The following is a 57671-nucleotide window of genomic DNA, read 5'->3' as shown; positions in this document are numbered from 1 at the left end:
ACAAGGCCAACAGCAGATGCTCTACCGTCATATATTCGTGATGCCTGTCCCTCGCCTCCATGAAGGCCTGGTTCAGGGTGAATTCTAGCTCTTTACTTAACATGGCTGACCTTGGCTTCCTGGTAACAAGAGTGACTGAAATGGGTGCTACAACCTATTGACTACTTACCGATCCGACAGTTCGAACACAGGGCATCAGGCTTCCTCCAGCGCACAGAGTAGCGGGTGTTGGTGACTTCGGGAAAACTCGTTAACCTGGGCCACTTTTGTCTCCGCCACATCCTTAGTGTAGACCCCACAAACGCCAACGCCACGTGTATGTACATTCAGCATGATCTGGGTAGCTTTTTCACGGTCCATTTTGAAAAAAGACTCCAGCACCAGAACCACAAATTCCATCGGTGTGTAGTCATCATTCAATAACAGGACCTTAAACATAGGCGGCCGCTTGAGCTTCGGTTTGGAAGTCTCAACCGCCAGGCCGCCATCATCATATGGATTGGTTTTATCCGTCATAGCCTAATTCTAGTAAAAATAAACTTTCCGTAAACATCCCGGGCGTTAGCAAGAGAGGGAATTTTCATTCCCTTCATCATCCTTGCCCAGACTCCGATTATCCCCTATTTCAAGACAAATTAATCCATCTCAACTACCCTGTTATTATGCCGTGAAATGTCTAATATTTGACCAACCGTTCCGAATCGCTATACTAATTAGATTGAGGGGGGTAGAAATTTAATTTATGATCGCCGTGGGATTTTCTACCCGCTTTGTATTCGTGATCTGCATAATTCAACGGGCATTAATTCAATAACAACAGCCCTGCCACCTATGCAGTGATGAATTAAGTCTGTACTTGGAGTACTGGAGGAGTACGCGTCATGGCAACTGGCACTGTTAAATGGTTCAACAACGCAAAAGGTTATGGGTTTGTAACGCCTGATCAAGGCGAGCAGGACATCTTCATTCACTTTTCAGCCATCAGTATGGATGGCTATAAAACACTCAAAGAGGGCCAGAAAGTTCAGTTCGAACTTGAAGAGGGTCCCAAGGGCCTGCACGCTGCCAATCTGCAGTCTATTGCTGAAGCCTGACAAGCTTTCATAACACGCTGCATCACCTGTACTCATCCAGGTGGTAGGTGGTGCAGATGGTCTAAGGGCGCCGCTTTACCAGACACCCGCTCGTTGGTGGTGCTGGTGTTAGGCCCTGCCCTTCAGGCCAGCAAATTGAAAGAAACAAAAAAGCCCGTGACGTTATTCGCCACGGGCTTTTTTTAACACAAAAACGACAAGTTACATATTCGCGATCATCGCGTCACCGAATGCCGAGCAACTTAGCAGGGTGGAACCCTCCATCAGACGCTCGAAATCATAGGTCACGGTTTTTGCCTTGATCGCTCCGGACATCGCCTTGACCACCAGGTCCGCCGCCTCGACCCAACCCATATGCCGCAACATCATCTCGGCAGAGAGGATCAGTGATCCGGGATTCACCTTGTCCAGGCCCGCATATTTTGGCGCGGTGCCATGGGTTGCCTCGAACATGGCCACGGTGTCGGACAGGTTGGCGCCCGGTGCAATACCGATACCGCCCACCTGGGCCGCCAGCGCATCAGAGATGTAGTCACCGTTCAGGTTCAAGGTCGCAATCACATCATACTCGGCAGGACGCAGCAGGATCTGCTGCAGGAAGGCATCCGCGATCGAGTCCTTGACGATGATCTCATTACCGGTCTTGGGATTCTTGAAGCTGCACCAGGGGCCTCCATCGATTTCGACTGCGCCGAACTCCTCCTTGGCAATTTCATAACCCCAGTTTTTAAAGGCGCCTTCGGTAAACTTCATGATATTACCCTTGTGCACCAGGGTAACCGAGCTACGATCGTTGTCGATGGCATACTGCAACGCTTTGCGGACCAGGCGACGGGTGCCATCACGTGAAACCGGCTTGATACCGATACCGGAGCATTCCGGGAAGCGGATCTTGGTGACGCCCATTTGACCCTGCAGGAAATCGATCACTTTCTTGACATCATCGGTGCCTTCTTCCCACTCGATTCCGGCATAGATATCTTCCGAGTTCTCCCGGAAGATCACCATATCCGTCAGGTCGGGACGCTTCAGCGGACTAGGAGTCCCTTCGTAGTAGCGGACAGGACGCAGACAGACAAACAGATCCAGCACCTGACGCAACGCCACATTCAGTGATCGCATGCCACCGCCAACCGGTGTGGTCAGTGGTCCTTTGATGGACACGGTGAACTCCTTGACAGCCTCATAGGTCTCTTCCGGCAGCCAGGTATCGCCACCATAAAGATTGTTGGCCTTTTCACCGGCAAAGATCTCCATCCAGGCAATACTGCGCTCGCCACCATATGCCTTATCTACCGCAGCATCGATCACCTTAATCATCACCGGGGTGATGTCGATACCGATACCATCGCCTTCTATATAGGGAATGATTGGGCGATTGGGAACACTGAGGGAGAAATCGGGATTAACGGTAATTTTGTCGCCGTCGGCCGGAACTTTAATCTTATCGTATGCCATGCGCGTTTCCATCGTTGTCCAAAAAAAATAATTCTAGCATCGGCCCCGGGGTTAGGCGAAATTTTTTTTGTTTTTTTATAGGATACTCATACTATTTAGTTACGTATTCACAGTCCGGGCATAGAATGCAGCGGTCGCACTCCGGTTTAACTCGGCAAGCCTGCTTTGCATGCTGCACGATCAAGGCATGATATTCATTATAAATTGCTGCAGATGCATCAAGTGCTCCCTCAAACCGGGCTCTCAGCGCTTCATAGTCTTCATTACCGGACACTAGTCCAAATCTTGAAAATATTCGCCGGGTATAGGCATCAATTACGAATACCGGTCGTTGAAAGGCATAGAGCAGAATCGCGTCCGCGGTTTCCAGCCCTACACCGTTCACCGCCAGCAGTTGTTGCCGCAATTCTCTGGTGGGCATCTCCTGAAGCCGCTTAAAACCGGCGTTATGCAGTAGCATGCAGAGATTTTTCAGGCGCGTGGTCTTGATGTTGAAATAACCGGCCGGTCGCAGCAGTTGTGCCAATTCGGCATCAGGACAGTTGATTATCCCGTCGGCAGCGAGCAGGTCTGCACGCTTCAGGTTATTGATCGCTGCCTCCACATTGCGCCAGGCGGTATTCTGGGTCAGGATCGCGCCAACCATCACCTCAAACGCCGTATCGCCCGGCCACCAGTGCTGTGGACCGTAGTGATCCAGCAGGCTACGGTAGACTTGGTTGAATTGGCATTCGGGGGAAGCGACGCCGGCACTCATCGCCGGGATGCTGTCTTATTCCGCGGGGTTTTGCCTTTTCTGCCCCGACCGCGTTTTTTCGGCTCGGGTTCCGGTGCGGCACTGGTAGCCATCAGCAGATCACTCAACTCCTGCTCAGTCAGTTCTCTATGCCGCCCAACGGCCAGACTGCTATCCAGAAACAGGGGGCCAAAGCGTACTCTTTTCAGGCGGTTAACCTTGAGATCGACCGACTCCCACAAACGCCGAACCTCCCGATTGCGTCCCTCCATGATCACCACGTGAAACCAGCGATTGCGTCCCTCTCCCCCCGATTCGACGATATCCTCGAAACGGGCAAATCCATCATCCAGTTCCACGCCATTCACCAACTGCTGCAGCTTTTCGCTGGTGACCTCGCCATTGACCCGCACGGCATACTCCCGCTCAATCTGCTGTGAGGGATGCATTAACTTGTTGGCCAGTTCGCCATCCGTAGTGAAGATCATCAAGCCACTGGTATTCAGATCCAGTCGTCCAACTGCAATCCATCGACTACCGACCAATTTCGGAAGACGGGAAAATACCGTTGGACGCCCACCGGGATCATCCCGGGTCACCAGTTCACCTTCCGGCTTGTTATAGATAATGATCTGGGCCTCTTGTTTCTTGAGCCGCCATGCCCCCACCTTGGTCCTGCCGATATAGATGGTATCTTCAGGCGTAACCCGATCCCCGAGCTTGGCCGTCTTACCGTTGACCGACACCTCGCCCGCCTCAATTTGACGTTCGAGTTCACGGCGTGAACCGAATCCCGCATTGGCCAATACCTTTTGCAAACGCTCCCCTGAATCAGTAGGTTGAGATTTATTCTTCATGTTTTTTCTCATCCAAAGCAGGCGATTCTAACGTATCGCCTGGATCAGATTCAGCGCCGATCTCGTCATTCAAATCAATGGTCGAGTCCGGCTTTTTGTCCGTTGTCTCAACAGGCGCGGCATCGGTATGCAATGAGATGACATCCGCCAGGTGATCAACTGACAATGCGGCATCATCCGCACTCTCGTCATCGAATGTTTCTCCCAACGCTGATGCAGCAGACTCCGCCAGATTGGCTATCGATGCCTCGCCGGCCATCTCACTCCCCGGCTCAGCCAGTTCCAGCTCCCGGTTGATGGAGTCCAGATCACGTATCTGCTGAAGAGTTGGCAGCTCGTCCAGGCTTTTCAGGCCAAAATAGTTCAGGAACTCCCGCGTAGTGGCATAGAGTGACGGCTTCCCAGGCACATCTCGTGTCCCCACAACACGGACCCACTCACGTTCCAGCAGGGTTTTCACTATGTTGCTGCTGACGCTGACCCCGCGGATATCTTCAATTTCCCCCCGGGTTATCGGCTGCCGATAGGCAATCAGTGCCAGGGTTTCCATCAACGCCCGGGAGTAACGAGGTGCACGCTCTTCCCATAGGCGGGACACCCAGGGTGCATACTCCTCGCGCACATTGATCCGAAACCCACCAGCCACCTCAACGATCTCGATACCGCGTCCGGAATAATCTTCAGTCAACGCGGCTACTGCCTCACGCAGATCCTTTTTCTCCGGCCGCTCGTCCTCCAGGAACAGCTCCTGCAGTCGCTCAACCGTTAACGGACCACCGGCGGCCAGCAAGGCTGCTTCTACTATCTGTGTCAGTTTATCCATCATTGATATTTCGGTCCGTCCGATTTTACCCTCCGGGTGTGGCACCCGGTTAATTTTTATAACAAGCTGCCAGGCAACTTCGCATCACATCCCGGTTTAATGTTCCGCCTTGGATACCGCCTTAACATGAATGGGACCAAAGCTTTCTGCCTGAATGAGATCAATCAAGGCCCCCTTGATCAGTTCCAATACCGCCAGAAAGGTTACCACCACCCCGAGGCGGCCTTCAGTGGGATCAAACAGCTGGGTGAACTCAGTGAAACTCTCGGCATTAATACGCTCCAGGATGCCGGACATCTTTTCCCGCACCGAGAGCGCCTCCATCTGTACATGGTGATGACTGAACATATCGACCCGGTGCATGACCTCTTTCAGGGCAAACAGAATCTCCCGCAGGTCCACATCGGGCGGCCGCCGCTGAATGATCCGGTCCGGCACCTCGGCTTCTGCCTGAAACAGGTCACGGCCCATTCGGGGAAGATTATCGATATCCTCGGCCGCCTGCTTGTAGCGTTCGTACTCCTGTAATCGCCTGATCAGCTCGGCACGCGGATCACCCTCCTCGTCTTCCAGCTCTTCCTGCCGGGGCAGTAGCATGCGGGATTTGATCTCCGCCAGCATGGCCGCCATCACCAGATATTCCGCCGCCAGTTCCAGGCGGATATCTTTCATCAGATCAACATACTCCATGTACTGGGAGGTGATCTGGGCAATCGGAATATCCAGAATATCCAGATTCTGTCGCTTGATCAGGTAGAGCAACAGATCCAGCGGCCCCTCAAAGGCGTCAAGGAACACCTCCAGCGCATCCGGCGGGATATAGAGGTCCTTCGGAATTGTGGTCCAGGGGGCTCCCTGCACCACGGCAAAGGGCATCTCTTCCTGTGCGGGATGGGGATGCAGCGGCAGATTCAGTTCCTTATCTGGCATTATATTCCTGACGACAATGTTATCCAGTGGTCCATGATACTCCGATCATTTGCACCGAAACATATCCGTTGAACCATCCAAATAACCTTGGCTAGCGATAATTCATGCTCATGGCGTGGCGCACCTCAACCATGGTGGACTGGGCCATGTCCCGCGCCGCTTCACACCCTTCCGCCAGGATCGACCGAACCAGGTCCGGTTGGGCCTCGAATGACCGTGCGCGCTCCTGGATCGGCTTCAGCTCTTGCAACACGGCATCGATAACCGGCTGCTTGCACTCCACGCAACCGATGCCGGCACTGCGGCACCCCTCCTGCACCCAGGTCTTGACACCGTCATTCGAATAGACGAGGTGAAATTGCCATACCGGGCAACGATCCGGGTCGCCCGGATCTGTGCGACGCACCCGGTTTGTGTCTGTGGGCATGGTGCGAAGCGCCTTTTCGATCACCTCTGGATCATCCCGCAGGGCAATCGTGTTGCCATAGGATTTGGACATCTTCTGTCCATCCAGCCCGGGCATTTTAGAGGCCTTGGTCAACAGCGGCTGGGGTTCCGGCAGAATCACGCGACCACTCCCCTCCAGGTAACCAAACAGCCGGTCCCGATCATTGACCGTGATATTCTGTTGACTGTCCAGCAGTGCCCGAGCCGCATCAAGCGCCGCCTGATCGCCCTGCTCCTGGTAGGACTTGCGATAGCGACTGTACAGCTTGGCACTCTTTTTACCCATCTTTTTAATGGCCTGCTCGGCCATCGCTTCGAACCCCGTCTCCCGGCCATAGATATGGTTGAAGCGCCTGGCGACCTCCCGGGTAAACTCAACGTGGGACACCTGGTCTTCGCCCACCGGCACCAAACCCGCCTTGTAGATCAGGATATCGGCCGCCTGCAGCAGCGGGTAACCGAGAAAACCGTAGGTAGCCAGGTCCTTCTCCTTCAGTTTCTCCTGTTGGTCCTTATAGGTCGGCACCCGTTCGAGCCAACCGAGCGGGGTAATCATGGAGAGTAGCAGATGAAGTTCCGCGTGCTCCGGCACCTGGGACTGGATAAAGATCTTCGCTTCTCCCTGGTTCACCCCTACCGCCAGCCAGTCGATCACCATTTCCAAGACGCTCTCGGGAATGGAACTGGGATCGTCATAGAGGGTCGTCAGGGCATGCCAGTCGGCCACGAAGAAGAAGCACTCATATTCGTGCTGGAGTTCTACCCAGTTTTTCAAGACACCATGATAATGACCCAGGTGAAGACGGCCGGTCGGTCGCATGCCGGAAAGTATACGGGCATGTTGCGCAGGAACAGAGTTCAAGATTTTTACCTCAAGTTAATGTTTTTTTATTACAAAACGGTCATAAAAACTAAAAATACCCACGCCCCGCCGGGTATTCGATTCAGGTTAGCAAAGTGTTCAGCTCAAACCCACTATCCAAGTGCTGAAACTCTGCACCAGACCCACACCCGGTTGAACAACACTGCCAAGCAAGCCGCTGAACAAGAGGGCCACCACAATCATTAATCCCCACGGTTCCAGCCGCGCATACTGCATGGCCAGACGTGGAGGCAACAGGGAAGCGACCACACGCCCCCCATCCAGCGGCAGAATCGGGATCAGGTTCAACACCATCAGAAAGGCGTTGATGAGTATCCCGGCAGAGCCCATATAGACCATGGGCAGAGCAAACCAGGCATAATCATCGCCAAGGATTATTCCCAGGTGAATCATGCCAGCCCAGAAAATTGCCATGATCAGGTTTGCACCGGGGCCGGCAATCGCCACCAGAGCCATATCCCGCCTGGGTTGTCTGAGTTTTCTGCCATCCACCGGTACCGGCTTGGCCCAACCGAACAGAAAACCGGTGAGGGCGAACATGGCCAGGGGCACCAGTATAGTGCCGATAGGGTCGATATGACGCAGCGGATTAAGAGTGACGCGCCCCAGCAGACTCGCAGTCTGATCTCCCAGTTTTTTCGCCATCCAACCATGTGCCGCTTCATGTACGGTAATGGCAAACAGCACCGGAAGAAACAGCACGGCGAGTTGTTGCGTTGTAGTTAAACCTTCCATCGATCGATTATACCCGTCTCATTTCGACTGACATCTGCTCAGGATTCGAACAGGGAGATATCGCCTTTTCCGGCACGAACCACCACCGGTGCATCCCCTTCCATATCGACCACCGTGGTATCTTCAAAACCGCAGTAGCCGCCGTCAATCACCAGATCCACCTGATGACTGAGGATATCCCGCATTTCATAAGGGTCGGTCAGCGGCATCTCTTCACCCGGCAGAATCAACGTAGAACTCATCAGGGGCTCATCCAGTTCTGCCAGCAGTGCCTGGGCGATGGCATTATCCGGCACACGAATACCGATAGTCTTTCTTTTCGGGTGCTGCAATCGCCGGGGGACCTGCTTGGTTGCCATGTGAATAAAAGTGTAGGGACCGGGCGTCAGATTCTTCAACATCCGGTAGTGCTGGTTCTCAATTTTGGCATAGATGGCTATTTCCGAAAGATCGCGACAGACCAGGGTGAAATTGTGCTTGTCGTCCAGCTTACGAATGGTGCGGATCCGTTCCATCGCCGCCTTGTCGCCAATGTGGCAACCCAATGCGTAGCTTGAATCAGTGGGATAAACCACCACACCGCCCTGGCGAATGATCTCTACCGCACTGCGTATGAGCCGCAACTGTGGATTTTCGGGATGTATCTGAAAAAACTGTGCCATGAGTTATGAATCAAAAAGATAGGTGAGTAAATGGGAGAGAATCAGGCCGGAATCGACACTGCTAAATCGGGCCAGCCACGCCAGATAGGAACCGCGTTATCCGGTAACGCGGATAGCTTACCCAGGTCGGCCCAGGGCGTTTCGGGTCCATGATAGTCCGAGCCGACGGAAGCCCGCAGGGAGAAATCACGACTATGCTTCGCCATGGTGAACGCCTCATCCCTGCTATGGCTTCCAGAGACCACTTCCAGTGCAGCACCACCGGCCTCCTGAAACTCGCCAATCAGGCGTCGTAGCTTGGTTCTGGTCATGCCATATCGAGCCGGATGGGCAATGACCGCTTCACCACCCGCACCGTGTATCCAGCCCACAGCCTTGCCCAGATCAGCCCATTCGCCGGCCACATGGCCAGGTTTCCCTTGAGTCAGAAACTGCTTGAACACCTTGCGCATATCAGGAGCGTAACCCTGCTCGACCAGGAACCGGGCGAAATGGGTACGGCTGATCAGGTGCCCATTGGAATATCCCTTTGCTCCTTCATAAGCACCCGAAATCCCATGTTTTTCCAACCGCCTACCTATCTCTTCCGCACGCCAGCCACGGAAACGGCGCAGTTCCGCAAGCCCCGCCTGCAGGGTTTTATTCTCCGGATCGAAGCCCAGCCCCACTATGTGTACCACCTGGCCACTCCAGGTTACCGAGATCTCCACACCGGTGACCAGGCAGATCCCGCTGCCTTTGGCGGCTGTCGAGGCTTCCAGTAACCCTTCGGTGGTGTCGTGATCAGTCACAGCCAACACATCAACGCCTGCCGCCACGGCGCGAGCCACCAGCACAGAGGGAGGCAGAGTTCCGTCAGAGGCAGTGGTGTGGGTATGGAGATCGTAGCAGACATTCATCCGCGCATTGTAACCTAAAGAGTCACAGATTGATTCACTACCGCTGCAACACCGCCAAGCGGGTGCAAGACCGAAAAGCGCCGTTCTGCTGCTGGGGTCTGGGCAATTTATGTTATCCTGCCACAATCAACGGCCGGGCCTTATTATAAAATCATGAAGTTTCTCAGCGATCTGTTTCCCGTCATACTTTTCTTCATCGCCTATAAAATGTATGACTTCTACGTGGCGACAGCGGTCATCATTGTCGCCACTATCGCTCAGGTGGGTTTTAACTGGTTCCGGCATCACAAGGTTGAGAAGATGCACCTGGTCACGCTGCTGCTGGTGTTGCTGTTTGGTGGCCTGACCCTCTATCTGCAGGATCCGTTATTCCTCAAATGGAAGCCGACGGTGGTTAACTGGCTGTTCGCCATCGTGTTTCTCGGCAGCCAGTTCATCGGAAACAAACCGCTGGTTGAGAGGATGATGAGCAAAAGCGTTGCGTTGCCTCCTCCTGTCTGGAGCAGGCTCAACCTGGCCTGGACCCTGTTCTTTGTCGCCATGGGGGTGGTCAATCTATACGTGGCTTTCAATTTTTCCGAAGCAGCGTGGGTCAACTTCAAGCTCTTTGGCATGATGGGAATGACCATACTGTTTATCATCCTGCAAGCCTTCTATCTGGCAAAGTTCATTACCGAGCCAGAGCAGAAAACAACCCCGGAGGAGAGTTGAGTGTTTTACGCAATCATGGGTACGGATCGAGAAGACAGCCTGGAGGCCCGCCTGCAGGCACGTCCCGAGCACGTGGAGCGACTCAAGCAGCTACAGAATGAAGGCCGGCTGCTATTGGCAGGCCCCCACCCGGCAATCGATAGTGAAGACCCGGGACCAGCGGGCTTCAGCGGAAGTCTGATTATTGCTGAATTCGCCAGCCTGGAAGAGGCCAAGGCCTGGGCCGATGACGACCCCTACACTCAAACAGGTGTCTTTTCGCAAATATCGGTCAAACCATTCAGGAAGACGCTTCCCTGAACTGACAGACAGCGGCATCAGCCCCTTTTGATACCCTCACCCACCCCATCGGCCTGCCGCATGGCAGGTCGATTGAAAAGCGCGGGGTCCTGCAGATAGTCGTTGATGAGCGGCATGGAATCAAAACCCCAGAACACTTCCTCATCAAGGATAAATCCCGGCACACCAAATATATCCCGAGAGATCGCCTGTTGGGTGTTTGCGATCAGCCGGGACTTGACATCGGGTGCGCTCACCAAATCCGCCGCCTGTTTGCTGTCCAATCCCAAATCATCGAGTAATGAGGCCCAATCGGCTGGGTTGTCACTACTCTTTCCTTCAGCCCAGACAAACCTGAACAGGCGGTCTGCAATAGACGGATCGTCCCCCAGGGCAATATTCAGGCGTAACAGCTTCAGTGGATTAAACGGGTGAAGCGGCGGAAATTTAAGCGGGATGGTATTTTTTTCCGCCAACCAGGCAATCTGCCGATAAGTGAATTTGCGCATGGGTGCAATCTCACCCGGCCCCCGCGTCTCCCACTGTTTCAGGATGCCAGCGAATAAAATTGGCCGGCGCATAATGCGCACGTCAGCGGGAAACCGGTCCAGGGTCTGACTCGCCAGGTAGGCGTAAGGGGAGATGAAATCGTAAAACCACTCAATGGTCTTTGGTTCACTCATTGGCGCGGGTGATCTGTATTTTCAGCCGCCGGTCATGGACATGACACGCACCACCTGGTCAGGATTGGTATTAAACTCGTGTTTCTCCGGTTTTCTCTGGATCGCCGCCAGGATCTCGTCCTTCAGTTGATCATCAGAGAGTCCCTTGCGCAATAACGGTTTCAGTTCCAGTTTGTCCTGTTGTCCCAGACAGAGATAGAGCGTACCTTCGGACGAGAGGCGCACCCGATTACAATCCTCACAGAAATGCTGAGACATGGGGGTGATAAATCCGATCTTGATGCGTTTATCAACTATCTTGAAATATTTGGCAGGTCCGGCCCCCTTCATGCGTGCCGGCTCCAGCTTGAAGCGTTGTTCCAGAATCTGTCGAACCTCGTCCATCGGCACATAGCGATCCCGGGCCTCTTGGCCGGCAGCGCCCACCGGCATGGTTTCAATGAATCTCAGGGTAAACCGGTTTTTAATACAGAAATCCACCATATCGCCCACTTCATGGAGATTCAGGTCCCGCATCACCACCATATTGATCTTGATCGGGTAGAGATCGACCCGCTTCGCCTCCATCAACCCATCGATTACCTTGTTCAGGTCCCCTTGGGTAATCTGACGAAATACTTCCGAATTCAGGGAATCAAGACTGACATTGATACGCCCTACCCCGGTATCCTTGAGCATCCGGGCGTGTTGCGCGAGATGGGAGGCGTTGGTACTCATCGAGAAGTCCTCGATATCCGGTAGCGCGGCAATCCCCCGAACCATCACCTCGATGTCCTTATGGATCAGCGGTTCACCACCCGTCAGCCGTACCTTGCTGACACCCATTTCACTAAACACCCGGATCAGCCGGATAAACTCATCCAGCTTCAGCCGATCCTCTACTTCGGTAAAGCCTTTAAATCCCTTCGGGATACAATAGAAACAACGAAAATCGCAGCGATCCGTCACTGAGAGCCGCAGATACTCTATCTTTCGATTAAAACGATCAATGAGTGCAGTCATGGTTTCTCATCCCGGCGTGTGAAATGCAATTGTTTCCTGTTATCAGTTAAAAAACAATAGCCCGTTGGACAAATCCAGCAGGCTATTGTTCAAATCGGCCCGGACCATTTCATGCCAGGCATTTACTTACTGTATCGGGATCAACCTTCACCAGGCATGTCTTCCGCCGGGTCATAACCCTCCGGCAGTGAGTGCGCGATACCCTTGTGACAATCGATACAGGTGTAGCCCTTCTCAATCGCTTCATCATGGGAATCAGCACTACGACTCTCCTGGCGGGTGAAGTCCATGGAATCAAAGTTGTGGCAGTTTCGACACTCACGGGAATCGGTATCCTTCATCGCCTTCCAGACATTCTGCGCCAGTTGCAGCCGCTTGGCCTCGAACTTTTCGGGTGTATCAATGGTGCCCATAAACTTGTGATAGAGCTCATTACTGGCCTTGATTTTACGCACCACCTTATGCACCCAATCCTTGGGTACGTGACAGTCAGGGCAAGTAGCGCGCACCCCGGTTCGGTTAGTAAAGTGAATGGTATCCTGCAATTCCTGGTAAACATTCTCTTCCATCTCATGACAGGAGATGCAGAACTGTTCGGTATTGGTCGCCTCCATGGCGGTGTTGAAACCACCCCAAAGAACAATACCCAGCACGATGCCGACTACCAACAAACTTAATACGCCACGCTTAGCACCCTTATTCATTTTACGACCCCATATCTTCTTTATTATCTCTGCTCGGAATCATACCGACCCAGGACATTTAGGTAATTGCTTTCGATCAACAAATAACCCCCGACTCACCCTGGTTGAATCGGGGGTAAGCTCAACACCTACAACTAGTACCTACTTCGCACCTTCGAACTGATTGTTAACAATTGGCTCAGCATTTAGCTGAGGCGCATGGCACTGGTTACAAAAGTATCGACGGGTAGAAATGGTCTCCAGAACCTTACCGTCCCGTGACACATAGTGAGAATCACCCGCCTTTGGCGCTTTTTTCTGTTCATAGGTCTTTTCAGAATGGCACTTCATGCAGGTGTTCGTTTTAAGATTGATGGTCTCCTTGTCAATCTTATGCGGGATCATTGGTGGCTGGATCTTGTAGCTGCGCTCTACAGCACCCTGGGTGATGACCTGCTTACGCATCGGATTTTCGTCCGCTCCTGCAGTCAGATCCTTATCACCCCGAAGCGAGGTGACACCAGAGAAGGCGCCCCCGGTGAACATGAGTGTCACCATGGCAACCATTAGGGTTACGATTACTTTTTTCATCTCGATCTCCATAAAGCTCTAAATCATGATATCCGGATATTTGACGGTCTTGATCAACCAGGATCAGACAGAATGTTGCGCTCCGTCGTCTCGCTGTTTTCCGGATGCGTTCACCATCAGGTTGTTAAAACGGGTCCCAAACTGGAATACATCTTTTGCACATACATCAATACAGCGTCCACAATTTGTGCAGTTGGCAGAGAGGATAACCGGCCCAATCCCCTTGTCCGCCCCTTTCAAGGCAGGTTTGATTACCTGCTTCTCCGGACAGACCACAAAGCAATCCATGCAGTCGTTACAGCTCTCCCTCTCAGCCGCAACGATTCTGATTGCACTCCCGGCACCCAGCAGGCTGTAAAACGCGCCTACCGGACAGAGCCTTCCACACCATCCATTCTTGGCAATGAACAGATCAAACAGGAAGATTCCTACAATCAGAATCCATGCCATGCCCATCCCGAACACAATGCCGCGGAACAACATTGATACCGGATTGAACAACTCCCAGACCAGCGAGCCGGTTACAATAGGCAGGACCAACGTCAGTCCCAACATCCAGTAACGCGTCGACTTCGCCATCTGTGAAGTGGTTTTGATACCGAGTTTTCGACGTAACCAGGCAGCAGCGTCCGTCACTATGTTTACCGGGCATACCCAGGAGCAGTAGACCCTTCCTCCCACCAGCAGATAGAAGGCAATCACAATGACAACGCCGACAATAGCCGACAACTCCGGTACCACACCCGACAGCACCGACTGCAACAGGACATGTGGATCAGTCAGCGGCAATACATCCAGAGTCATACTGGCTGCCAGATTACCTTTTACTATCCACAAACCTGCCAATGGGCCCAGCAGGAACAGAACCAATATAGACAACTGGCTTGCACGACGAAGAATCAACCACTGATGGGCCTTGAACCAGCCCTTGGCGGCAATGGCATCGGTACCTGCTACTAACTTGTCAGCCATTATTGATCCTCCAGTCCACGGTTAAGCCGATCCAGCGGATTTGAGGGAAACGGCTTTGTCTGTTGTCCCTCGGGTTCCACTATCAGGCCCTTACCTTGCAGGTCGTAGCGCACTCCTTCAGGAAGGTTGTACTTGTGCTCTACGTCCGGTGTTACCAGCGACTTTCCTGCTTTCTCCTTCTCTTTCCAACCGAGTCGATAATGTCTGCCCAGTTCTCCCTTCGCCAGATGGGTTGGGAAAACCTTGATTGCCGCCTCTTCGAGGATGCAGGCTTTTTCACAGAGTCCACAGCCGGTACAAGCGTCGGAATGCACGACAGGCAAAAACCTCGCATGCTTTCCTGAACGCACGTTGTGCTCGTACTCCAAAGAAATCGCCTTACCCCGAATCGGACAGATATTGAAACAGACTTCACAGCGCAATCCCTGAAAGGCAATACAGGTTTCCTGATCAACCAACACTGCAAGACCCATCCTGGCGTCATTTATGTTGGTCAATCCATGGTCCAGCGCATTGGTCGGGCAGGCCACAACACAGGGGATATCCTCACACATTTCACACGGATCGGTCCGCGCATAAAAGTAAGGCGTGCCAGTAGCCACCTGATCCCCCAACTGCCCCAGCGACAGCATGTCGTACGGACAATCCCGCACACACAAGCCACACCGAATGCAGGCACCCAGAAACTCCTCTTCCGGTAGTGCCCCCGGTGGCCTGATTGCCATCGCCGGCAGTGACTCGGCCTGTTTTGCATAAAAGCCGAGTCCCATACCCATAAGGCCCACTCCACATGCAGTCTTGAGCGTTTGACTCAAAAACTGCCGGCGGTTGATGCCTTTGCCTGTACCATTACCTGAATCTGACATCTCATTACTACTCTGCTATCGATCCGGTATTTCACCATTCCAGTTTGCCGGTTCAACCGATTTTCACCGGTTGAACCATCAACCACCCATTACGCCTTGACGATCTTCACCGCACACTTCTTATAGTCCGTCTCTTTGGACAGCGGATCGGTTGCATCCAGGGTCAACTTGTTAACCAGACGGCTCGCATCAAACCAGGGGATAAACACCAGCCCCTCGGGAGGACGGTTACGGCCGCGCGTTTCCACGCGTGCAAGCAGTTCGCCCCGACGGGTCTGCAGTTTGGCCATCTGGCCATCACGCAGCTTCCGCGCCTTGGCGTCTTTCTTGTGCATGAACACCACGGCATCGGGTACCGCGCGATGCAGTTCAGGCACACGCTGCGTCATGGAGCCGGAGTGCCAATGCTCCAGTACGCGACCGGTACAGAGCCAGAGATCGAACTCTTTATCCGGGCTTTCCGCGGCCGGCTCGTAAGGTGCGGTAATGATATTGGCCCTGCCGTCAGGCTTGCCATAGAACTTGACACCTTCACCCTTGGCCACATGCGGATCATAACCCTCACGGAAACGCCACAGGGTCTCCTTGCCATCAATCACCGGCCAGCGCAGACCCCTTGCCTGATGGTAGGCCTCGAAGGGTGCCATTTCATGACCCTTCTTGATGATATTGTCTGCAGAGTTGAACATCCGATACTCTTCAAACAGGCCCTTCTGCGGATAGAAGCCGAAGTGCACCATCTCATCGTTCTCGTAGACGTTACCCTGGCTGTCCTTGACTTCCTGAACTTCGAACTTGTTCACCTGACCATTGGCATACAGCACATCAAACAATGTTTTGCCCTTGTACTCAGGTGCCTTGTCCAGCAGTTCAGCCGGCCAAATCTCTTCCATCTGGAAGCGTTTCGAGAACTCCATCAACTGCCAGAGATCCGATTTGGCTTCGCCCGGCGCCTTCACTTGTTGACGCCAGAACTGGGTGCGCCGTTCCGCGTTACCGTAGGCGCCCTCTTTTTCCGCCCACATGGCGGTTGGCAGAATCAGATCCGCCGCCATGGCGGAGACCGTGGGATAGGGATCGGAAACCGTGATGAAGTTATCCGGATTACGCCAGCCGGGATAGGACTCTTCGTTCAGGTTGGCGGCTGCCTGCATGTTGTTGTTACACATCACCCAGAAGGTATTCAACTTGCTGTCTTTCAGCATGCGATGCATCAGTACCGCGTGAAAGCCGACCTTTCCGTTCAGGGTCTCTTCCGGCAGTTTCCAGACCTGTTCGGAGAACTTGCGATGGGCCGGATTAGCCACCACCAGATCCGCCGGCAGACGATGACAGAAGGTACCCACTTCACGGGCGGTACCGCAGGCGGAAGGCTGACCAGTCAGCGAGAACGGGCTATTGCCGGGCTCTGATATCTTACCCATCAGCAGGTGAATGTTATAAACCAGGCCGTTGATCCAGACGCCGCGGGTGTGCTGGTTCATGCCCATGGTCCAGTAGGAAGAGACCTTCTTGTTGGGATCGGCATAGACCTTGGCCAGCTGCTCCAGGTTCTTCACCGGCACACCGGAAATCTCCGACGCCTTCTCTACGGTGTAGGGTGCGACCGAAGCGGCATACTCTTCAAAACTGATCTTGTCCAGTTTGCCCTTACCCGCATTCTTGGCCGCCTTCTCAAGCGGGTGTTCCGGGCGCAGGCCATAACCGATATCGGTTGGAGTCTTGGTGAAATTGACGTGTTTACCAATGAAGTCTTCGTTGTAGGCCTTGTTCTGAATAATGTAGTTGGCAATATAGTTGGCGATTGCCAGATCCGATTGTGGATGGAACACTATGCCGTTGTCGGCCAATTCAAAACAGCGATGCTCGTAGGTGGAAAGCACGTGCACTTCACAGTCCGGCTTGGTCAGACGGGTATCCGTCAGACGTGACCAGAGAATCGGGTGCATCTCCGCCATGTTGGCACCCCAGAGCACGAATACATCGGCATGCTCGAGGTCATCGTAGCAACCCATGGGCTCATCAATACCAAAGGCACGAATAAAGGCTCCCACCGCCGACGCCATACAGTGGCGGGCATTGGGGTCCAGGTTGTTGGAGCGGAAGCCGGCCTTCATCAGCTTGGATGCGGCATAACCTTCCCATACCGTCCACTGACCGGAACCGAACATGCCGACCGAGGAGGTCATCTTATCAACCGGCTGACCGGCATTTTTCTCCATATCCTTCTTCAGTGCGACTTTCCATTTCTCCGCCATCACATCGAAGGCCTCATCCCAGGAGACCGGTTCAAACTTGCCATCTTTGGCAAACTGCCCGCCCTTTTTGCGCAACAACGGCTGGGTTAGACGATCCTCTCCATACAGGATCTTGGGCAGGAAGTACCCCTTGATACAGTTCAGACCCTTGTTTACGGGTGCGTCCGGGTCGCCCTGGCTGGCAACCATCTTGCCGCCCTTGGTGCCGACCAGAACAGAACAGCCGGTACCGCAGAAGCGGCAGGCTATTTTATCCCAACGAATACCGTCGGCATCCACGCCGTCGGCGGTTGCGGCATTGGCCACCTGGATGGCTGGCAGTGTTACACCCGCTGCCACGGCCGCTGCTGCAGCCGCATTGCTCTTTACGAAATCACGCCTGGTTAATTTCACTTCATTACCTCCTTATCAGCAGGTTCTTCCCCGCAATAGTGATAAATCATCACCGTATTGATTACACCGGTTACATCATTGAATTTGGCCATGGTATCCGCCAATGCATCATCGCCTTCCCCTTCCAGGGTAACGATCAGCTTGCCCACTTCGGCCCCACCATGAACTTCGACTCCCTCGAATGCTTCTAAACGTGACTGCACGACACCCGCCACTTCAGGCTTGGCATGTACAATGGCGCTGCAAATATTCATTGTCGTAATTCGCTCCTTAATTTATGCGGCTTGGACGCACGGTTCGTTTATTGAACAAAGGGTTACTACTCGGATGGGGCAGACGGTAAAACAGGCACCGCAGCCCGTACATAAATCAGTATCCAGTAGTGGTTTGGCTACACCGCCAAGCTCCAGCTTGAATCGGATGGCCCGTTCGTCGCATACCTCACCACAGGATCTGCAGATGACGGCATTCAGAGAGAGGCAGGCAGGCTGGATGGATGCCTTGATTTTCCAGGGAGGCTCGGCGGATTCAGGGTCCTGGACCAGCGCTCCGGTCTTGCAGGCGGACAGACAGTCCTCGCAGAAATTACACCCTCCCCGGGAAAAGTCCATCCGGGGCAGCTTGCCGCGCCCGACAATAATCAGCTTATCGGGGCAGGCAGTGACGCAATCACCACAACCGTTACATACTTCGACGAAATCAACCTCAGCAACCGCCCAGGGAGGCCGAAACGGTTGTTTCTCCCCTTTCACATCCCCACTTAATAGTTGCGCGCGGCTGACGTTATGTTCCATAAGCTTGAAGTTTAAAAAATATACACACTTAATAAGTGGGCTTTATAGACCTGCACCCCATGACCATCGTTGACCTAAATCAAGTTTCCCCGACGCCCACCGGTATTGTTGACCTACGTCAATGAATAGCTTCATCAGGGAAATTAATGACTTTATGTGCGTCTGGAAATATGCCTTCGATACGCTCGTCAGCTGTGCGAAAATCACCCGCCTGTCTTACCCGAACGACTGGTGACATGTCCGATTCACAAATAACTGACTCCGTAGTGCTGCATGAGCCAATGCATCCGCCAATTCCCGGCAAGCAGGATGAACGCATCCAGTGGGGACGACTCTATGGCTTGAGTGATGCGCTGGCGATCGCATCGGTCGCCCGGGAGTTCCAGGGCATTACCATGGTAATCGCCGATGATGCCCAGACTGCGGCAAAACTGGAGGACGGGCTAAGGTTTTTTCTAAAGGATGCAGAGATACCGGTCTTTGGCTTTCCCGACTGGGAGACTCTCCCATACGATATTTTCTCGCCTCTACCCGAACTGGTATCCCAGCGTCTATTGACGCTCTATCGCCTGGACCAGATGAATCGTGCGGTACTGATCCTTCCAGTCAGTACCCTGCTGCAACGACTCCCGCCCAAAAGTTATCTGCAGGCCAATACCTTGCTGCTGAAACCAGGCGACACGCTGTCACTGGAGAAAATGCGCCGGCAACTGGAACAGGCCGGTTATCAGTGTGTGTCGCAAGTCGTGGAGCATGGCGAATACACTATCCGCGGTTCTTTGCTGGATATCTTCCCAATGGGAAGCAGTATCCCCTACCGGGTCGACCTTTTTGATGAGGATGTCGAGAGCATAAGGACATTCGATCCGGAGACCCAGAGAACGCTGAATCATGTCGAGGCGATCGAAATGCTTCCGGCAAGGGAGTATCCCCTGGATGAAGCCGGCATTACCCATTTCAGACAGTCATTTCGCAACACCTTCGAGGGTGATCCGCAACGCAGCCTGATATACCGGGAGGTGTCCAACGGCAATGCTCCAGGTGGCCTGGAATACTATCTGCCGCTCTTTTTTGAACAGACCGCCACCTTGTTTGATTTTCTGCCTGATCAGCTACTGACTATTCGCACGACAGAGACCCGGGATTATGCCGACCAGTTTCTGCAGCAGGTCCAGACACGTTATGAGCAGCGCCGATATGACCCGGAACGACCATTGCTGCCCCCCGATCAACTCTATCTCGATACCGAACATCTACTGGCGAATCTGAATCGTGGCATGTCGATCTGTACACAACGGACAGAGATTGAGACACGCAGCAAGGGCTACAGCAACTTTTACAACTTTGCCACCCGCACTCCCGAACCGCTCAGCTTCCAGGCACGGGCGGAACGTCCCGCGGCCGCGCTGCAGGCATTCATCGCCCGCTCCCCGGGGAGAATCCTGTTTGTCGCCGAGAGCGCCGGACGCCGGGAGATGCTGAAAGAGACCCTGGCCGGATATAACATCCGTCCAAGCCAGGCGGAAGGCTGGCAGGCGTTTGTCGATGCCGACAACCCCCTGATGCTGACGGTTGCCCCACTGGAACAGGGAATCTGGCTGGACCGGGCCGGACTGATCATTATCACGGAGAGCCAGCTGCTCGGTGAGCGGGTTCGGCAGGACCGGCGAAGAAAGACCAAACAGCGGGATGCCGACCAGATTGTCCGTAACCTGACGGAATTGCATATCGGCGCGCCTGTCGTCCACGAAGACCATGGTGTCGGCCGTTATCTCGGCCTGCAGGTGCTGGAAGTGGGCGGCATGACCACTGAGTTCCTGACCCTGGAGTATGCCCGGGGTGACAAACTCTACGTCCCGGTCTCATCACTGCACCTTATCAGCCGCTATGCCGGGGCTTCTCCGGAAAGTGCTCCACTGCATCGTCTCGGAGGCGACCAGTGGGAACGGGTGAAACGCAAGGCGGCGGAGAAGGCACGCGACGTGGCGGCAGAACTGTTGGAAATTTATGCCCGTCGTGCTGCACACAAAGGCTATGCCTTTCCACCACCCGGGGAGGAATACGCCGCTTTTGCCGCCTCTTTCGAATTTGAGGAGACGCCCGATCAACTGCAGACCATTGAGTCGGTGATAGCTGACATGGCCGCCCCCCAACCCATGGACCGGGTGGTGTGCGGTGATGTGGGTTTCGGCAAGACCGAAGTAGCCATGCGCGCCGCCTTCATGGCGGTTCAGGGGGGGAAGCAGGTGGCGGTACTGGTCCCCACCACCCTGCTCGCTCAGCAGCATTTCGAGAATTTTTCCGACCGGTTTGCCGATTGGCCGGTGAAGGTAGAAAGCCTCTCGCGCTTTCGCACCGCCAAACAGCAGAAGGCGATTACCGACGGTCTGGCGGCGGGCACCGTGGACATTGTGGTGGGCACCCATAAACTGCTGCAGGAGAGTATTCGCTATAAAAACCTTGGCCTGGTGGTGATTGACGAGGAGCATCGCTTCGGTGTGCGGCACAAGGAGCGACTCAAGGCGCTGCGCAGCGAGGTGGATATGCTGACCCTGACCGCCACGCCTATACCTCGGACCCTGAACATGGCCATGTCGGGGATGCGCGATCTCTCTATCATCGCCACCCCGCCAGCGGCCAGGCACCCGATCAAGACCTTTACCAGTCAGTGGAGTGATGCACTGATCGTCGAGGCGTGTCAGCGTGAGATCAAACGCGGCGGTCAGGTCTATTTTCTGCACAACGAAGTCAGCACCATAGAGAACACCGCGAATAAGCTGGAGACGCTGTTGCCCGGAATTCGGGTTCAGGTGGCCCATGGACAGATGCGCGAGCGGCAGCTGGAAGAGATCATGCGGGATTTCTATCACCAGCGGTTCAATATCCTGGTCTGCACCACCATTATTGAGAGCGGCATCGATGTCCCCAGCGCCAACACCATGATTATCAATCGGGCCGACAAGCTGGGGCTGGCCCAGTTACATCAGTTGCGGGGCCGGGTTGGCCGGTCCCATCACCGGGCCTATGCCTACCTGATCACACCACCACCGAAGACCCTCACATCAGACGCAAAGAAACGATTGGAAGCGATTGAATCTTTAGAAGATCTTGGAGCTGGATTCACCCTGGCCACACACGATCTTGAGATCAGGGGTGCAGGCGAATTGTTGGGTGAGGGCCAAAGCGGCCAGATACATGAAGTCGGTTTTACCCTCTACAGCGACCTGTTGGAGCGTGCCGTCAAGGCGCTGAAAGCCGGGGAGCACCCGAGTCTGGACCGTCCACTGGATCACGGTGCCGAGATCGATCTGCAACTTCCCGCCCTGCTGCCGGAGGACTATCTGCCCGATGTCCATTCACGCCTGGTGCTCTATAAGCGGATCGCCAGTGCCGGTTCCAATGCCGAGTTGCGTGAACTGCAGGTGGAGATGATCGATCGTTTCGGCCTGCTGCCGGAGCCGACCCAAAACCTGTTTGGCATTACCGGATTAAAACTGAAGGCCAATCCCCTGGGAATCCGCAAAATCGAGGCCGGGCCTGCCGGCGGCCGCATCCTGTTTGACGGTCAGCCAAAGGTCGACCCGGGACAGATTATCCGACTGATTCAGACACGCCCCAAGGAGTACAAACTGGACGGCGGCGAAAAACTGCGATTCTTCAAGGATCTTAGCGACCAGCAGAGGCGTATCCAACAGGTGGGGGATATCCTGGATGAGGTATGTGGGTAGTGATGCGCCCGGTGACGCAACCGAATCTTAATTACCCCTATACATTTTTTCCTTTGAAAGGGACAATCATCGCCTGTTATCCAAAACAATAGCCGATCCGCAAACGCCATCCATATGAAACTGTTCCGATTTTTTGTTGCGATAGTACTGGGTCTGTTCGCCCTGACGCATCCCGTACAGGCCGCAGATGAGGCCCCCTGGTACGATATTGAATTGATTCTGTTCAAACAGGACGCTTCCGGTAGTGAAGCCACGGAAAACTGGCCGGAAGATCCGGGTAGCCCGGACTGGACGGACGCGGTGACCCTGCTACCCCCTTCGTCCGAAGAGATACTACAGCCTTACACCTTGCTACCCAAGGCAAACTGGCAACTGAATGCACAGTTTAATGCCTTGCAACGAACCCGTGCCGGGATGGAGCCGCTGTTTCATCAGGCTTGGCGCCAGCCGGTGGCCGCCAGCAGAGCAGCGGAGAACATTTACCTGGGCCCGGACCTGGTCAAGAAGAACGGCGCACCTCCGCCGCCGTTCGAGGGTCTGATCAAAATCAGCGTCAGCCGTTATCTGCATGTCGAGCTGGATGTTTTGCTGAGGGGTGCTAACAACAACCTCCCCTTCAACACCCTAGACACGCTATCCAGCCCGACCCGGGGCAGCATCCGGTTTCATGCCAACCGGCGCATGCGCAGTGGAGAACTGCACTACATCGACCACCCAAGGATAGGAGCACTGATCCTGATCAGCCGGGTGGAACTCCCTGAACCGGAACCGCTGCCGCCCCCGGAGGACGTTGCACCAGGTACCTCGGCACCGATTCCCGAGACATCCCCTCAAGCGCCGGAAAAACCAACGCCAACCCCGGCAACGAACTGATTCGAGCACTGGTTAACCGGAAACATGAGCGGATATTTTCTCCCGGTCGGTCTGTTACTGGCATTTCTCACGGCCTGGCTTGCCCCGGAACCGGGCAGGCTGCTCCAGCAAGCGGGACTGGTCCCCTGGATGGTCGTGACCATTTTCCTGATTAATGGTTATCAGACGGTACTGAGCCAGATGCCCCTGTCGGGAAAACTCTGGACCACCGCACTGATTGCCGTCCTGATCAATCTGCTGATCAGCCCCTTTCTGGGTCTGGCAGCTGCCAGTCTGCTGGCACTGCCAAGTGCCGCCGCCATCGGCCTGATAGTCACCGCGACGGTACCGTCCACCCTCTCCTCGGGGATTGTCATGACCCAACTGGCCGAGGGCGACGGCATCAAGGCGCTGTTTCTGACGATCCTGCTGAATCTGTTGGGGGTATTCACCATCCCCTTCCTGCTTCCGGTGGTGCTGGAAAACGCCGGCACCCTCGATCTCTCTCCCTGGCCGCTGCTCAAGCAACTGCTGATCATCGTATTACTCCCCTTTGTCCTGGGGATGCTGGGCCGCCGGATCCTGCAGTTGTCACCACGCCACTGGCTGATCCGCTACCTGCCCTCCAGTTGCGTGGTCGTCACGGTCTGGATGTCCGTCTCGGCATCCAGTGAAACCCTCAAGGAGATCAGCCTGCCGCTGATCGGCGGCATGATTGTGGCAGCACTGCTGCTGCATGGCGCACTCCTTCTGCTCTGTCTCGGTTCGCGCCACCTGTATCAACCGCAGCGCGGTGAATGGATTGCCCTGCTGTTCACTGCATCGCAAAAAACCCTGCCGGTCGCCGTTGGCGTATTGGCCGCACTCAATCAACCCATTGGCGTGGCGCTGGTGGCCTGCATCCTGTTCCATTTTATGCAACTGCTGGTCGACTCCATGTTGGCTGCCAGGCTGGCAAGGACTACTGCCGGGTAGGATCCTGTGTAATCATGCACAATCAATGCACAACCATACTTGTTGGACAGCATCATTCCGGAACTCGCTCCAGGATCTGCTGTCCCAGCTTTACTGACGACAACGCCCGCCGGGCAAACTAATCAGCAAGGATATTCGATGAAGCCAATCAAGATAGTTACACTCACTCTGGCCCTGTTCGCAGGCAGCACACCTCTTCATGCCGCCACAGATGCCCTGCTGACCGAGGAGAGTGTCATTGGTACGGTGAGCGGAAAAGAGATCCGTCTGTCGGATATCGAGGACCAGAAGATCAATGAACTGCGCATCCAACTGCATAACGCCCTGCAGGAAGCATTCATCCAGCATGCCGTCACACAACTTGGCGCCAATTCAGCCGACTATAAACCTGCTGCACCCGCACAGATTACCGACGAGCAGGTAACAACCTTCTACCAGAAAAATAATCTGCAGAGTCGCGGCTCCCTGGAACAACTGGGCCCCATGATCAGGGAATATATGGAGGGCATGGCCAAAGCCAGGAGTGATATCCAGATATACCAACGTGCGGCGATCAAGGGGGATATCACCACCCGGTTGATAAAACCGAAAGAGATGCTGCTCAATCTGCCGGTAGCCAGTGCCTTTGTAAGGGGTAATCAGAAGGCGGATGTCATGGTGATGGAATTTTCCGACTATCAATGTCCGTTCTGCAAACGCGCCCAGAGCACCATCAAAGATCTGATTGAACAGTATGGAGACCGGGTTGCCTTCGGTTATCGCCACTTCCCGCTGGCCTTCCATAAAGAGGCCGATGATGCGGCATTCGCCGTTGAATGCGCGCGCGATCAGGGCGGTTTTGAAGCCATGCACGAAATACTTTTCGATCAATCCGATCTATCCAGGTCCAACTTGAAAGAGATCGCCAAGCAGATCAATCTGAAAGACCTGGAACAGTTCAACAGTTGCCTCGATAAAGATCAGTACGCCGATCGTGTCGCAAATGATATGGCCGCCGGACAGGCCGTGGGAATTTCCGGGACTCCGGGTTTTATTATCGGTTATTACAATCCTGATAACGGCTCCCTGGAGGGCGAACTGATCTCTGGCGCACAACCCGCAAACGTCTTTATTGCAGCCATTGAAAAGTATCTTCAGGGCCGTTAACACACCCCATTACATGGATAATGGAGTACATATCCAATCCATAACCATCAGAAACAGCCCGGCGTTGCCGGGCTGTTTCTATTATATTCCAGCAGCAACGGCTGCCTCTGGGTGGTGCCCCCTACGGCATCTTACTCAGATTAGTGAGTACGACCAGTTCTACAGTCCACAGGCCGTCCATCGGGATCATATTTAGTGCATAGACTTAAGGAGCCATCTTTTCTGTATTGATATTTCTTTTGGGGAGCCCCCATGAAATAGCTTGTACTACTACGCTCACGGCCTGACTCATAGTACTGCACACTGTCACCATGCTTTTGTCCATCCGCATAGGCTGTTTGATAAGCCCGGTACACTGCTCCGGATTTACTTATCCGATAAGCCTCATCAAGACCGTTCATTTTACCATCGGCATACTGCGTTCTACGTGTTGGATAATGTGTGGAGAATATTGAGTCATACCGATAATTAGTCTGCAACCCGACTTTCACATTGTTCAAAAACCGCTGCTCGCTGGAGAGATGCCCGGTATTATCATATTTACACAGCAAATATGTTCCTCTGGCATCCTCACGATTTGGATAAAAACGGATGTTCCCGCGTTTATCACCTTCAGGGTTTTTCATGGCACAATCACCCAAATCCGAAGCATCATTATTGACAGATGTATTATTTAAAATATTGTCTAAAGACAGCTGTTCAAGATGGTCAGAACTGGTTATTTCATTCAGCGTATTTGCAAAAGATGAAGAACTTGCAATGGCATTATCAGCGTTTTGCAACTGTTGAGATCCACCATCTGGATCGAGATGATCATTTTGTTGTTGGGTAAGCACCCGTATATCGGCTTCCAACTCAGGAATAGTCTGTAAAAGCACCAGCTTCTTGGTCTCCTTTGACAACTCTACAGCGGTAAGAATGGTCTTGAAATATTTTTCATGAGAATAGATTTTTTTTGATATCAGGATTGTCATTACCCTCTCTTCCAACTGCTGTCGAGTCATGAACTTTTCCGGCCATAAAAAAGATTTCGGAATCCAAATGAGATCAGGATCGTTGACTGCCTGTGTAAGCAGCGCATGCTCCTGCTGCAGTTCCTCGAGAGTTTGTGCCAGAACCGGCGACTGGACCAGAAAAACGATCAGAATGGCCCCTGAGATTATACGAAAGTATTCCATTTCCTACTCCTGATCCTCGTGAAAAACTGGTTGAAAAATATTCGCTATAAACCGTTTGAAAATGCAGTCACCATTTCGGTCAGGCATACCAGGTATTACTGCACTCCGCTTGGTTGAAGGCGATCCAGAATCAACCGGCTGCTGCGCAACTCCTCAACGCCGAGCGTAATATCCGGTTCTATCCCTACATCCTTACAACCAACACCCCCGGGCAAGCGGATTTCCAGGTTAGTAAAATAAAACAGCGATCCATCGGAGAGCCGTTTTTTTGTCTGCGAGACACATTTACCGCGACTTCGCATGCCAGCCAGCCTGGCACGCCCCTGCTGCTGAAGAATACCGGCGAATATCTCTCCTGCACTCGCGGTCACCTCACTTATCCAGATAGTTAGCGGGCGGGCGAACTTGGGTGGAGTCTGTGGTGAATAAAAACGCCGTTTTAGGCCATGCCGATCATAGGTCACTGCCAGCTCCTGTCCGGCCGGGAGGAACAAAGCGGCACTATCCATCGCCTCAAACAGGTCGCCCCCCTGGCAATCACGCAGATCCAGGATTAACGGGGAGGAGTCGGTTGTTGCGCTCACCAAAGTGGCGAGAAATATTTTTGTCTCCTGCTGCCTGAAACTGCGTACTCGAATGATGCGTTGCCCCGCCAACTCCACCGCTTCGACCGCTGGAACCGGGGTATCTTCCAATACTAAGGTCAGGGTCGAGGGCGATCTGCATGCGGACTCGCAAATCTCAATCTGTAACACATCCCCCGTACTACCCGTGAGCATTCGTGCAATATCGGGTAGAGACAACACTGCAACCTCTTTACTATTGACCTTGTAGAGTTCGACCCGATCCCTGATACCGGCACGAGCAAGCGGCCCGTTCATATAGGGCATGAGCCAGGTTCGCTGCCCGATTTTATATAACTCGGCGCCTATTCCTGCCCTGCTCTCGGCCACATTTCCGGGCGGGACAAGGTGTGCCCAGGGATCGATGGTCTTTACACTCGATCCCAGGTCCTCCTGAGCCAACGACTGCAGCTGGGATTCATTCGGCACATTCAAGGCCTGGCTCAGTAAAATTGCCCGCACCTCTTCCACAACCCGGGCTTCCGTCGCGACCAGGGGCAAACTCCACACTAGGCCCAGAAGGGTAACCAGGTAACGCAAACGGGATTTCACTCTGCCAGCATCAATGTCAAGCTGAGCAACGAGTCATACTCCTTTTGCAACTCCAGCCGTTGTGCCTCCAATTGTTGCCGACGCGTGTCACCGAGCGCCCCGGTGCCAGTTCCCTCCAGCGCATCGGCGCCCCCGGTACCGCCACCTTCAAGCGCATCGAGGCTAGTCTGCTGCTTGGATAACTGCCCCTTCAACACGTCGAGCCGACGCTGAAGGTCCGCCACCCGCTTATCCGAGGCACCCTGCTCCTTACCCAGCGTCATCAATCTCGCCTCCAGGGCCTTCACATCCCTGTTCAGAGTAGCCAGCTTGCTCTGTTCCTGTTCTAACACCAACTGACGTTGATGCTTCTGTGCATCAAGGCTCTCTGTTTCCGCTTCCAGTTCTTTCTGCATGGCCCTCACTTTCGCCAGATTTTCCTCACGCTCCTGGGCGCGACGTTCGTAGGAACCACTGGAAATACCGTGAACCCCTCCAAAAAATCCTCCTTCCCGCGGATCGTCGGTGGTCACGCAACCCGTCAGCAGCAAAGTGGCAAGAATCACCAGCGTCTGTTGCGTCTTCATACCGATAACCTCTCGTTTATCTGTGCAAGCTGTGTGCTGTCATCTCGCAACTGTTCAATCTGGGCCTTCAGGTCGTTGTTTTCCTTCTCCAGTTTGGCCAGGTAGGGATCGGATGCCGGACGTGTCTTGCGCTCTTCGGCAAGAATTTCGGAATTGATCTCATACTCTTTCTGTAATGTAGATTCAAACTCCTGATTCTTTGCTATCTTCTCGTTGAGCTGTTTCTGCTTCGCCAGCAGTTGATCCCGATTCGCCTTGCCAGACTTGTACTGTTTTCTCAATGCAGCAGTCTCGGTATCAAGTGCGGCTATTTCCGTACGCAGACGCTGGTGCTGTGCTTTCGCGGTCTGATTGAATTCGGCGGTGCGTGCAGTTTCCGCGTCAAGGAAATCTTCATTGGTGGCATAAGCCTCCTTGCGCTTGGCGATTTCGTTACCAATCAAGTAGCCCGCCCCCGCACCTACTGCCGCTCCAATAACGGCGCCTTTTTCATCGCCAGCAGCCAGCCCAATCAGTCCACCCAGTAAGGCGCCAAATACTGCACCTTCGGTTTTTGTTCGCTGCGAATCTGACTGACTTGATGCCGTGGAACTTTCGGTATCGTTTCTTGGTTGATTAGTGACACAACCGGTAAGCATGGTACCGACCAGAATCACCGGTACAACTTTAACTGCCAAGGTTTTCATACATCACCTCTTATCATCTAAATTCACTGAAAATTTTGTTGAACTCTTCCAACCAGACAGCTTTATCCACCATCCGATTCTCGTTATATTTCTGCACATGGAGATCCAGTAACTCCAGCACACGCGCCTCTCTCGAACTTAACGTCTTCTTCTGCAGCATCTTGAATGCATGCGTCCTGAATTCATTCTGATAGTCACCAATCAATGCCACCTTTTCCAAGTAAGCCTTATACTGTTCTTCGGCTGCGGCCCTGTTCTCATCCAGAGACTTCTGTACGGCATCAACCTGAGCCTGGTAGCGTGTGGACATAGCCAATAATTTTTCCGCTGTCTTTTTGGCTGTTTCAAGCGTGGCGCGCTTGCTTACCAACACACTCAGATTGGTCCCGTTGCGCGATGCGTCCTGCAACAGGCTCCGGGCACTCTCCCGCTGCGCCTGATCCAATTGACCTCGTGCCGTATCCACATAGCTCTGAATTGACTGCACCTGTCCTTGCGCGTCCGGATAGCGGTCCAGCAATTGCTGAAGCACCGTGTCCACGGTATCCAATTGACTGGATGCCTGACTGACCAAGTTATCCAGTGTGCGGCCTACCGGCGTCTCGCGGCGCAGGGTTTTACGGTATTCTGCATACTCTTTCTCCAGCGCACTGCGCGTGGCAGAACTGACCACAACATTGGAACCGAAGGCGAGTCGGGCACCTATATTGAAGGTTCTGCGCAAAACCATCTGCTTGTTTTCCGCATCCCAGGCATAAGCGTCAAACTCTGTTCTGTAGCTTGATCGCACCTTACCGGCGGGACTGGAAACACTCGCACCACGCACAGGCACACCGCCCGGCTTGCCTTGCCAGACTTCGGGCCGAAATATGCCAGCAGTCATTTCATGAACATTGCCATAGAGATCGTGAATGCCCAGTCGATTGGGTTTGCGCATGCCGACTGGTCGTGGCTTGTTTTTTGCGTTGCCCAGATGCCAGGCGTACTCATTCAACTGGCGAGCTGCAAAGGGTACTCGATCGTTGAAGCTCCCGTCCTTTATTGCCTCCAGTCCATCTCTGGCGGAATATTCCCATTCATCCTCCGTGGCCAGGCGAAAAAAGCCCGGCACACCATCCACTGCAGGGAGTCCAGCCTGTCGCTCCGGGTGTGCCGGATCAAACAGCCAGCGATTGTACGCCCGGATGAAATCTTCAATCACCTGATAATCTATCCACGCAAGGGGCATCGCCTGCGCCTGTTTCAGTTTCCGCCCCTGCAGATCGTCAAATTTCTGATCGGCGGAATTACCGCTGGCAGCGGCCAGGGCATCACTGCCCATCACTGCAACAAACTGCCCCTTGGTCAGTTCATATTTGCCGATCCAGATTATCCAACGCTCGTTCTGGGCATCCTGAAACGACCCGGCCACCATGCTCCGCTGTATACCTTCGAACGCACCTCCACTGGCATCGCCCATTTGCACGAATCGCTCACGGGCACCCCAGAACCCCTTACCCGGGACTTCAACCGGACGCAGTACCATCTCGGCCCCGTTAGGCATCGGCAATACCAAGTCACCGTCGGCCGGGCTGGGGTTATAGATGCTCTTTGGCGGCACCGCCCCCCAAACCTGTAGTGTTACCAATAGAGCACCCAACAGCCACAGACATCTACTCTTCACGAATTGCCTCCGCTGGATCGATTAATGTTGCCTTCCAGGCTGCGATCAGAGAACTGCATACAGCCAGCGCTAGCGTGGCCGCCAGGGCCAGCCAGGAATACCCCGCGGGCAGACGACAGATGGCCTGTCCAACGGCAAGTTCATGGCCAAATGCACTATTGATCACCTGTGCCAGACACCAATAGCCAAGCCAGCCAATGGCCACGCCGAGGATGGCAATCAGCGCTCCCTGAAAGACCGGAAACAGAAATACATCGGTACGTGCCAGACCGATCAATCGCAAGACACCCAAATCCTTTCGCTCACGTTCAACGGCCGCATACAAACTGGCCACCAGTACGGCACCGGCACCCACCACGCCCAGCACGGCGATCAACCAGAAGAGTCGACTCAAGCCTCTATCCAAAACCTGGATGCGTTCAATCGCGTCGACCTCCGCGACCACTTCCAGTCCACCGGATCGGAGATGTTCTACCAGAGCGGGGATATCATCGATAGTTTCGCCATAGAGTCGAAAACCACGATAGCCGGCACGTTCCAGAACCAGGCCGCCGGACTCTGGCTGATAACTCACCTTGCGCTCAACACCTGTGCGCAACATACCCATCAGTTCAGCCGGTATTAGCGCCGTCTTTAAACTGGACGCCCCGGCAACCTTTAAAGGCAGCTCCAACCTGGCGACACCGGTAAAGACGACCTGCAGTTCAGAGGATTGATCGAACATGTCATTTGGCAGTACGGCCTGCAATAACCGACCAGAATCCAGAGCCCGGTCTGACAACTGCCCCCAAGGTGGAACCGGCCAATCGAGCTTTCTGGCCAATTCAGCACTGATCGAGAGTCCCATCACCGCAAGCTGGCCATTCGGCAGTTCAAGTTCCATTTCCCTGGCATAGGGGAACACCACCGCGCCTCTACCCCGCAATTTCCGCTGCAGTGCTTTGATACTGGAGAAGTTGACCGCTCCGGCGGGGATGTTCAGATCGTACGCATGCCAGCCATCCGGCAAACCCAGGCCGGTCAGTGATTTAAACGACACGGCAGTCATGCTATCTGCCTTCAGCAGGCCGGTATTCACCACCAGGCCGGTACGGGTCACCGGATCAAGCGGGGTCTCGGATAGCACCACAACCCCATCAAAACTCATATAGGGGCGGGCTGACTCCCCGTTCCAACCACGCCTGGCAATCCCACGCCCCTCTTTGTAGGACTCGACATCGACAACAAAGTCCAGAGGGGTATAGACCCTGGCCAGATTACCGGCCCGGGTTGATAAAACGGCTATCACCCGCAGCCGCTCTTCCGCGGTTTCCAATCTTCCCGCACGGCTCCGGGTCACCCGGGCCACGATGGTTTCGCCGGCCTTTGTCCCCAGACGTCTGGCCGCTTCACTGCTCAGCACGCATTCACCATTCTGTGGAATGGCAGCGCCATTTTCCAACAAAAGCGGATCACCACTGTCCGTCGGAACCAGGTCCATCAGTTCACTGTCACTGTCGCCCGAGCTGAGATGAATCATTGATGAGGCTGGCAGGATTGTGGGGGTCATGAAGGCCACGCCGGGCTTGCCCTGCAACTGCCGCAGCCACTGTTCGTCAAAGTTGCGTGTTATCGCGGGCCGGATCTCCCTGTAGACCGGGTCCTGCACCAGTCGATCGCGTAGCGTTTCTATTGTCCCCTCTTTAAGCCCCATCAATATCAGTAGCGGTGCGAGCACCGCGGCCAGCGCGGAAACCAGGCACAGGGTTAATACCCATTCATGCCGGAGGTGGGCCGCGGCCAGGTTGAAAACGCGCATCCTTTGGCTGCCGCTATTAATCATCAGGCAGGCTCCCTGCGACAGATGGAACGCACCTGGTTCTCCGCAACTTGGGTCACTTCAAAACCATAAGTCGCATCGGCCAGCGATTTCACCAGATCCAAATCATGCGTAACCATGATAATGGAGAGACCTTCATCCCTTGCCAACGACCTGAAATCATCCACGATCAGTCGGGCGCGTCGTTTGTCAACAGCAGCGGTCGGTTCGTCCGCCAGTACCAGCCGTGGGGCATGGGACAGGGCACGCAGGATGGCGACCCGCTGGCGCTGTCCCCCAGAAAGCGCATCCGGTTTGCGCTTCAAACAGTCAGTGACCCCCATACGTTCAGCCATGGCAAGCACGCGCTGATTGGCACCCGGCAGTCTGTTCATGCGCATGGGTAGCAACAGATTGTCCTGCACGCTCAGATAGGGTAATAACCCACCCGTCTGCAATACATAACCCAGGTGTCGTCGTCGGACGGAGGCCAACGCGTTCTCATCGTTACGCGCCCACAAGCTGGCCACATCAGTTTGATCCTGCTCCGTGAAGGCCAGCCGAAAGCGGGAAACCTCGTTCGGCTTTGATATCAGCGCCAACAGGTCAAGCAAGGTGCTTTTGCCACAACCACTCTCACCCACCACCGCCACAAATTCCCCTGCACGGACAGTCAATTCCGGAATCACAAGCTGAAAACTGTTCGTGGCATGTTGTCGCGTCTTCACCACCTGTTGCAGCATTAACACTGGTGCCGATAGATTCTTATCAGCCTCCGGATGTTGCTGCCTGACAGCTTCTACAGATTCACGAACGTTCATAGCATTTAAGGCAAATAATCGATATGCAACGGATGCACCAGTTCACTGGCTGGGTCGGATTCATTCAGTCGATGCCAGGCATCGACCTGCGAATTAATCGCCAGATACTGGGCCAGTTTGGCCTTCAAACCCCACTCCAGTTGAACCCGCTGCTCGGCAGTGAGGCTGGCAAACATCTCATTGCTCAGCGAGAGAATATCGCTACGGTATGGCAGACTCTGGATAAAAGCGGGAAGCAGCCCGGTCTCCGCCAGACTCTGCGCCCTGCCCAGATCCTCGGGGCGCTTGAGGGTCTGGCCCGAGACACTCTGCAACGCCTCGAAAAACTGTCCCTGGCTGATCTTCGCCTGATCAAAAGCCTTTAGGACACGATCAAGGGCCTGTACCAGGCTGCTTAACTGTTCGCGCGTCACCAAAACCCGCACTTCCAGGGCGGTATCAGCGGGATTCAGCAGGTCACGATCCATTACCCAGGCAACGATATCTTTGGGTGGCCGTGCACCCTTGCCAAGATATTCGATCAACGCCGCTTCCCAGACCTTGTCCATCGCCATCTGACCTTGTGTTGCGACATCCAGGTCGGCTCCGTATTCCGGCATGGGAGGTGGTGGTGGCAGACTGCGCATGGCCAGGGACTGTTCAAACCGGCTCACAACCCCGCCTACCACGCTGTCAACAGCGGCCTGAAAATCACCCTCTTTAAAGGCATTGACCTGTACCAGTGCCTGTTGGCCATCACTACCCCGAACCTGCGCCAAGTGGCCAAACTGGGTGGCAGCACGGTCATGATCCTCGGCGGCACGCTCATCCTGGAGATGTAACGAGATCAGATGCACACCGGCATCATCCAGCTCACGTCGCAAGTCGGTCTCGTCCTTGCCGGTAGTGTTCTGCGGATGTCCACGGGGATGGGAACTGGCATCACCCACCAGGACAATAAAACGCAATGCACCGGGACGCCATTGCGAGCGCAACGCCATATCCACACCGGAAAAAACCTCTTCAGCATAATCCAGACTGCCGGCTGGTGTGGCCCTGGCTTCGTTGGTAAGTACCTCGATCAAGCTGTTGGCATCCACCAGTTCCGGGGTGAAATTGCGGCTGGTGTACTCCACAGCCGGGACGGCGGCGACCGCGTCACGATAGCCGACCAGCCCGAACTTCACCTTATCCTTCAGGCGATCACCCGTGGTCTGGACCATGCGCCTGACGGCATCCCGCGTCATATCGATATAAGGCTGCATGCTGCGTGTCGTATCCATGACAAACACCACATCGATCGAGAGGTCAGCGAGTCCGGCCCCCTGATCCACCTCGCGACCAGTACTGGCCTGGTCCCTGTAGCCACTGTCGTCCAGGGTGTCGGCGCCACGCTGCCCGGGTACAGCCGCAGCTAGTTGAAGCAGCCGCACCTCGTCACCATAGATATCCAGCTGTTCCCAATCCAGAATGGGCAAAATATAAAATTGACGGTTGATATCGATGTACCTTTTTGGCTCCATGCTGACCACCGTGTCAGGTGGCGTCGCGTTATCGATGGCGTTGTAGATCTCCGCAGCCTTGCCCGTCATATCCTCAGCATCGACGATGGCTTGCAGCGATTCCACATCCTTGAACATCAAAACCGGTTTACGCCCTTCTGCGATCCCTCCGGGATGGGTATAAGCGACCACCAGTGCCTGTCGCCATTCCAGGGCATCTTTCGCCTGAATCCAGCCCGTGGTCTGCTTTTTATTGCTACCCACCTGATACCAACCCTGTGGATCAGAGGGATTGCTTAAATCGATACCCTCGCGCGCAAATACATACAAAGGCCGGAAGGCCTGAACATTGGCCTGCGCCACCGCATCGGGATTTGCCTGCTGCTCCAGGTAGACATTGGCAAAGGGTCGAGGCAGCACCTGCAGCGGTAATCCGGTAGCGGTTTCGATACAGGGTGATTGCCCATCACAGGTTACCGGTGAGGCACTGATGCCACCTTCCAGGGCATCGGCCGACACCGCTCCACCTTCCAGAGCATCCGCGCCGGTTGCGTTGTTCCCTTCCAGCGCGTCGGCGCCGGTACTTGCGTATACCGTGCTGACCAATAGCAGACTGCACAGTAGAGTGGATATTAATTGTCTGAGCCATTCATGCCTTTTCACAACCTTTCCTCCCAGTTGTAGGCCAGGCCCCTAGCGCTGCCTGAACCCAAAAATAGTTGTCTCTTTTCGGTGCTGTCATTCATTTTTATCTCGCGGGTGCAGTTTTGTTGAGTACACCCTCGACCAATTGCATGTGCGCTTCCAGGCGGTAATCCGGATAGAACCTGAGGCTCTCTTGATACTTGTCCAAGGCCTCGCGCAATCGCCCTTGTGCCTGAAGTTTTCCCCCTTCAGTACGCAAACGTTTAGCCTTTTCATAACGCTGGCGCATCTTGGGATCCATGGCGGCCGTATTGGCCGGTTTTTCAGTTGCAGCCTGTAGTGCCGCTGTCTGCTCTTCAGGTTTCACCGGTTGCATGACACCACTGCTGCCCTGAAACAGGTCGATGGCGAGGTCGCTGTCACGGATCGGCCACAACAAGCCCTGCAGCTCAGCTCCGGCAGCCACCCGCTCATCTCGCTCCCCGGGTTGCGCGGAACAGTTAACATCCAGAGACAGGTGCCTGACCACGCCGGACTGGCTGGCCACCATCACCTCGATCGTTTGCTGGCCAAACTGCAATGGCAGGTCGACGTGGGCCTCATCACCGGTCAATACGGCTTTATGCCAGGGCCCACCCGCCGTGCGTACACCGACCAGTTCGGTCTCCTTCGGTATGGCAGTTACCACGTGCGCGTGACGTTCTGCGATCGATTCACCGGGTTTGGGTTGCATGACCTGGGCCTGGGGTTGTGCCGCTTTCACCTTGACAGGGAGCACGTTGATGGCCGTATTCCCGGCAGCATCCACCACCCGCAGTTCAAGGCGATGTTCTCCCGGTTGAAGTAACAGTTCGGTAGACAACTTGCCCTTGACGGGTGGAAATTCGGTCCAGAGTCCGCCATCGATGGAAAGCGCAGGTTCTACCGTCCCGGCTTCCTTGTTTATGGTCGCCTCAAGACGTTGAATTGGACCCTCGACAGCACGGCCAGGCTTCGGCTGGTTGAAGGTGATAACAATCGGCTTCTCTTCGCCTTTGACGGGTAGGAAAAAGTTTGCCTCGTTATTGACTCTATCCAGATCGTTGACCTGTTTTTCCGGATCAGCCACCAGATAGAAGGCACTGGACCCGGCTGTGGCCTTCCAGCTGAATTTCGCAATCGCGCCACCATGCAGGGTAATATCGCTGACAGTGACACGACCGATCTCTTCACGATCACGCCCCTGCGTCTTGCGAAGCAGCGCGACGTCCACCTGGGGTACGGCAACAGATCCCAGATTATGAACCGGAACCTCAACCGTCACCTCGTCGCCCGTCTTTGTTTCAGCGGGGGCGTCCAGCCAGATTTCGGATGAAGAGAGACTCAGGTCCGCTGCATTGATAGAGAGTCCCCCCACCTGCGATACCGACTGGCGCGCTTCTGTCTCGGATTTGGCAACTGTCCAGACAGGCGTCGCGGTTAACCTGAACTTGAAACGAAAATCGCTATTAACCACATAGTGGCCACCGCGCAGATGCTTGGAGTTGATACCGATGCGGTTGTCCGCCGGATGTCCGTTTTTATCAAACCGCAATGCAGCTGGTGGTATGCGGAAGCTGTAGTTACCCTCGGGTATGGTATCCCGCAATCCGCCAATAATCTGACCATTCAGCACAATATCGGTATCGTGGGGATGGTAGCTTTTTCGACTCCAGGGCAGGCTGAATCCCATCTCAAGCCAGGCCTCTACCAGGTTGGTCTTATGCCACTGCTCCTGTTCAAGCAGCGCGGAGTATTCAAAAATCCCGTCATCGCCCACATCGGCGTGAACAAAATCGACTTCACTATCCGCATTGGTATCGTCACCAACCCAGCGTACATCACCGATGTTCATCGACCAGCGATCCGCCACCCCATCCCGATCGAGATCTTCCGGGTTATCACGCCGGCTCCAGTCAATGTTCGAAGGGTCGAGCCTTTCCGCCAGGTTGGCGTTATGAATCAACCCGGGTTCCTTTTCTTGCAGGGATTCGTCCGTCGGATCAATACCCGGAAACAGCCAGATTTTCCGCGCGCTTTCGCCCGCTGCCAGCTTCATTTCATAATCGTAACTGAACTCCTTCTTCAGACCGCGTGCCACGATCCGGGTTTTGACGCCATTGAAGCCCTCATAAAATCGCGGCGTAACCGTAAAGTCCAGGTACTGGTTACGGGCTAGCAACCCATGCTGAACGGTGGGGGAGATGGTCACGGCCTGGCTATTGTCACTGGTCACCTGAAGATCGGTGATGGTATCACCCAGGTTGGTCAGCCGCAGAGTACGACCATGACCAAGCGGGAGCGCCCCCCGGTCCTTCCACTGCAGTTCGACATGCGGCAATCTAACATGAACTGCCACCTCTGACTCGTCACTCAATCCGTTATCGGACACGATCCGGACAGGAATTGTATGATCAGCAGTGTTCACATCCTGGGCGCTAATGCCGAGAAGGAACTCCCGCACCTCTCCCGGTGCCAGGTTGATTGGTTTATCCTCCGAACCTTCACCGACAAAACCGACCAGCATGCTGGGGTCCTTCGGTTTACCGCACTCGAGGCGAACACTCAGCGGTTCATCACCGTTGTTGCGCACGCTGATACCCACCCGTTGATTATAATCCCGGCGGATATTGGCGCCGTAACGGCTGCGCCCAAAGGCCAACCCCTTGACTCGGGTCAGGGTCTGTACCGGACCATCCTGACTGCCGCCCATCGGTTGTATCTCGTAAGGCACGGCGGCTTCCAGATCCTTCAGCTCGACCACGCGCAACCGGCCACTCTGTCCACGCTCGGTCTTCCACTCCGTGCTGCCCTGTTTCCGGTAACGCAACAGCGACTCGCCATGCCTGGGTGCAAGCCAGCTGACCCGTATCGATTCGCCAGTGAGCACGGCCCCGTTGGGAGGAGAGATATCAAAATACTCTGACAGGTAAAATTGCCGGGTGACGCTCGCCTCGACACCTGTACCATCGTAGGCTGTAACCTCCACGGTATGTTTTCCCGCAGCCAGCGCCTGCCAATTCACATCAACATCGTAAGGGGCCGAATAGTCCGTTGCCAGGACGGTGCCATCCAGTTTGTAGCGCACACCGGCAACTGGTCGACCGTTATAATTGATCGCCTGGGCCGCCAGCTTGACGGGCTGATCGATGGTCTGCCCTTCCCTCGGTGAATTGAGGAACAAGGCAATCCCTTCACGGGCGCGATTGCCGGTCGCCTGCACCCAGAATTTCTGCCATGCAACCTGGCCATCAGCACCAACACACTTTGACTCAACCACATAACGCCCTTCACCGGGGAAGCGTGCGCTTTTGGCCTGGTCGCTGTTGAGTGTGATCTCGGCCTTCCCATCACCATCAAGGTCGAGCTCACAACGGGTCGCCGGGTCAGCATGCTTGAGGACCAGCCGCTTGAATGAGACCTGTTCGGGGAAAGAGCCATCGGGGGTGGATTCGATATGCTCGGCCTGGAGAGTACGACCCCGGCTGTCGACCATGATAAACCCCGGTTCCCTTGAGGTCGCGTTGTTACCCCATTCGCTCAGTTCTATACGGAGGCGAACCGGCTCATCCAACTTCAGCGACCGAGACCATCTAACCGGATCGTAGTGACCGGATTCGTGAATCAGCTTGCCAGTCTGGTCGTTGTATACCTTGACCAGAGTCTGTACCTGGCTGGCGATACTCAGTTTGACCTCGCCGGCCTTGGCCATTTCAAACAGGAAGCGGTCGCGGTCCCCGTTCTGGTCAATCGAGAAGGACTGCGCCTCACCATCCAGCAACCGCCGCGGCGGGTCTTCGGCCAGGGGCTCTGTTTCCGTCGGTTCAGCTCGCTGCAGTGCCAGCTTCAGCTCATAGGGTTCGGTCGAGGCGGTGTTATTGCCCCACTCACTGAGCTGGATATAGTAGATGCCCTTGTTCACCTCAGGCCGCAACTCGGCGGTCTTATTCCCATACGCTCCTCGCTCGGCAATCATCTTCCGCTGACTGTCGAATATTCGCAGGTGGGTCTGCTGAGCAGAAGTTGCACTCACCTCCAACATACCGGGAAAGTCGATATCCACGGCATAGAAGTCCTGATCCCCGATCGGCAGGTAACTGCCGTAAACGGTATCCCCCGACACCAGTGGCGTCGCCTGGTCAAAGTTTTCGTTGCGCTGTTGATAATCGATCTCGTCCGCCCGTTCAAACCAGACCCGCATCGTGTAGGGCAGTGCAGAGTAACTGTTGTTGCCCCACTCCTCGATCGACACGAACACCGTCCCGGGTCCGTTGGCGTGCCAGTTGAGTTCCACCGATTTGTTCTCGTAGCCACCTACCTCCTGCAGCAGTTTACCTTTAGCATCGAACACCTTGAGATGACGCTGCATCGGCCCCTTGCTCTGCATGCGCAGTACGCCGGCACCGGGAATATTGACGCTGAACAGATCCCGGTCTCCGACAGGCAGCAGGGTACTGGCAAACCAGATATGGGAGGGCAGTGAACGTGCGGCGCGCATCTCCCCTGGCACCTGTACCGGATCGACCACACCGTCATCGGGCATCATCTCTACTGAAAGGCGGTAGGGTTCCAGCGAGGCATCATTATTTCCCCACTCCTGCATCTCGACCAGGTAGACACCCGGGGTTACCGCATGCTCCAGAGCGAGTGGTTTGCCAGCGTAACCACCCTGCGCTGCCAGCTGCTTACCCAGACTGGAGTAGATCTTTACGTGACGCTGCAGGCTAGTATGCATATCGCTGAGTCGAAGAATACCGGCCTGCTTGACTTCGAGACGATAGAAATCACGATCACCCACCGGCCAGATCAGCCCGGAGACCTGCTGATTCAGATTGATGGTGCGGGCTGATTCAGCATCCTGGTTCGGTTCATTGGGATCAACGGCCGGCTCTGCGGCAATGGTCAATGTCAGACTGGCTTCCGGGTCGCTGGCATTATTACCCCATTCGGACGCCTCGATTGAGTAACTGCCACTGACCAGGCGCTGCTCAAGAATATTCGGTTTGCCGACATGAGCCCCCTGCTGCCTGATCGAGTTACCATCGCTATCCCGCAGATGTAACAGTGTCTCAAGGTGAGCAGCTTCAATCGTTACCGTCAGCTTTGCCGCTTCGGGCAGCCTGAATTTAAAGAAGTCACGATCTCCCCGCTCGGCAATCTTGAAGCGGATGGATGCGCCCACGAGCACTTCCTGGCCGTGCTCAAGATCATTGTTGGGCTCCAGCTCCTGCTGCTCGGTCAGCGGTGATAAAGAGACATCCAGCTGGGAGGCACTCTCGGAGAGCACCAGCGGAACAACGGTAGAGACATAACCCTCTGCCGCAACATGGGCGGTAATCTGCCGCCGCGACAGGCTCACCCGTCCATTAACGTCCTGGTGGTTGGCCGCACCAATCTGCAATCCCTTGAAATGGGCCAGTCCCGATCTATCACTCTTCATCTCCGCAATGGCGCCGCTGGGCCAGGTCTCGGCTAACGCTATAGTGGCACCGGAGATCGGTTTACCCGTCACCCGGTCAGCCACCTTCACCGGCTGACTGATGGCTTTTGATTCCGCCCTCAACTTCAGCAGCAGCGGCTCCTGTTGATCACCAACACACTTTATCCAGCTGATACGATCACAGCTATCCGCTTCACATAATTTTCCAGAGGTGATGATTCGCGTCGGTGGCTTATCATTTTCTACCCGGAAGTCCCCCGCTTCGAAATAGTTCTGCTGCTGACAAAACAGGTCGGCTGCCGGCTTGTTACAGTTCTTGCCCCACTCACGACAGAGATCCAGCGCTACGCCGTCGATCATCGGCCCATCGATCTCGACCTGTTTGGTCATATCCGGGGCAACCACATCCACCGCCTGGCTGATTGATCCATAGCCGGGGGCATTGGCGCTGAGTTGATAGCGGCCAACAGGCAGGTCGATAAATTCAAAGCGTCCATCCCAGGTAGTGACCGAATGGGCCTGTCCGGAAAGAGACGATTTCACCTCGATCGGATCCAGGACCACCATCACCCCGGCAATCGGCTGCCCCCCACCCTCAATGACAACCCGACCACCCCACCGGACCACAGCTGCCGGCGTCAGGGTCAGCTCGATGGCCTGGCGGGCGCCATTTGCCAGACTAACCTGCTGGGTCAGGGTCTGGTAATCCGCCTGCTCCACACTCAGCTTATACTCACCACCTGGCAGGCCCTCGAAGACAGCCATCCCACGGGCGTCAGTGGCAGCATGCCGGTTACCGATATGCACCCGAACATTGGCCATAGGCTTTCGTGTAGCGTCAGCGGCTTGCTCGAACACTTTCACACCCAAGGGCCCCGGAGCCTCGGCATGGGCAACGGTAACAAGAAGGGTCAGGAGCAATAAGCCATGGAGTAACCGGGCAGTTAGTGACTTCATTATCTGCGCTCCACGATAGCTGGCAGAACAACCTTGGCCTCGATCTGCGGGCGGTTGGTGCAGTACCAGTCTTTCTGCTTGTGGTGGGCAGTGATATAGGCACCACCCTTCCCTTTGACCAGGCCCAGTTCATTCACCAGGGAGTCGATCAGGCTGATCGGTTTTCCGTCCTTGCCTTTCTGTGGATGCTTGGCGTAGAAATCCGCCCGCTTCTGCAACCTCTCACGGATGTCCGAGAACTCCACGCCCGGGGGCAGACGCAGACGGCCTGAACGGAGATTGCGACAGATATTGACAATACTGTCACCGGCCTTGTACTGGCGGTCGAGTGCATCGTGGTCATAACCGGTTATAAGTTCCCTGCCATCCAGTTCAACCGAGGTACCACCACCGGCACCCAGCCCAAGCGTGGCAGACAGCTTGGCGCCCAGGCGGATCCGGGTCCAGGAGAGTTCGGCATCGACTTTCGCCTCTGCACCGGCACCCGCCGATACCTCGCCCTGCGCCTTGCCTGTCAATTTCAATCCCCAGAGCGACAACGAGGCCTCCGCAGCGGCCTCCGCCTTGCCGCCCACGAAAACCTTGGCTTCCAGGGAGCCGGCTATGCGATCCGAACCCAGATGCGCCTCTGCCGAGGTTTTCCCTTCCGCTCCGAGCTTGGCTGTACCTGAACCCTTGACGCCCAGGGTTGCATCACCGACTTTTTGTTCCGCACTACCCGTGGCCGTCATCTTGACCGCGTTGGCTTCCGCATTGATATCCGCCTTGGCATGCAGACCGCGCTTGTTGGCGGTAACCTCCCAACTACCTGCTGCGCTATGCTGGCCGGTCTGTATTTTGGCATCGTATTCATAGTCACCACCGGAGTCATTCTGACCGGCGCCGCTGGTGGATAGGGTTTTACTAGCCTCATCGATCGGCTCGAAAAGTTTTCCCCCGGCAATTTTGACATTAACTTTAGTGGGGTCCCCAATCCCCTCGCCCTCCTTGGGCTGGTTGGGATCACCGCCCGGTTTCAGGTCCTTTTCATAGCCCCCGGTGGTGGTTCTGGATTTTTGCCAGGGCTTGTCGGTTGTCGTGGTGGTAACGTTTGAGGTCGTTTTTCTGCCGTCATCATGGGTTCTTGTCGTGCTGCGGCTATCCGTATGGGTGGTGGTTCGCTTACCGGTCCGATCATCAGTTGTGGTGGTTGTCGAACTGTCAGTTCTCCTTTTAACCCCGCCCTGTTCGTGCTCCGTAGTCTGTTGGCTGGTATCCGTGGTCGTGGAACCCGTGCTACCCGGCATCCACCCCTTGTAGTCCTGCTTAGTGGTTGAGTTTTCGTAGGTACTGGTACGCTTGCCATCCTTGGTGGTGCGTGTGTTGGTGGTTTTAGTTGAATCGGTCTGTTTAACTGAACCATCAGCACCCGTTTCGAGGGTTGTCTTTGTCTGACGGGTGGTTTTACCCCCACCCGGGGTACTTTGGGTGTCGGTCCGGGAATCGCGTTGGGTCGTGCTACCATCCGCATTTTGCGTGGTCGATGTCCGGGTCTGGGTGCGCTTGTCACCATCCCGCTCTTCGGTGATCTTCCATTTACTGTTCTTGGCAGAGCCCGAACGCTCTGAGATTGTTGTCTTGGAGTCCTTGTCAGCAGCACTCTTGCTGGCCTTTCTTTCGGACTGTCTGGTTATTTCTTTTTCATCCGGTGTCGGAGCAGCAGGCAGGTTGGCCTTTTTTCGCGCCGCTTCATTAGCCGCCCGAGCATCCTCGTTAGCGTTATTAACCAGCCTGTTGCGACCACGAATATTGGCAGCCGTATCCTCGGCATCTTTATCAGCTGTGCCCCTGGCGCTCTTGTCTACCGTTTTTGCTACCTGTTCACGGATCTTCTTGATGTTCTCAGACTTTTTGGCGGCAACAGGCTTGGTATTTTGTATCTCCTGGTCAGCCTGACGAATCCATTTTTTCTCATCTTCCTTCTGCTGTTGCGGAGTCGCGCCCAGGGGTGTGATACCGGTCTCGTATTTATCGCCGTAGTTCCTCAGCTTGTTGGCTTGTTTAATGACTTCTGAATCATGATCCACTTCATCGGCCGACTTACTGACACTTTTACCCATGGTTTTCAGTGCCATGTCCCGCTTCAGCTGGTCGTCGGGCGATTTGCTGTTGATATCGGTATTTTCGAGATCTTCTGCACCGTGGATAAACTTTTTCTCGTTATCCAGAACATTGCCTTCAGGATCCCTGACCGACTCATTGCCTTTTACATTGGTCGCCTGCTTGCCACCTGGTGTAGAAAAGGCATCGTGGTATTTTTGTCGTTCACTGAGCTGGTCGGCTGTGGGTGGTTGCCACAGGGTCGTATCTTTCGATTCATTGATATAGATACCCAGCTTTTTATCGTATTTAACAACGTCCCCGTTCGCTCGCCACTCATCGGCGATTTTCGCGGCCACATCACTATTGTTGGCACTAATATCAACATCTGCACGCACATCTTTCGGTGAGCTGCCGGTGGTTTTCAGACTCGAACCATAGCGCTCCTGCAAGTTTTCAAGCTCATCACCCCGCGTATCCAGGTTATTGAACTGAGACTGGATTTCTGACTTATCCTTGCTGTAATCACTGAGAATCTGCTTGTATTCAGGGTGATCGGTATCGACAGTTCCATCCGCCCTGATCAAATTCGGATTGCTGCGAACCCTGGTGTGGTAACTGCTTTCAAGCACATTCAGTGCATTCTGTTGGCGTATCCGGAGATCATTGATGCTGTCACTGGCAACGGCACTGATCGGCAGCCCCGTTAGCAGTAGAAGGACTATAAACAGCCATCGGTACAAGCCAAACAGCCTGGTGGCGGGCAGCGGGATTGACAGATCAGCGCGCACCTTTGTCACCCAATTTCTTCAGCAGGGCAGACGCTTTCTCCTTTAACACTGCATCGGCCTTGCCGTTGCTGAGGATGCCTCGCAACTCCTTATCCGCAGCCTTTTCCTGACCCAGTTTGATCTGTACCCCGGCCAGGTAGAGGGGGAGTTCCGGAGTACGATCACCGGCTGCTCGTGCTTGCAGATACCTTTCCGCCGCTTCCTTGTTCCGCCCCATGTCATCCAATAGGGTCGCCAGCAGGAACAGTATTTGAGGATTTTCAGAGACGGCTCCCATCGACTCTTCCAACAGCTTTACCGCCTCATCACCGCGGCGCTGACTAATAAGCAGAATCGCCAGACGATGGATGGCCGCCGAATGCGTGGGATCAGCCTTGATGGCCCTGTGCAAGTACTCCCCTGCCGGTTTCGTCTGGCCGGCCGCCATCAGTATTTGCCCCATGTTGTACCAGGCATCTGCACGCTTGGGATCGATCTTGACCGCCGCATGAAAATTGGTCATCGCCTCCTCTACGTTTCCCTGTTTCAACGCCAGAACGCCCAGATTATTGTAGGTTTCAGCAAACAGTGGATCTGCATTCAGCGCACAGTCGTAATAGCTTTTCGCCTGCTCAAACTGACCCTGGGCCAAGGCGATATTGCCCAGCAGGTTACAGGCTTCCTTATCATCGGGATTGGTCTTCAGAATGGATTCAAGCTGTGCCCTTCCCTGCTCTATATTGCCGTCATTCAACGCCTGCTCTGCCAGTTTGAATCTCTCATCCACGGTTGGCTCCCCACTGTGCAAACTGAATGGTACGCCCAAAACGGCGATAATCAGGACTCCGGGTATCAATCGCCTGAAGCGGCAAAACAGACGCTCTTTCCTCGATGGTGTGGTTTGCATGAAACCCTCTCCTTTGCTCCCCGAATTACTCGTACAAGTCCGTTCCGACCAGCGTCGTCAAACGGGCGCTGGCCTGTTGTGCCTGCAATGTTTGGTTGCCTTGATCGGTGCGCATCACCTGGCGATATTGCTTGATCGCCCCGGATTGGTCACCACTCTTCTCCAGCGCCTGCGCATACTCCAGCAGTTCCTGAATCTGTGGCATCTCCGCAAAGCCCATGTTGGCGAACTGCTTCCGGTATGCTTCAACCAGTTCGTGCCACTTTTCCGCATGAAGCAGTTCAATAATCTCGATACGTTTCCGCGCTACCCGTAACCACAGATCACTCATATCGTAGTTACCGGCCTTTTCACCACTGGCCACGCTCTCCACTTGCCGGTAAATCGCGAGCGATTTATCGCGCTCGCCACTACCCTCCAGTGCCCTGGCATAATCAAGCAGTGTCACCAGATAGTGCGGATTCGCCTCGGTGAGTGCGGACACCTCTGCATGGTAAAGCTCCACCACCCGCGGCCACTGGCCCGTATCTTCATAGGCACGCCGCAAGCGCTTACCCATCTCTGGTGCCATTTCTGAGGCCGGGTAGCGTTCCAGGTACGCTTCCAGTAGTTCCCTGAGCTTGCGATATTCCGGTGGATCCATACCCATGCGATAAAGATTTGAGAGTCTGAAATAAGACTCTTCAGCCTGCTCGGTATCGGGACATTCACTTATCAGCTGCAGGTAGAGCTGTTCGATTTGTGCATAGTCATATTTATCAGCCTGCCGTATCTGTTGAAACAGCTCCGTTGCACGCGCCTGCTGCTGCTCCAGCGTCAGTAAAGGTACTTGCTCGACTTCAGTGCCTTCACTGGGGTGCTGTTGTGCTTTTGTCGCGTCACCCCGTTGCCCGAGAATGCGCACAATCCCCATATCACCCTTCGCGGGATTACGGGACCAGGTCCCCGGTTCAGAGTCCAGCACTGTATAGGTGCCGGCCTCCAGCATGATGTTCGGTTTCACTTCCCAGTAGGCGTTAGCCAGCCCCTGACCATCATCGATAGCGCTCGCCTGCCAGGGTCCGATCAGGCGTTTATTTTTTCCCTGCAGGGCTATAGAACCGGGCAATGCACCCTTGCCTCCATTCCAGTGAAAGGTCGTAATACTGGTAATGGTTCGACTGTCATAGAGGGTAAACCGGGTCGGCTTCAGTGGCACACTTTCCACCGGAGCGGGGATACTATTGTCAAAAATTACGCCGCTTTGATCCGCCTGCAAGTTGGCGGTCGCGGATAAAAGCAGCAGTGCTGCCAATATTGATCGATACAAATTGGCCCTTGTCATTTTTCACCCCTTATCGCCACTACTTCCTGCCGTTGCTCAACATCTGTTCGATCAGTCGTACATGGGCTTCCAACTGGTCATCCGGATACAGTGACAGGGAGCGGCGGTACCTCTCGACCGCCTCGGTCAGCTTACCCTGCTGTTGCAGCGCCGCCCCCTCGGTACGCAAGTCTCTGGCCTGGTCATAGCGCTGGCGTGCTGTATCAACTGCCATTGTGTTGTCCGGCGCCGCGCTAACGGGGGCATCAACCGTATCGACAGCCTGATGCTTGTTGACGGTGGGCTCCGTCTCTCGCTCCGCCTGTAACGGTTCGATTACCTCTTGCTCTTCCTGTACTGGTTCGATTGCCTCTTCCCCGGCATCCGCGGGAGCCACATCATCGGCTGCCGGCGGAGCCTCGACTCTCTCCGACTGAGCCGCTGCCTCGTCCACTGCGACTGCGGTAGGCTGTACAGGCTGCCCTTCTGTTGAATGGATCACAGCTACCGGGCGCTCGACCCTTGCAACCGGTGTTTCACTCGCCCACTCAGGGCCGAACACGATGGAGTCGAGCACCCGGTTATGGGTGGCCGTATCCGGCTCAGCCGCCGCGGCGGGGCTGGTTGTAAAATGCACGATAAAAAATGAGGGTTTGTTTTGCTGACTGGCCGCCTTGAAACGCATCCGGCTATCGATGATGTAATAGTCGTGGATCGACTCCACCTTTTTGGAATCGGTATGCTTTTTTCGATAATGGGTTGCCGGGTAACCGTCTATGGTCAGTTGCTCCAGGGTCTCGGCCGGGTGATCGTAAGCGGTTATCGGATGCACATCCGTGGTGTTATGGTTGATGTAGGCCTTGATATCCGCACCGGTGGTGAGCACCCTGTCATACCAGGAGAGCTGGAACTTGGAATCCTGATTTTTCCGCCAGCTGCGTGGCACACCGACCTTCAGTCCCTCATTCCAGTCATAGGTCACCAGGTCATCACAGGGACCGGCCTGTTCCGGTAGGTTCAGCTTGACGCTGGCCAACAGTTTGTCCAGCTCTACCTTATGTTCGGCCAACTGTTCCTCGGAAGCGGTGATGGCATAGCCGAAGCGATCACCCTTGGCAAGGCAGATATCCGATAGATAGAGGACGGTGGTGGCCGGAATGGTTTTGTTACGCATTGGGGAGGTGTAGGTGACACCCACCCCGGTACCGACAATCTTCCAGGCCGGGATTCCGTACATCTCCGACTTCTCAATGATCGGATCCTTCATCTTGCTCAACAGCCCGTTGCCACCGGTAAGATGGTAACCATGGGCAAAGCGGATCATTCTCCCTCCGTAGATCGAGACTAGGGGTGGTTCCCAGGAGACATTGTCTGAGTAGTCGGTTTTCTCCCAGTTATTGCGCACCTCCAGGCTGATCAGCCCGTCGAACAGCTCATGCCGGCTGTACCCTTGCAGCAGCGCCACCAGCTCAGGCGTGGGCGCCACACTCGCCATCACTTGCTCGATCACCGGCTGCCACTTGTCCAGGGACATATCAATCAGTGAGGTGCTAAAAGTGATTTTGTCTCCATCGGGAAGCAGACCGTCGAGAATCGCGACGCTGACAAACAGATCCGCGCCTTTCATTTGGCCTGAAATCTGATGTTTTTCACCGGACAAGGAGCCGAAGGATGCCGGTCCCAATGCCTTCACCTCCATACCATCCTTTTCCGCCCCCTTGAGCATGCCCTCGGGTCGCCGCTCGCGAGAGATGGCGAAGGCGATGGCCTGATGTTTCTCATCATCCCTGATACCCCACTGCCCCTCGAACTCCCGTTCCTTTATCACAGCCCAATCAGCCGGTACAGAAAATGACAATCCACCATGAGTTATTTGTTTCCATTCGGTTGGCAATTCCGCACATACCCATGCAGGGAGTAACCAGAAACAGATAACGAGCAACTGTTTAGTATATTTGTTCATATCGACCTACCGGCAATATATTGTTATGGGGAGATGACAGTGTCAGTTGCAGGAACAGAACAGATGAATATAACGCGGGAAGCAAACGAGGATCGCTACCTTGCATGAGTGCGGATTTTGATTGTTGGTTTCCAGTTAACACTGCCATGGAACCTTTTTTTTATATTATTACCAATCCTGCGTTCAGGATCGCACTCTGGAAAAAATCATCCATGATAAAAATCAAGCTAAACCGGGAAGTCCGAAAAGAATTATTATTCTTAATTACACCATTATCACCAGCCATTCATGCCGGTCACTAAATCACTTTATTTCTTATGGAGTTATAGTAAATAACCGCAAAGCTCCTAATATGCTAATGTCTAATTAACGCGGAGTCCACAAGGTTATAATGGAAGCCCAAGCTGGAGATGGACTGAGAGGCAATGACAAAAAAAAGCGGTCTGATGACCGCTTTTTTAACAGGACAATTCTCACACTACCCGGTAACCATCGGTTATCTGACTCCGAACACTATGATGAACTTGAAATGGCGTCCCCTAGGGGGTTCGAACCCCTGTTACCGCCGTGAAAGGGCGGTGTCCTAGGCCTCTAGACGAAGGGGACTTGAATCGCCTCCATTGAATGACCGGTCAGCAGGTTTTCCGGTCAGTCGGGCATCCTGCCCTGAGTTTGTTTGGTGGAGCCAGGCGGGATCGAACCGCCGACCTCGACACTGCCAGTGTAGCGCTCTCCCAGCTGAGCTATGGCCCCGTAACAAGGCGCGCATGGTAAGGTATCCTGCACGGTTTGTCTAGTTGGCTTTGGCAATTTCCGGGGTTCTGTCGATTACCTGGCAAGGGTATAGAAGTGCCTCCGTTAAATGCCATCCCAAGCCGTGATAATTCTCACCTGGATAACGATAACGGCGCTTACGAAACCATCGCTGCAGCTACACGAAACCGCGCCCCGGACAGAGCAAAAGCGGAAAATAAAAAACCCGATTGCTGTTATTGCAATCGGGTTTTCAGATGGCGTCCCCTAGGGGGTTCGAACCCCTGTTACCGCCGTGAAAGGGCGGTGTCCTAGGCCTCTAGACGAAGGGGACTTGAATCGCCTCCATTGAATGACCGGTCAGCAGGTTTTCCGGTCAGGCGGGCTTCCTGCCCTGTGTTGTTTGGTGGAGCCAGGCGGGATCGAACCGCCGACCTCGACACTGCCAGTGTAGCGCTCTCCCAGCTGAGCTATGGCCCCAAACGAGGCGCGAATATTAAGGTAAGCGATGGCGTTTGTCCAGACCAACCAGACAATTTTTGCCGTTCAGTTATTCTGCTCCGCGATCTTGGCCCAGGTATCGCGCAGGGTGACGGTACGATTGAAGATCATCCGCTCGCCACTGCTCTCCTTGTCGACACAGAAATAGCCTTCCCGCTCAAACTGGAAGCGGTCGCCTTCAACCGCCTGCCCCAGGCTCGGTTCGACCACCGCCTCCACCACCCTCAGCGATTCAGGGTTAAGGTGTTCCAGGAACGATGCGACCGACTTGTCGCTGTCGGGGGCCGGATGGTTGAACAGCCGGTCATAGAGACGCACTTGTGCGCGCACCCCGTGGCTGGCGGAAGCCCAGTGGATCACCCCGCGCACCTTGCGCCCGACCGGGTTGGCGCCCAGAGTATCGGGATCGTAGCTGCAACGCAGCTCGGTGATCTCGCCCGCTCCATCCTTGATCACCTGCTCGCACTTGATTACGTAGGCGTTGCGCAACCGCACCTCGCCACCGCTCACCAGGCGCTTGTACTTCTTGTTGGCCTCCTCGCGGAAATCGTCGCGATCAATATAGAGCTCGCGGGTGAAGGCAAGCTGGCGGCTGCCCATGCTCTCATCTTTGGGATGATAGGGGGCGTCCAGCATCTCCACCTGTTCCTCCGGATAGTTTTCGATCACCACCTTCAGGGGATTCAGCACCGCCAGGGCACGGCGGGCATGTTGATCCAGGTCTTCCCGGATACAGGCCTCCAGCATGCCCATCTCCACCGAGTTGGCGGATTTGGTCACCCCGATACGCTCACAGAAGGTACGGATTGACGCCGGCGTATAGCCTCTGCGGCGCAGCCCGGCGATGGTCGGCATGCGCGGGTCATCCCAGCCCGTCATCAGCCCCTCATCCACCAGCTGGGTCAGCTTGCGTTTGCTCATCACGGTGTATTCGAGATTGAGCCGGGAAAACTCGATCTGCTGCGGATGGCAGTCGATACTGATATTGTCCAGCACCCAATCATACAGCGGGCGATGATCCTCGAACTCCAGGGTGCAGAGGGAGTGGGTAATCCCCTCCAGGGCGTCCGATATCGGGTGGGTGAAGTCATACATCGGGTAGATACACCACTCCTCCCCGGTCTGGTGATGGATCACCCCGTGACGGATACGGTAAAGAGTGGGGTCACGCATATTCATATTGGGCGAGGCCATGTCGATTTTGGCCCGCAGCACCCGGCTGCCGTCGGCGAACTCGCCGGCACGGATACGCCGGAACAGGTCCAGATTCTCCTCCACCGAACGGTTGCGATAAGGGCTCTCCCGACCTGGCTCGGTCAGGGTGCCACGATAGTCGCGGATCTGTTCGGCATTTAGATCACACACATAGGCCTTGCCGGCCTCAATCAACTCCACGGCATAGCCGTAAAGTTTCTCGAAATAGTTAGAGGCGTAAAAGAGTCGATCCTGCCAATCAAAGCCGAGCCAGCGCACATCCTCCTGGATGGCGTTGACGTAGTCTTCATTTTCCTTGTGCGGGTTGGTGTCATCGAATCGCAGATTACACAACCCAGCATAGTCCCGGGCGATACCGAAGTTGAGACAGATCGACTTGGCATGTCCGATATGCAGATAGCCGTTGGGTTCGGGCGGAAATCGGGTATGTACCCTTCCATCATTCTTGCCAGCCGCCAGGTCACGCTCGATGATCTGGCGGATGAAATGTGTCGGTGCCGTGGTTTCGTTGTTGCTCATAGCCTGTTGCGCCAAAGAGTTGCTGTTGTTCTGTTGATCATAGCGCCCGGATCAGGCGTTCGCTTCCCGCTTGCTGATGTAATCCAAGGCCTGGTCGATGCGGCGCAGACAAGCCGCCTGCCCCACCAGGCTGAGAGTGATATCAATGCCGGGTGAGGCCGCACGTCCCACTACGGCCACGCGCAACGGCTGAGCCACCTTGCCCATTTTCAGATCCATCGCGGCCGAGACATCCATCACCAGCTGGTGCAGCGCCTCGGGGGACCAGTCTGCTTGCGACTCCAGAGCGGTGCGCATCCGTTCGAGCGACTCACGCGCCACCGGACGCAGGTGCTTTTTCGCCGCATCCTCATCGAAAGCTTCAAAATCACGGTAAAAGAAAGCGCTGATCTCGGCCATCTCCACCAGGGTTCGCGCCCGCTCCTGCTGGGCCTTGACCACCTCAATCAGATCCGGACCCTGGGACGGGTCGATCTCCAGTTTCCCCATATGGTAGCTGAGCAGGTGGGCCAGATGGGCCGGATCGCCCGCCTTGATGTAGTGTTGGTTCAGCCACAGCAGCTTTTCAGTATTGAAAGTGGACGCCGCCTTGTTCACATCCTCGATATCAAACAGCTGGATCAGCTCATCCACGCTGAAGATCTCCTGATCACCATGGGACCAGCCCAGGCGCACCAGGTAGTTGAGCAGGGCCTCCGGCAGAAAGCCGTCCTCCTTGTACTGCATGACGCTGACCGCACCATGCCGCTTGGAGAGTTTGGCGCCGTCGTCGCCCATGATCAGCGCCACGTGGGCATAACGGGGAATATCCCAACCCAGCGCCTTGAAGATGTTGATCTGCCGGGAGGCGTTGCGCTTGTGGTCATCACCACGGATCACATGGGTTATACCCATGTCATGATCATCCACCACCACGGTCAGGTTATAGGTGGGGGCACCGTCGGTGCGACGGATGATCAGGTCATCCAGCTCCGAATTATTCACCACCACCTTGCCATGCACCTGGTCATCAAATACCACCACACCGATCTCCGGATTGCGGAAACGGACCACATGGGGTTCGTCGGGATTAACGAACTTATCCCGGCAGTGACCGTCGTAGCCACGCATGCCGCCACTCTTCTCGGCCTCGGCCCGCAGGGTATCCAGCCGCTCCTTGGAACAGTTGCAGCGATAGGCGTGACCACCCGCCAGCAGCTCGTCTATCACCTCGTTATAGCGTTCGAATCGATGGGTCTGGTAAAAAGGCCCCTCTTCGTACTCCAGCCCCAGCCAGGTCATTCCTTCCAGAATGGCATTGACTGCCTCCTCCGTTGAGCGCTCCAGGTCGGTATCTTCGATGCGCAATACGAAGGCGCCACCGTGACGTCTGGCATAGAGCCAGGAGAAGAGTGCGGTGCGGGCGCCTCCCACATGGAGGTAGCCGGTCGGACTGGGGGCAAAACGGGTACGGATGGTCGTCATAACTCACTACCAGGCAGCCAATATCGGAAAGAGGCGCATTCTAGCAGATGTGTATGGATCTGCGTATGGAGCATTTGACCTGACGGTGACAAATCACTAGAATTGCGCACCTCCACTCAGGGGGCGCGTAGCTCAGCGGGAGAGCACTACCTTCACACGGTAGGGGTCCCTGGTTCGATCCCAGGCGCGCCCACCAATTCAATCCGCACCACTCAGCTAAATCGTTCTGTATCCGGTGGTGTCCGGCTTGCTGCGGGATCAGGCGCCCTGCCGGCCTGTCCCAATTGTCCACGCAGAATACTCCAGACCAGTGTCAGTATAAACAGCGCCAGTGTTACGGCATTCAGGATGCTGCCCTGGATCAGGAAGTCGGCATTGCCGCCGAGGCCACCGACGATGCGTAGCAGCAGCGATAGTTGCAGCAGCAGCAGGGGGAAGTAGAAAGCTGGCGAATAGGGAATCTTCAGCCGGGTCACCGCCGGAAAGATGATCAGGGCGTGGCCTATCACCATGGAAAAGACGAAACCGAGAAAGATGGCATGCAGAGCGGCATCCCGACTGATACCGCCCCACTCCAGGGCCATTCCCAGGAACAGCAGCGCGGACAGCAACAACCAGCCGTAACCGGCCAGCATACAGACTGCGGTAAAGCGGGTCAGTCCAGTCAAACGGACTGTCCGCCTGGCAATATCGAACAGCAGCAGCCAGGTGCCGATACCCGCCAGTCCCAGGGCAAACAGGGTCAAGCCCAAGGACGGGTTGAACATCCCAATGGCTGTACCGGCCAACGGCATCACCGACAACAGGGCGAGCCCCATGCGCTTGCGCTGATCCCGGATCACCAGGCGACTCAGCTCCAGTCGCTCACCCGCAATGGTCAGCACCAGAAATGCGATCCACCAGTAGAGCACCTGACTCACCGTCTGGCCATTCAAAAGCAAAAAATTACCGATAAACAGTCCACTGGCTCCGCCGAGCAGGATCCAGTTATGCACCGCCTGCTGGATGCGCAGCACCTTGATCGAGGCGATCAGAAACAGCAGGCTACCCAGCGTTAACAGAGCGAGAGTGATAACCGGCGGCGCACCCAGCAACAGCGCAATACCCGCAGCACCAGTCGACAACGGGGCAAGATAGGCCCAACGCTGGCCGATCGCCACCGCCCGCTCCAGTCCGATTACCGTACCGAAGAAGGCGGGAATCATCAGCACACCGTGCTGGGCCGCCTGCTGCAGGGCGATGTGTGGAACGGCCAACCCCAACCTGGCCAGGCCGGCAAGCACACCGAAAACCAGGGACAACATACCGAGTATCAGAATCGGATACCGGTAAACGGGTTTGAGATCACTCCACATAAACATCACCCTGCAAACAGTTGCTGAGGTTAATCAGGCGGCCTTTTTGGTGATATGCACCTGCCACACCTCAGGCCCCTGCTCAATATACTCCCAGGCGAATTGATTAGCGCGTTCCGCCTCAAACTGGTAGCGCAACGGTGCCGGATCATGGTCATTCACCAGCAGCAAAAACTCTCCCGGCTGCAGTTCCTCAAAGGTGTTGAAAATAATCGGATGGCGAAATCTTGGCTCAATGGTTCTGACATCCACGGTGCTCTTTGCTGTTGGCGTGCTCATATCATCGGTCTCCAGTTCTATTAAACAATACTATTTCCAACCCAATAGCTGTTTGGCCTCATCCGACATCATCTCCGGATTCCAGGGCGGCTCCCAGGCCAGCCTGACATCCACAACCACTGAAGCGGGCACTATGGCCTGAATTGCCTGTCTGCTCTCATCGGCGAGGTGAGCGCCCATCGGGCAGGCCGGGGACGTGAGGGTCATGGACACTTCAACCCTGTCGCTATCGGCAACCACGTCATATACCAGTCCCAGCTCAACAATATTGATCCCGACCTCGGGATCAATGACTCCCCGCAGGGCGTTATAAACAGCCTCGCGGGTAATCTCCGTATCGGTGGAGTTGTCTTTCATGTTGGATGATTCCATAAGCTATATATGATTTGCATGTTTAATCTAGCACGCCGATTTGAGATAATCAATATGTTAAATACATATTAAAGGCACCTCATTATGCGGCTGACAACCTTTACAGATTACACCATCCGGGTGCTTATATTCCTCGCCCTTGATCGGGAAAAGCTGGCGACCGTGGGTGAATTGGCGACCAGCTACGGGGTATCCCATAACCACCTGACCAAGGTAGTCCATTACCTGGGTCAACAGGGTTATATCGAAACACTTCGGGGCAAAGGAGGTGGCATTCGCCTGGCACTGAGTCCGGATGTGATCAACATCGGTCTGCTGATCAGGCAGACAGAGCAGAACAGTATTCTGGTAGAGTGCTTCAGTCCCGAAAGCAGCCAGTGCAGAATACTGCCCGCCTGCCGCCTGGCAGGCGTCTTGACCGAGGCACAGGAGGCATTCTATCAAGTGCTGGAAAAGTACACGCTGGCTGACCTGATGGGCAACGCCAGTGCCCTCGATCACCTGCTTTCCGGCCATGCCTGAGTTGAGGTTTCCCAACCAAAGCCGCGTTAATACCTTGTGCGGTAAACCGATTCCACCAACGCGCCATCTGCTATAATCGCCGCCTCGAATCTATTTGCGGAGCATCGTCGTGCCGAAAGCGTGTGATTTAAAACGAGGCGTCATTGTCGAGATCAATGGCGCACCCCATGTGGTAAAACAGGTTGAAACGAAAAGCCCTTCATCCCGTGGAGCCGCCACCCTGTACAAGATCCGCTTCACCAACCTGCAGACCCGTCAGAAGCTGGACGAGTCCTACAAGGGGGACGACCTGCTACAAGGTATCGACTGCCTGCGTCCCCAGGTTCAGTACTCCTATCTGGACGGCGAGCAGTATGTCTTCATGGATATGGAGGACTACAGCCAGTATGCAATTAACAGGGAGGACATCGAGGATCAGGTCGGTTACCTGACCGAAGGATTGGAGGGCATCACCGCGTTAATCGTGGACGGCAAACTGCTGGGCATTGAGTTACCCCAGTCGGTCTCACTCGCCATTACCGATACCGCTCCCGGCATCAAGGGCGCCACCGCCACCGGACGGACAAAACCTGCCCTCCTGACCACCGGCCTGGAGATCCAGGTACCTGAATACCTGGAGCCCGGTGAAATAGTCAAGATCAATACCGGCACCGGAAAATTTATCTCCCGCGCCTGAGGTGTAGTAATTTAATTCACACCCGACCTGGCAGTCAGTATCAGATCAAAGGGCCTGCAGTGCGACTTTGGCAGCCATTCGAATTTTTCCTCTAGAAGGCAGCTCCCGACATGAAGCTGCCGTTTGTCATATGAATGACATACGTCCGTTACTGGAAAATAGATCCACCTTTTTATCTGTCCCATTTTTACCTATGAACAGGCTAAGATTTGCTCTTTCTCCATCCTGCTATAGGTTGATTTGCCATTAGGCCAGCGCGAGGGTGCCAATTGAAATTGTGAGCCTTCTTCGAGTCCCAATTAATATCACCATTTCCATATACTTCACTCGAGAAATGAAGTTTTTTGAGCTTATATAAACCAAACCCATATGTTTCTTTTATTTCATAAACCTCTGTAAATAAAACTTCAAACTTAGAATCAAACGTTGCTGCAGGTAATGCGAGATTTATCGCATGATCATTCTCAATACTGGGAAACATAATTCCGCCTTTAGCTTTTAAGATAAGGTCGGCGTACGTCGCTGTAATCTTGTATTCATATGGACGTTTTGCTTGTATTCGAAATAACTCGGAGATTACTGAATCTATAAATATAGAGCGCAGAAATTTTTCTTGATTTGCATGCTGTATAGCCTGTATATGATTCGTTGTTATACGTGAATTAATTAGCGAACCTCCTGAAGCGTAAAAGCATCTAAACTCCCCTACGATGTGACATGGAATTTCTACCTTTTCTATAGGGCGGAGAGTGATTACTTGTACCACATCGCCCGGTTGGGCGCCTATCTCGCTAAGTGCAGTCGGTAGATTCCAAGTAAGTATCCCCCGGCAAAGCCGGGGGCTTTATCTGTGAGCCACTCGAAGCGGCCTGTATTACGGAGCCTGACGGCTCCTTGAGCCCCTCGAAGGGGCCACTACACCAAGTTCAGCTGATCAATCCTGCGATCTTCTGCTTCTTGGTGTCGGATGTAATCCCTGATTACTTTCTCATCCCTGCCCACCGTCGAGGCAAAGTAACCCCTAGCCCAGAAGTGCTGTCCCACATAATTTCTCTTTCGACCTTGATAGGTGCGGGCTATGTGGATTGCACTTTTTCCTTTGATAAAA

General features: G+C 54.7%; 48 protein-coding genes, 5 tRNA genes and 1 pseudogene (1 of these 54 running past the window's edge). 10 read left to right on the top strand and 44 right to left on the bottom strand.

The features are described 5' to 3' along the window. Together clpA and clpS are read right to left on the bottom strand one after the other, a co-directional pair. Positions 1 to 103, bottom strand: the start of a protein-coding gene (gene clpA, locus A3GO_RS0116570; RefSeq protein WP_029134355.1) for an ATP-dependent Clp protease ATP-binding subunit ClpA. It extends 2156 nt beyond the left edge of the window; the window shows 103 of its 2259 coding nt (coding positions 1–103); it begins with the start codon at positions 101 to 103; the stop codon falls past the left edge of the window. Between the two features lie 92 nt (positions 104 to 195). Beyond that, positions 196 to 516 (bottom strand): ATP-dependent Clp protease adapter ClpS, encoded by a 321-nt coding sequence (clpS, locus tag A3GO_RS0116565; protein WP_029134354.1) that lies wholly within the window; start codon positions 514 to 516, stop codon positions 196 to 198. Positions 517 to 881: 365 nt separating this feature from the next. On the opposite strand from clpS, the gene cspD reads away from it, so the two are divergent. Then, positions 882 to 1094, top strand: coding sequence for a cold shock domain-containing protein CspD (gene cspD / locus A3GO_RS0116560; RefSeq protein WP_029134353.1), 213 nt, complete (start codon positions 882 to 884; stop codon positions 1092 to 1094). Between the two features lie 201 nt (positions 1095 to 1295). On the opposite strand, the gene icd is transcribed toward cspD, so the two are convergent. The 9 genes and pseudogenes from icd to A3GO_RS0116515 all read right to left on the bottom strand — a co-directional run bounded on the left by icd (position 1296) and on the right by A3GO_RS0116515 (position 9524). Beyond that, the gene (gene icd / locus A3GO_RS0116555) at positions 1296 to 2552 is read right to left on the bottom strand and encodes an NADP-dependent isocitrate dehydrogenase (RefSeq protein WP_029134352.1); all 1257 of its coding nucleotides are present in this window, start codon (positions 2550 to 2552) and stop codon (positions 1296 to 1298) included. 91 nt (positions 2553 to 2643) lie between these two features. Then, positions 2644 to 3309, bottom strand: coding sequence for an endonuclease III domain-containing protein (locus tag A3GO_RS0116550; RefSeq protein ID WP_029134351.1), 666 nt, complete (start codon positions 3307 to 3309; stop codon positions 2644 to 2646). After that, positions 3306 to 4145: a 23S rRNA pseudouridine(2605) synthase RluB gene (gene rluB, locus A3GO_RS0116545; protein ID WP_029134350.1), complete on the bottom strand. Its 840-nt coding sequence runs from the start codon at positions 4143 to 4145 to the stop codon at positions 3306 to 3308. The genes A3GO_RS0116550 and rluB overlap by 4 nt, the downstream gene beginning before the upstream one ends. A gap of 211 nt (positions 4146 to 4356) precedes the next feature. Further along, positions 4357 to 4971: pseudogene (scpB, locus tag A3GO_RS24210) on the bottom strand (SMC-Scp complex subunit ScpB); the annotation flags it as partial. Between the two features lie 93 nt (positions 4972 to 5064). After that, positions 5065 to 5898: a segregation and condensation protein A gene (locus A3GO_RS0116535; RefSeq protein ID WP_051302478.1), complete on the bottom strand. Its 834-nt coding sequence runs from the start codon at positions 5896 to 5898 to the stop codon at positions 5065 to 5067. Positions 5899 to 5989: 91 nt separating this feature from the next. Next, positions 5990 to 7207 carry a tryptophan--tRNA ligase gene (locus A3GO_RS0116530; protein WP_029134348.1) on the bottom strand — a complete coding sequence of 406 codons (1218 nt, stop codon included), beginning with the start codon at positions 7205 to 7207 and terminating at the stop codon, positions 5990 to 5992. Positions 7208 to 7306: 99 nt separating this feature from the next. Continuing rightward, complete coding sequence (locus tag A3GO_RS0116525; RefSeq protein ID WP_029134347.1) at positions 7307 to 7963, bottom strand: site-2 protease family protein; 657 nt, start codon at positions 7961 to 7963, stop codon at positions 7307 to 7309. A gap of 38 nt (positions 7964 to 8001) precedes the next feature. After that, on the bottom strand, positions 8002 to 8625 hold the full coding sequence (locus A3GO_RS0116520; RefSeq protein WP_029134346.1) for an L-threonylcarbamoyladenylate synthase: 624 nt from the start codon (positions 8623 to 8625) through the stop codon (positions 8002 to 8004). Positions 8626 to 8666: 41 nt separating this feature from the next. Then, complete coding sequence (locus tag A3GO_RS0116515; RefSeq protein ID WP_029134345.1) at positions 8667 to 9524, bottom strand: PHP domain-containing protein; 858 nt, start codon at positions 9522 to 9524, stop codon at positions 8667 to 8669. A 153-nt stretch (positions 9525 to 9677) separates the two neighbouring features. Between A3GO_RS0116515 and A3GO_RS0116510 the strand changes: the two genes are divergently transcribed. Both A3GO_RS0116510 and A3GO_RS0116505 read left to right on the top strand, forming a co-directional pair. After that, the gene (locus A3GO_RS0116510) at positions 9678 to 10235 is read left to right on the top strand and encodes a septation protein A (RefSeq protein WP_029134344.1); all 558 of its coding nucleotides are present in this window, start codon (positions 9678 to 9680) and stop codon (positions 10233 to 10235) included. Next, the gene (locus tag A3GO_RS0116505) at positions 10236 to 10535 is read left to right on the top strand and encodes a YciI family protein (protein ID WP_029134343.1); all 300 of its coding nucleotides are present in this window, start codon (positions 10236 to 10238) and stop codon (positions 10533 to 10535) included. 17 nt (positions 10536 to 10552) lie between these two features. Here the strand turns inward: A3GO_RS0116505 and A3GO_RS0116500 are convergent, their stop codons facing one another. From A3GO_RS0116500 to napF, 9 genes are all read right to left on the bottom strand, one after another. Continuing rightward, positions 10553 to 11197: a 2-hydroxychromene-2-carboxylate isomerase gene (locus A3GO_RS0116500; protein WP_029134342.1), complete on the bottom strand. Its 645-nt coding sequence runs from the start codon at positions 11195 to 11197 to the stop codon at positions 10553 to 10555. 21 nt (positions 11198 to 11218) lie between these two features. Then, complete coding sequence (moaA, locus tag A3GO_RS0116495) at positions 11219 to 12199, bottom strand: GTP 3',8-cyclase MoaA (protein ID WP_029134341.1); 981 nt, start codon at positions 12197 to 12199, stop codon at positions 11219 to 11221. 140 nt (positions 12200 to 12339) lie between these two features. Then, a complete protein-coding gene (locus tag A3GO_RS0116490; protein WP_029134340.1) occupies positions 12340 to 12903 on the bottom strand; it encodes a NapC/NirT family cytochrome c in 564 nt (187 codons plus the stop codon). A gap of 141 nt (positions 12904 to 13044) precedes the next feature. Then, positions 13045 to 13473 (bottom strand): nitrate reductase cytochrome c-type subunit, encoded by a 429-nt coding sequence (locus tag A3GO_RS0116485; protein ID WP_029134339.1) that lies wholly within the window; start codon positions 13471 to 13473, stop codon positions 13045 to 13047. 63 nt (positions 13474 to 13536) lie between these two features. After that, positions 13537 to 14445, bottom strand: coding sequence for a quinol dehydrogenase ferredoxin subunit NapH (gene napH, locus A3GO_RS24205; protein WP_051302476.1), 909 nt, complete (start codon positions 14443 to 14445; stop codon positions 13537 to 13539). After that, on the bottom strand, positions 14445 to 15311 hold the full coding sequence (gene napG, locus A3GO_RS24200; protein WP_029134338.1) for a ferredoxin-type protein NapG: 867 nt from the start codon (positions 15309 to 15311) through the stop codon (positions 14445 to 14447). The genes napH and napG overlap by 1 nt, the downstream gene beginning before the upstream one ends. A gap of 89 nt (positions 15312 to 15400) precedes the next feature. After that, positions 15401 to 17962 carry a nitrate reductase catalytic subunit NapA gene (gene napA, locus A3GO_RS0116470; RefSeq protein WP_029134337.1) on the bottom strand — a complete coding sequence of 854 codons (2562 nt, stop codon included), beginning with the start codon at positions 17960 to 17962 and terminating at the stop codon, positions 15401 to 15403. After that, on the bottom strand, positions 17959 to 18216 hold the full coding sequence (locus A3GO_RS0116465; RefSeq protein ID WP_029134336.1) for a chaperone NapD: 258 nt from the start codon (positions 18214 to 18216) through the stop codon (positions 17959 to 17961). Before A3GO_RS0116465 ends, napA begins: the two co-directional genes overlap by 4 nt. A gap of 21 nt (positions 18217 to 18237) precedes the next feature. Then, on the bottom strand, positions 18238 to 18756 hold the full coding sequence (napF, locus tag A3GO_RS26890) for a ferredoxin-type protein NapF (RefSeq protein ID WP_084610174.1): 519 nt from the start codon (positions 18754 to 18756) through the stop codon (positions 18238 to 18240). Between the two features lie 281 nt (positions 18757 to 19037). On the opposite strand from napF, the gene mfd reads away from it, so the two are divergent. From mfd to A3GO_RS25445, 4 genes are all read left to right on the top strand, one after another. Beyond that, positions 19038 to 22484, top strand: coding sequence for a transcription-repair coupling factor (gene mfd / locus A3GO_RS0116460; protein WP_245621764.1), 3447 nt, complete (start codon positions 19038 to 19040; stop codon positions 22482 to 22484). A 114-nt stretch (positions 22485 to 22598) separates the two neighbouring features. Continuing rightward, positions 22599 to 23357, top strand: a complete 759-nt coding sequence (locus A3GO_RS0116455) for a peptidoglycan binding protein CsiV (protein ID WP_029134334.1) — start codon at positions 22599 to 22601, stop codon at positions 23355 to 23357. A 24-nt stretch (positions 23358 to 23381) separates the two neighbouring features. Continuing rightward, entirely contained in the window at positions 23382 to 24311 is a 930-nt protein-coding gene (locus A3GO_RS0116450) for a bile acid:sodium symporter (RefSeq protein WP_029134333.1), read from the top strand. 138 nt (positions 24312 to 24449) lie between these two features. Further along, a complete protein-coding gene (locus A3GO_RS25445; protein ID WP_051302474.1) occupies positions 24450 to 25457 on the top strand; it encodes a DsbA family protein in 1008 nt (335 codons plus the stop codon). 140 nt (positions 25458 to 25597) lie between these two features. Here A3GO_RS25445 and A3GO_RS0116440 read toward each other — a convergent pair whose 3' ends face one another. The 19 genes from A3GO_RS0116440 to gltX form a co-directional block, all read right to left on the bottom strand. Continuing rightward, on the bottom strand, positions 25598 to 26635 hold the full coding sequence (locus A3GO_RS0116440; protein WP_029134332.1) for a toxin-antitoxin system YwqK family antitoxin: 1038 nt from the start codon (positions 26633 to 26635) through the stop codon (positions 25598 to 25600). A 95-nt stretch (positions 26636 to 26730) separates the two neighbouring features. After that, positions 26731 to 27798 carry a S41 family peptidase gene (locus tag A3GO_RS0116435; RefSeq protein WP_157606849.1) on the bottom strand — a complete coding sequence of 356 codons (1068 nt, stop codon included), beginning with the start codon at positions 27796 to 27798 and terminating at the stop codon, positions 26731 to 26733. Between the two features lie 8 nt (positions 27799 to 27806). Continuing rightward, positions 27807 to 28376, bottom strand: a complete 570-nt coding sequence (locus A3GO_RS0116430; protein ID WP_037375694.1) for a coiled-coil domain-containing protein — start codon at positions 28374 to 28376, stop codon at positions 27807 to 27809. Beyond that, entirely contained in the window at positions 28373 to 29062 is a 690-nt protein-coding gene (locus A3GO_RS0116425) for a glycine zipper domain-containing protein (RefSeq protein WP_029134329.1), read from the bottom strand. Before A3GO_RS0116425 ends, A3GO_RS0116430 begins: the two co-directional genes overlap by 4 nt. Before the next feature lie 13 nt (positions 29063 to 29075). Further along, positions 29076 to 30725 (bottom strand): SUMF1/EgtB/PvdO family nonheme iron enzyme, encoded by a 1650-nt coding sequence (locus A3GO_RS0116420; protein WP_157606848.1) that lies wholly within the window; start codon positions 30723 to 30725, stop codon positions 29076 to 29078. Continuing rightward, complete coding sequence (locus tag A3GO_RS0116415; RefSeq protein ID WP_037375702.1) at positions 30715 to 32523, bottom strand: ABC transporter permease; 1809 nt, start codon at positions 32521 to 32523, stop codon at positions 30715 to 30717. Before A3GO_RS0116415 ends, A3GO_RS0116420 begins: the two co-directional genes overlap by 11 nt. A gap of 23 nt (positions 32524 to 32546) precedes the next feature. After that, positions 32547 to 33251: an ABC transporter ATP-binding protein gene (locus A3GO_RS24190; RefSeq protein ID WP_245621763.1), complete on the bottom strand. Its 705-nt coding sequence runs from the start codon at positions 33249 to 33251 to the stop codon at positions 32547 to 32549. 98 nt (positions 33252 to 33349) lie between these two features. Continuing rightward, positions 33350 to 35488 (bottom strand): vWA domain-containing protein, encoded by a 2139-nt coding sequence (locus tag A3GO_RS0116405; RefSeq protein ID WP_029134326.1) that lies wholly within the window; start codon positions 35486 to 35488, stop codon positions 33350 to 33352. An 85-nt stretch (positions 35489 to 35573) separates the two neighbouring features. Beyond that, a complete protein-coding gene (locus A3GO_RS24185) occupies positions 35574 to 41885 on the bottom strand; it encodes a carboxypeptidase regulatory-like domain-containing protein (protein ID WP_084610170.1) in 6312 nt (2103 codons plus the stop codon). After that, on the bottom strand, positions 41885 to 44755 hold the full coding sequence (locus tag A3GO_RS0116395) for a hypothetical protein (RefSeq protein ID WP_157606847.1): 2871 nt from the start codon (positions 44753 to 44755) through the stop codon (positions 41885 to 41887). Before A3GO_RS0116395 ends, A3GO_RS24185 begins: the two co-directional genes overlap by 1 nt. Next, complete coding sequence (locus A3GO_RS0116390; RefSeq protein WP_084610168.1) at positions 44745 to 45641, bottom strand: tetratricopeptide repeat protein; 897 nt, start codon at positions 45639 to 45641, stop codon at positions 44745 to 44747. Before A3GO_RS0116390 ends, A3GO_RS0116395 begins: the two co-directional genes overlap by 11 nt. Positions 45642 to 45666: 25 nt before the next feature. Continuing rightward, entirely contained in the window at positions 45667 to 46839 is a 1173-nt protein-coding gene (locus A3GO_RS0116385; RefSeq protein WP_157606846.1) for a tetratricopeptide repeat protein, read from the bottom strand. Positions 46840 to 46984: 145 nt separating this feature from the next. Next, positions 46985 to 48772 (bottom strand): tetratricopeptide repeat protein, encoded by a 1788-nt coding sequence (locus A3GO_RS0116380; RefSeq protein WP_029134322.1) that lies wholly within the window; start codon positions 48770 to 48772, stop codon positions 46985 to 46987. Positions 48773 to 49437: 665 nt separating this feature from the next. After that, positions 49438 to 49513: transfer RNA gene (locus tag A3GO_RS0116375), tRNA-Glu, on the bottom strand. Positions 49514 to 49584: 71 nt separating this feature from the next. Continuing rightward, a tRNA-Ala gene (locus A3GO_RS0116370) sits at positions 49585 to 49660 on the bottom strand. 258 nt (positions 49661 to 49918) lie between these two features. Further along, a tRNA-Glu gene (locus tag A3GO_RS0116365) sits at positions 49919 to 49994 on the bottom strand. Positions 49995 to 50064: 70 nt separating this feature from the next. Then, positions 50065 to 50140: transfer RNA gene (locus tag A3GO_RS0116360), tRNA-Ala, on the bottom strand. Positions 50141 to 50206: 66 nt separating this feature from the next. Continuing rightward, a complete protein-coding gene (locus tag A3GO_RS0116355) occupies positions 50207 to 51895 on the bottom strand; it encodes a glutamine--tRNA ligase/YqeY domain fusion protein (protein ID WP_029134321.1) in 1689 nt (562 codons plus the stop codon). Between the two features lie 51 nt (positions 51896 to 51946). Then, on the bottom strand, positions 51947 to 53359 hold the full coding sequence (gene gltX, locus A3GO_RS0116350; RefSeq protein ID WP_029134320.1) for a glutamate--tRNA ligase: 1413 nt from the start codon (positions 53357 to 53359) through the stop codon (positions 51947 to 51949). A 121-nt stretch (positions 53360 to 53480) separates the two neighbouring features. Here gltX and A3GO_RS0116345 point away from each other — a divergent pair. Then, positions 53481 to 53555 (top strand) — tRNA-Val (locus A3GO_RS0116345). A gap of 16 nt (positions 53556 to 53571) precedes the next feature. Here A3GO_RS0116345 and A3GO_RS24180 read toward each other — a convergent pair. From A3GO_RS24180 to A3GO_RS0116330, 3 genes are read right to left on the bottom strand one after another with little or no spacing between them, the layout of a single operon-like run. After that, entirely contained in the window at positions 53572 to 54714 is a 1143-nt protein-coding gene (locus A3GO_RS24180) for a hypothetical protein (protein WP_037375689.1), read from the bottom strand. A gap of 33 nt (positions 54715 to 54747) precedes the next feature. Then, the gene (locus A3GO_RS0116335; RefSeq protein ID WP_029134319.1) at positions 54748 to 54993 is read right to left on the bottom strand and encodes a DUF2249 domain-containing protein; all 246 of its coding nucleotides are present in this window, start codon (positions 54991 to 54993) and stop codon (positions 54748 to 54750) included. A 30-nt stretch (positions 54994 to 55023) separates the two neighbouring features. Next, on the bottom strand, positions 55024 to 55350 hold the full coding sequence (locus A3GO_RS0116330) for a metal-sulfur cluster assembly factor (protein ID WP_029134318.1): 327 nt from the start codon (positions 55348 to 55350) through the stop codon (positions 55024 to 55026). Between the two features lie 99 nt (positions 55351 to 55449). Here A3GO_RS0116330 and A3GO_RS24175 point away from each other — a divergent pair, with 99 nt between their 5' ends. Both A3GO_RS24175 and efpL read left to right on the top strand, forming a co-directional pair. Continuing rightward, entirely contained in the window at positions 55450 to 55887 is a 438-nt protein-coding gene (locus A3GO_RS24175; RefSeq protein WP_037375688.1) for an Rrf2 family transcriptional regulator, read from the top strand. 109 nt (positions 55888 to 55996) lie between these two features. Next, a complete protein-coding gene (gene efpL, locus A3GO_RS0116320; RefSeq protein WP_029134317.1) occupies positions 55997 to 56563 on the top strand; it encodes an elongation factor P-like protein EfpL in 567 nt (188 codons plus the stop codon). A 202-nt stretch (positions 56564 to 56765) separates the two neighbouring features. Here efpL and A3GO_RS26210 read toward each other — a convergent pair whose 3' ends face one another. Beyond that, positions 56766 to 57044, bottom strand: coding sequence for a hypothetical protein (locus A3GO_RS26210; RefSeq protein WP_157606845.1), 279 nt, complete (start codon positions 57042 to 57044; stop codon positions 56766 to 56768). 434 nt (positions 57045 to 57478) lie between these two features. After that, positions 57479 to 57671: transposase (locus tag A3GO_RS0116315; protein WP_029132904.1), on the bottom strand; the 193-nt coding region annotated here is incomplete at its 5' end.

The organism is Sedimenticola selenatireducens DSM 17993 (assembly GCF_000428045.1).
Lineage (GTDB): Bacteria > Pseudomonadota > Gammaproteobacteria > Chromatiales > Chromatiaceae > Sedimenticola > Sedimenticola selenatireducens.
Note: the sequence above shows the minus strand (reverse complement) of the source record. Positions and strands in the feature narration are given on the sequence as shown.

Excerpts from the sequence above, each read along its gene's own strand:
- clpS (WP_029134354.1), bottom strand. The coding sequence starts at position 516 with ATGACGGATAAAACCAATCCATATGATGATGGCGGCCTGGCGGTTGAG.
- cspD (WP_029134353.1), top strand. The coding sequence starts at position 882 with ATGGCAACTGGCACTGTTAAATGGTTCAACAACGCAAAAGGTTATGGG.
- icd (WP_029134352.1), bottom strand. The coding sequence starts at position 2,552 with ATGGCATACGATAAGATTAAAGTTCCGGCCGACGGCGACAAAATTACC.
- A3GO_RS0116550 (WP_029134351.1), bottom strand. The coding sequence starts at position 3,309 with ATGAGTGCCGGCGTCGCTTCCCCCGAATGCCAATTCAACCAAGTCTAC.
- rluB (WP_029134350.1), bottom strand. The coding sequence starts at position 4,145 with ATGAAGAATAAATCTCAACCTACTGATTCAGGGGAGCGTTTGCAAAAG.
- A3GO_RS0116535 (WP_051302478.1), bottom strand. The coding sequence starts at position 5,898 with ATGCCAGATAAGGAACTGAATCTGCCGCTGCATCCCCATCCCGCACAG.
- A3GO_RS0116525 (WP_029134347.1), bottom strand. The coding sequence starts at position 7,963 with ATGGAAGGTTTAACTACAACGCAACAACTCGCCGTGCTGTTTCTTCCG.
- A3GO_RS0116520 (WP_029134346.1), bottom strand. The coding sequence starts at position 8,625 with ATGGCACAGTTTTTTCAGATACATCCCGAAAATCCACAGTTGCGGCTC.
- A3GO_RS0116515 (WP_029134345.1), bottom strand. The coding sequence starts at position 9,524 with ATGAATGTCTGCTACGATCTCCATACCCACACCACTGCCTCTGACGGA.
- A3GO_RS0116510 (WP_029134344.1), top strand. The coding sequence starts at position 9,678 with ATGAAGTTTCTCAGCGATCTGTTTCCCGTCATACTTTTCTTCATCGCC.
- A3GO_RS0116500 (WP_029134342.1), bottom strand. The coding sequence starts at position 11,197 with ATGAGTGAACCAAAGACCATTGAGTGGTTTTACGATTTCATCTCCCCT.
- moaA (WP_029134341.1), bottom strand. The coding sequence starts at position 12,199 with ATGACTGCACTCATTGATCGTTTTAATCGAAAGATAGAGTATCTGCGG.
- A3GO_RS0116490 (WP_029134340.1), bottom strand. The coding sequence starts at position 12,903 with ATGAATAAGGGTGCTAAGCGTGGCGTATTAAGTTTGTTGGTAGTCGGC.
- A3GO_RS0116485 (WP_029134339.1), bottom strand. The coding sequence starts at position 13,473 with ATGAAAAAAGTAATCGTAACCCTAATGGTTGCCATGGTGACACTCATG.
- napH (WP_051302476.1), bottom strand. The coding sequence starts at position 14,445 with ATGGCTGACAAGTTAGTAGCAGGTACCGATGCCATTGCCGCCAAGGGC.
- napG (WP_029134338.1), bottom strand. The coding sequence starts at position 15,311 with ATGTCAGATTCAGGTAATGGTACAGGCAAAGGCATCAACCGCCGGCAG.
- A3GO_RS0116465 (WP_029134336.1), bottom strand. The coding sequence starts at position 18,216 with ATGAATATTTGCAGCGCCATTGTACATGCCAAGCCTGAAGTGGCGGGT.
- napF (WP_084610174.1), bottom strand. The coding sequence starts at position 18,756 with ATGGAACATAACGTCAGCCGCGCGCAACTATTAAGTGGGGATGTGAAA.
- mfd (WP_245621764.1), top strand. The coding sequence starts at position 19,038 with ATGCATCCGCCAATTCCCGGCAAGCAGGATGAACGCATCCAGTGGGGA.
- A3GO_RS0116455 (WP_029134334.1), top strand. The coding sequence starts at position 22,599 with ATGAAACTGTTCCGATTTTTTGTTGCGATAGTACTGGGTCTGTTCGCC.
- A3GO_RS0116450 (WP_029134333.1), top strand. The coding sequence starts at position 23,382 with ATGAGCGGATATTTTCTCCCGGTCGGTCTGTTACTGGCATTTCTCACG.
- A3GO_RS25445 (WP_051302474.1), top strand. The coding sequence starts at position 24,450 with ATGAAGCCAATCAAGATAGTTACACTCACTCTGGCCCTGTTCGCAGGC.
- A3GO_RS0116440 (WP_029134332.1), bottom strand. The coding sequence starts at position 26,635 with ATGGAATACTTTCGTATAATCTCAGGGGCCATTCTGATCGTTTTTCTG.
- A3GO_RS0116430 (WP_037375694.1), bottom strand. The coding sequence starts at position 28,376 with ATGAAGACGCAACAGACGCTGGTGATTCTTGCCACTTTGCTGCTGACG.
- A3GO_RS0116425 (WP_029134329.1), bottom strand. The coding sequence starts at position 29,062 with ATGAAAACCTTGGCAGTTAAAGTTGTACCGGTGATTCTGGTCGGTACC.
- A3GO_RS0116415 (WP_037375702.1), bottom strand. The coding sequence starts at position 32,523 with ATGCGCGTTTTCAACCTGGCCGCGGCCCACCTCCGGCATGAATGGGTA.
- A3GO_RS24185 (WP_084610170.1), bottom strand. The coding sequence starts at position 41,885 with ATGAAGTCACTAACTGCCCGGTTACTCCATGGCTTATTGCTCCTGACC.
- A3GO_RS0116390 (WP_084610168.1), bottom strand. The coding sequence starts at position 45,641 with ATGCAAACCACACCATCGAGGAAAGAGCGTCTGTTTTGCCGCTTCAGG.
- A3GO_RS0116355 (WP_029134321.1), bottom strand. The coding sequence starts at position 51,895 with ATGAGCAACAACGAAACCACGGCACCGACACATTTCATCCGCCAGATC.
- gltX (WP_029134320.1), bottom strand. The coding sequence starts at position 53,359 with ATGACGACCATCCGTACCCGTTTTGCCCCCAGTCCGACCGGCTACCTC.
- A3GO_RS24180 (WP_037375689.1), bottom strand. The coding sequence starts at position 54,714 with ATGTGGAGTGATCTCAAACCCGTTTACCGGTATCCGATTCTGATACTC.
- A3GO_RS0116335 (WP_029134319.1), bottom strand. The coding sequence starts at position 54,993 with ATGAGCACGCCAACAGCAAAGAGCACCGTGGATGTCAGAACCATTGAG.
- A3GO_RS0116330 (WP_029134318.1), bottom strand. The coding sequence starts at position 55,350 with ATGAAAGACAACTCCACCGATACGGAGATTACCCGCGAGGCTGTTTAT.
- A3GO_RS24175 (WP_037375688.1), top strand. The coding sequence starts at position 55,450 with ATGCGGCTGACAACCTTTACAGATTACACCATCCGGGTGCTTATATTC.
- A3GO_RS26210 (WP_157606845.1), bottom strand. The coding sequence starts at position 57,044 with ATGTTTCCCAGTATTGAGAATGATCATGCGATAAATCTCGCATTACCT.